The 55,275-nt window shown below is 65.6% G+C and carries 56 protein-coding genes (1 of these 56 only partly in view); 24 read left to right on the top strand and 32 right to left on the bottom strand.

The window, feature by feature from the left end; all coding sequences use genetic code 11:
• A partial coding sequence (locus ISO4_RS08795; protein ID WP_194855946.1) for an NlpC/P60 family protein occupies positions 1-471 on the top strand: 471 nt, incomplete at its 5' end.
• Here ISO4_RS08795 and ISO4_RS08800 read toward each other — a convergent pair.
• On the bottom strand, positions 432-890 hold the full coding sequence (locus ISO4_RS08800) for a winged helix-turn-helix transcriptional regulator (RefSeq protein WP_067611068.1): 459 nt from the start codon (positions 888-890) through the stop codon (positions 432-434). The two genes, ISO4_RS08795 and ISO4_RS08800, sit on opposite strands and share 40 nt — an antisense overlap.
• 103 nt (positions 891-993) lie before the next feature.
• Here ISO4_RS08800 and ISO4_RS08805 point away from each other — a divergent pair, with 103 nt between their 5' ends.
• Positions 994-2,106, top strand: coding sequence for an NADH:flavin oxidoreductase (locus tag ISO4_RS08805; protein WP_194855947.1), 1,113 nt, complete (start codon positions 994-996; stop codon positions 2,104-2,106).
• A gap of 38 nt (positions 2,107-2,144) precedes the next feature.
• Positions 2,145-3,050 (top strand): alpha/beta fold hydrolase, encoded by a 906-nt coding sequence (locus ISO4_RS08810; protein WP_194855948.1) that lies wholly within the window; start codon positions 2,145-2,147, stop codon positions 3,048-3,050.
• A 7-nt stretch (positions 3,051-3,057) separates the two neighbouring features.
• Here the strand turns inward: ISO4_RS08810 and ISO4_RS08815 are convergent, their stop codons facing one another.
• Complete coding sequence (locus tag ISO4_RS08815; RefSeq protein WP_194855949.1) at positions 3,058-4,392, bottom strand: MFS transporter; 1,335 nt, start codon at positions 4,390-4,392, stop codon at positions 3,058-3,060.
• A gap of 168 nt (positions 4,393-4,560) precedes the next feature.
• Between ISO4_RS08815 and cyoA the strand changes: the two genes are divergently transcribed.
• The 7 genes from cyoA to ISO4_RS08850 are packed head-to-tail and all read left to right on the top strand — an operon-like array spanning position 4,561 to position 11,187.
• Complete coding sequence (gene cyoA / locus ISO4_RS08820; protein ID WP_194855950.1) at positions 4,561-5,541, top strand: ubiquinol oxidase subunit II; 981 nt, start codon at positions 4,561-4,563, stop codon at positions 5,539-5,541.
• 2 nt (positions 5,542-5,543) lie between these two features.
• Complete coding sequence (cyoB, locus tag ISO4_RS08825) at positions 5,544-7,550, top strand: cytochrome o ubiquinol oxidase subunit I (protein WP_194855951.1); 2,007 nt, start codon at positions 5,544-5,546, stop codon at positions 7,548-7,550.
• Positions 7,543-8,175 (top strand): cytochrome o ubiquinol oxidase subunit III, encoded by a 633-nt coding sequence (cyoC, locus tag ISO4_RS08830; protein WP_067606448.1) that lies wholly within the window; start codon positions 7,543-7,545, stop codon positions 8,173-8,175. The genes cyoB and cyoC overlap by 8 nt, the downstream gene beginning before the upstream one ends.
• Entirely contained in the window at positions 8,172-8,543 is a 372-nt protein-coding gene (gene cyoD, locus ISO4_RS08835) for a cytochrome o ubiquinol oxidase subunit IV (protein WP_067610483.1), read from the top strand. Before cyoC ends, cyoD begins: the two co-directional genes overlap by 4 nt.
• A gap of 1 nt (position 8,544) precedes the next feature.
• On the top strand, positions 8,545-9,297 hold the full coding sequence (locus ISO4_RS08840; protein ID WP_194855952.1) for an SURF1 family protein: 753 nt from the start codon (positions 8,545-8,547) through the stop codon (positions 9,295-9,297).
• Entirely contained in the window at positions 9,294-10,646 is a 1,353-nt protein-coding gene (locus ISO4_RS08845) for an ATP-binding protein (RefSeq protein WP_194855953.1), read from the top strand. Before ISO4_RS08840 ends, ISO4_RS08845 begins: the two co-directional genes overlap by 4 nt.
• Entirely contained in the window at positions 10,636-11,187 is a 552-nt protein-coding gene (locus ISO4_RS08850) for a response regulator transcription factor (protein WP_194855954.1), read from the top strand. Before ISO4_RS08845 ends, ISO4_RS08850 begins: the two co-directional genes overlap by 11 nt.
• Positions 11,188-11,376: 189 nt before the next feature.
• Here ISO4_RS08850 and ISO4_RS08855 read toward each other — a convergent pair whose 3' ends face one another.
• Entirely contained in the window at positions 11,377-11,934 is a 558-nt protein-coding gene (locus ISO4_RS08855; protein WP_194855955.1) for a pyridoxamine 5'-phosphate oxidase family protein, read from the bottom strand.
• A gap of 263 nt (positions 11,935-12,197) precedes the next feature.
• Here ISO4_RS08855 and trpE point away from each other — a divergent pair, with 263 nt between their 5' ends.
• The 4 genes from trpE to trpC are packed head-to-tail and all read left to right on the top strand — an operon-like array spanning position 12,198 to position 16,142.
• Complete coding sequence (gene trpE / locus ISO4_RS08860) at positions 12,198-13,709, top strand: anthranilate synthase component I (RefSeq protein ID WP_194855956.1); 1,512 nt, start codon at positions 12,198-12,200, stop codon at positions 13,707-13,709.
• Positions 13,709-14,299: an anthranilate synthase component II gene (locus ISO4_RS08865; RefSeq protein ID WP_194855957.1), complete on the top strand. Its 591-nt coding sequence runs from the start codon at positions 13,709-13,711 to the stop codon at positions 14,297-14,299. Before trpE ends, ISO4_RS08865 begins: the two co-directional genes overlap by 1 nt.
• Positions 14,296-15,339, top strand: a complete 1,044-nt coding sequence (trpD, locus tag ISO4_RS08870) for an anthranilate phosphoribosyltransferase (protein ID WP_194855958.1) — start codon at positions 14,296-14,298, stop codon at positions 15,337-15,339. Before ISO4_RS08865 ends, trpD begins: the two co-directional genes overlap by 4 nt.
• The gene (gene trpC, locus ISO4_RS08875) at positions 15,336-16,142 is read left to right on the top strand and encodes an indole-3-glycerol phosphate synthase TrpC (RefSeq protein ID WP_194855959.1); all 807 of its coding nucleotides are present in this window, start codon (positions 15,336-15,338) and stop codon (positions 16,140-16,142) included. The genes trpD and trpC overlap by 4 nt, the downstream gene beginning before the upstream one ends.
• A 165-nt stretch (positions 16,143-16,307) precedes the next feature.
• On the opposite strand, the gene crp is transcribed toward trpC, so the two are convergent.
• Positions 16,308-16,937, bottom strand: a complete 630-nt coding sequence (crp, locus tag ISO4_RS08880) for a cAMP-activated global transcriptional regulator CRP (RefSeq protein WP_067611683.1) — start codon at positions 16,935-16,937, stop codon at positions 16,308-16,310.
• Between the two features lie 233 nt (positions 16,938-17,170).
• Here crp and ISO4_RS08885 point away from each other — a divergent pair, with 233 nt between their 5' ends.
• Positions 17,171-17,590 (top strand): OsmC family protein, encoded by a 420-nt coding sequence (locus tag ISO4_RS08885; RefSeq protein WP_194855960.1) that lies wholly within the window; start codon positions 17,171-17,173, stop codon positions 17,588-17,590.
• 25 nt (positions 17,591-17,615) lie between these two features.
• Positions 17,616-18,419: an adenosylmethionine decarboxylase gene (gene speD / locus ISO4_RS08890; protein WP_142947281.1), complete on the top strand. Its 804-nt coding sequence runs from the start codon at positions 17,616-17,618 to the stop codon at positions 18,417-18,419.
• A 168-nt stretch (positions 18,420-18,587) separates the two neighbouring features.
• On the opposite strand, the gene coq7 is transcribed toward speD, so the two are convergent.
• Positions 18,588-19,235, bottom strand: coding sequence for a 2-polyprenyl-3-methyl-6-methoxy-1,4-benzoquinone monooxygenase (gene coq7 / locus ISO4_RS08895; protein WP_142947280.1), 648 nt, complete (start codon positions 19,233-19,235; stop codon positions 18,588-18,590).
• A gap of 80 nt (positions 19,236-19,315) precedes the next feature.
• On the opposite strand from coq7, the gene ISO4_RS08900 reads away from it, so the two are divergent.
• Complete coding sequence (locus ISO4_RS08900) at positions 19,316-20,365, top strand: AraC family transcriptional regulator (RefSeq protein ID WP_142947279.1); 1,050 nt, start codon at positions 19,316-19,318, stop codon at positions 20,363-20,365.
• On the opposite strand, the gene ISO4_RS08905 is transcribed toward ISO4_RS08900, so the two are convergent.
• From ISO4_RS08905 to dsbD, 12 genes are all read right to left on the bottom strand, one after another.
• On the bottom strand, positions 20,322-23,144 hold the full coding sequence (locus tag ISO4_RS08905; protein ID WP_228548019.1) for a response regulator: 2,823 nt from the start codon (positions 23,142-23,144) through the stop codon (positions 20,322-20,324). The genes ISO4_RS08900 and ISO4_RS08905 overlap by 44 nt on opposite strands.
• On the bottom strand, positions 23,080-24,186 hold the full coding sequence (locus ISO4_RS08910) for a cyclic nucleotide-binding domain-containing protein (protein WP_194855961.1): 1,107 nt from the start codon (positions 24,184-24,186) through the stop codon (positions 23,080-23,082). Before ISO4_RS08910 ends, ISO4_RS08905 begins: the two co-directional genes overlap by 65 nt.
• A 43-nt stretch (positions 24,187-24,229) precedes the next feature.
• Complete coding sequence (gene purD / locus ISO4_RS08915; protein WP_194855962.1) at positions 24,230-25,516, bottom strand: phosphoribosylamine--glycine ligase; 1,287 nt, start codon at positions 25,514-25,516, stop codon at positions 24,230-24,232.
• Between the two features lie 23 nt (positions 25,517-25,539).
• Positions 25,540-27,108 carry a bifunctional phosphoribosylaminoimidazolecarboxamide formyltransferase/IMP cyclohydrolase gene (gene purH / locus ISO4_RS08920; protein WP_142947276.1) on the bottom strand — a complete coding sequence of 523 codons (1,569 nt, stop codon included), beginning with the start codon at positions 27,106-27,108 and terminating at the stop codon, positions 25,540-25,542.
• Positions 27,109-27,173: 65 nt separating this feature from the next.
• The gene (gene fis, locus ISO4_RS08925) at positions 27,174-27,455 is read right to left on the bottom strand and encodes a DNA-binding transcriptional regulator Fis (protein WP_067606742.1); all 282 of its coding nucleotides are present in this window, start codon (positions 27,453-27,455) and stop codon (positions 27,174-27,176) included.
• 44 nt (positions 27,456-27,499) lie between these two features.
• Positions 27,500-28,540 carry a tRNA dihydrouridine synthase DusB gene (dusB, locus tag ISO4_RS08930; protein ID WP_194855963.1) on the bottom strand — a complete coding sequence of 347 codons (1,041 nt, stop codon included), beginning with the start codon at positions 28,538-28,540 and terminating at the stop codon, positions 27,500-27,502.
• A 123-nt stretch (positions 28,541-28,663) separates the two neighbouring features.
• Positions 28,664-29,785 carry a DUF3426 domain-containing protein gene (locus ISO4_RS08935; RefSeq protein ID WP_194855964.1) on the bottom strand — a complete coding sequence of 374 codons (1,122 nt, stop codon included), beginning with the start codon at positions 29,783-29,785 and terminating at the stop codon, positions 28,664-28,666.
• 73 nt (positions 29,786-29,858) lie between these two features.
• A complete protein-coding gene (prmA, locus tag ISO4_RS08940; RefSeq protein ID WP_194855965.1) occupies positions 29,859-30,743 on the bottom strand; it encodes a 50S ribosomal protein L11 methyltransferase in 885 nt (294 codons plus the stop codon).
• Positions 30,740-32,083, bottom strand: a complete 1,344-nt coding sequence (gene accC / locus ISO4_RS08945; RefSeq protein ID WP_194855966.1) for an acetyl-CoA carboxylase biotin carboxylase subunit — start codon at positions 32,081-32,083, stop codon at positions 30,740-30,742. The genes prmA and accC overlap by 4 nt, the downstream gene beginning before the upstream one ends.
• 12 nt (positions 32,084-32,095) lie before the next feature.
• Positions 32,096-32,542: an acetyl-CoA carboxylase biotin carboxyl carrier protein gene (gene accB / locus ISO4_RS08950; protein WP_194855967.1), complete on the bottom strand. Its 447-nt coding sequence runs from the start codon at positions 32,540-32,542 to the stop codon at positions 32,096-32,098.
• A gap of 2 nt (positions 32,543-32,544) precedes the next feature.
• Entirely contained in the window at positions 32,545-32,994 is a 450-nt protein-coding gene (aroQ, locus tag ISO4_RS08955) for a type II 3-dehydroquinate dehydratase (protein WP_142947270.1), read from the bottom strand.
• A gap of 148 nt (positions 32,995-33,142) precedes the next feature.
• A complete protein-coding gene (gene dsbD, locus ISO4_RS08960; RefSeq protein WP_228548020.1) occupies positions 33,143-35,083 on the bottom strand; it encodes a protein-disulfide reductase DsbD in 1,941 nt (646 codons plus the stop codon).
• 256 nt (positions 35,084-35,339) lie between these two features.
• On the opposite strand from dsbD, the gene ISO4_RS08965 reads away from it, so the two are divergent.
• Entirely contained in the window at positions 35,340-36,338 is a 999-nt protein-coding gene (locus ISO4_RS08965) for a DUF2333 family protein (protein WP_142949609.1), read from the top strand.
• Between the two features lie 111 nt (positions 36,339-36,449).
• Here the strand turns inward: ISO4_RS08965 and cmoA are convergent, their stop codons facing one another.
• Entirely contained in the window at positions 36,450-37,214 is a 765-nt protein-coding gene (gene cmoA / locus ISO4_RS08970) for a carboxy-S-adenosyl-L-methionine synthase CmoA (RefSeq protein ID WP_194855968.1), read from the bottom strand.
• A gap of 77 nt (positions 37,215-37,291) precedes the next feature.
• Positions 37,292-38,155, bottom strand: coding sequence for a metal-dependent hydrolase (locus ISO4_RS08975; protein WP_142949607.1), 864 nt, complete (start codon positions 38,153-38,155; stop codon positions 37,292-37,294).
• 85 nt (positions 38,156-38,240) lie between these two features.
• Between ISO4_RS08975 and ISO4_RS08980 the strand changes: the two genes are divergently transcribed.
• Positions 38,241-39,269 (top strand): AraC family transcriptional regulator, encoded by a 1,029-nt coding sequence (locus tag ISO4_RS08980; RefSeq protein WP_194855969.1) that lies wholly within the window; start codon positions 38,241-38,243, stop codon positions 39,267-39,269.
• A gap of 21 nt (positions 39,270-39,290) precedes the next feature.
• Here the strand turns inward: ISO4_RS08980 and ISO4_RS08985 are convergent, their stop codons facing one another.
• The 6 genes from ISO4_RS08985 to ppa all read right to left on the bottom strand — a co-directional run bounded on the left by ISO4_RS08985 (position 39,291) and on the right by ppa (position 44,192).
• Positions 39,291-39,944: a tetratricopeptide repeat protein gene (locus ISO4_RS08985; protein WP_228548021.1), complete on the bottom strand. Its 654-nt coding sequence runs from the start codon at positions 39,942-39,944 to the stop codon at positions 39,291-39,293.
• A complete protein-coding gene (locus tag ISO4_RS08990; protein WP_194855970.1) occupies positions 39,941-40,738 on the bottom strand; it encodes an SDR family oxidoreductase in 798 nt (265 codons plus the stop codon). The genes ISO4_RS08985 and ISO4_RS08990 overlap by 4 nt, the downstream gene beginning before the upstream one ends.
• Positions 40,722-41,417 carry a TenA family transcriptional regulator gene (locus ISO4_RS08995; RefSeq protein ID WP_194855971.1) on the bottom strand — a complete coding sequence of 232 codons (696 nt, stop codon included), beginning with the start codon at positions 41,415-41,417 and terminating at the stop codon, positions 40,722-40,724. Before ISO4_RS08995 ends, ISO4_RS08990 begins: the two co-directional genes overlap by 17 nt.
• 16 nt (positions 41,418-41,433) lie before the next feature.
• Positions 41,434-42,849, bottom strand: coding sequence for an AMP-binding protein (locus ISO4_RS09000; RefSeq protein ID WP_194855972.1), 1,416 nt, complete (start codon positions 42,847-42,849; stop codon positions 41,434-41,436).
• Positions 42,833-43,504, bottom strand: a complete 672-nt coding sequence (locus ISO4_RS09005) for a thermostable hemolysin (protein WP_194855973.1) — start codon at positions 43,502-43,504, stop codon at positions 42,833-42,835. Before ISO4_RS09005 ends, ISO4_RS09000 begins: the two co-directional genes overlap by 17 nt.
• A gap of 157 nt (positions 43,505-43,661) precedes the next feature.
• Positions 43,662-44,192, bottom strand: coding sequence for an inorganic diphosphatase (gene ppa / locus ISO4_RS09010; RefSeq protein WP_194855974.1), 531 nt, complete (start codon positions 44,190-44,192; stop codon positions 43,662-43,664).
• 180 nt (positions 44,193-44,372) lie between these two features.
• Here ppa and upp point away from each other — a divergent pair, with 180 nt between their 5' ends.
• The gene (gene upp, locus ISO4_RS09015) at positions 44,373-44,999 is read left to right on the top strand and encodes a uracil phosphoribosyltransferase (RefSeq protein WP_142949605.1); all 627 of its coding nucleotides are present in this window, start codon (positions 44,373-44,375) and stop codon (positions 44,997-44,999) included.
• Positions 44,996-46,333 (top strand): uracil-xanthine permease family protein, encoded by a 1,338-nt coding sequence (locus ISO4_RS09020; protein WP_194855975.1) that lies wholly within the window; start codon positions 44,996-44,998, stop codon positions 46,331-46,333. Before upp ends, ISO4_RS09020 begins: the two co-directional genes overlap by 4 nt.
• 77 nt (positions 46,334-46,410) lie before the next feature.
• On the opposite strand, the gene ISO4_RS09025 is transcribed toward ISO4_RS09020, so the two are convergent.
• Both ISO4_RS09025 and ISO4_RS09030 read right to left on the bottom strand, forming a co-directional pair.
• Positions 46,411-46,992, bottom strand: a complete 582-nt coding sequence (locus ISO4_RS09025) for an LOG family protein (RefSeq protein ID WP_194855976.1) — start codon at positions 46,990-46,992, stop codon at positions 46,411-46,413.
• Between the two features lie 60 nt (positions 46,993-47,052).
• Positions 47,053-47,682, bottom strand: coding sequence for a DUF2459 domain-containing protein (locus tag ISO4_RS09030; protein WP_194855977.1), 630 nt, complete (start codon positions 47,680-47,682; stop codon positions 47,053-47,055).
• A gap of 70 nt (positions 47,683-47,752) precedes the next feature.
• Here ISO4_RS09030 and ISO4_RS09035 point away from each other — a divergent pair, with 70 nt between their 5' ends.
• Positions 47,753-48,646: an EamA family transporter gene (locus ISO4_RS09035; protein ID WP_194855978.1), complete on the top strand. Its 894-nt coding sequence runs from the start codon at positions 47,753-47,755 to the stop codon at positions 48,644-48,646.
• Positions 48,647-48,668: 22 nt separating this feature from the next.
• Here ISO4_RS09035 and ISO4_RS09040 read toward each other — a convergent pair whose 3' ends face one another.
• The 3 genes from ISO4_RS09040 to ISO4_RS09050 are packed head-to-tail and all read right to left on the bottom strand — an operon-like array spanning position 48,669 to position 52,243.
• A complete protein-coding gene (locus tag ISO4_RS09040; protein ID WP_194855979.1) occupies positions 48,669-48,863 on the bottom strand; it encodes a hypothetical protein in 195 nt (64 codons plus the stop codon).
• Entirely contained in the window at positions 48,863-50,020 is a 1,158-nt protein-coding gene (locus ISO4_RS09045; protein WP_194855980.1) for a PepSY-associated TM helix domain-containing protein, read from the bottom strand. Before ISO4_RS09045 ends, ISO4_RS09040 begins: the two co-directional genes overlap by 1 nt.
• A gap of 51 nt (positions 50,021-50,071) precedes the next feature.
• Positions 50,072-52,243 (bottom strand): TonB-dependent receptor, encoded by a 2,172-nt coding sequence (locus ISO4_RS09050; protein ID WP_194855981.1) that lies wholly within the window; start codon positions 52,241-52,243, stop codon positions 50,072-50,074.
• Between the two features lie 147 nt (positions 52,244-52,390).
• Between ISO4_RS09050 and ISO4_RS09055 the strand changes: the two genes are divergently transcribed.
• Positions 52,391-52,846 (top strand): RDD family protein, encoded by a 456-nt coding sequence (locus tag ISO4_RS09055; RefSeq protein ID WP_228548022.1) that lies wholly within the window; start codon positions 52,391-52,393, stop codon positions 52,844-52,846.
• Positions 52,847-52,891: 45 nt separating this feature from the next.
• Here ISO4_RS09055 and ISO4_RS09060 read toward each other — a convergent pair whose 3' ends face one another.
• Entirely contained in the window at positions 52,892-54,154 is a 1,263-nt protein-coding gene (locus ISO4_RS09060; protein WP_142949598.1) for a 6-phosphofructokinase, read from the bottom strand.
• Between the two features lie 116 nt (positions 54,155-54,270).
• On the opposite strand from ISO4_RS09060, the gene ISO4_RS09065 reads away from it, so the two are divergent.
• Positions 54,271-54,801: a hypothetical protein gene (locus tag ISO4_RS09065; protein WP_067607063.1), complete on the top strand. Its 531-nt coding sequence runs from the start codon at positions 54,271-54,273 to the stop codon at positions 54,799-54,801.
• Between the two features lie 4 nt (positions 54,802-54,805).
• On the opposite strand, the gene ISO4_RS09070 is transcribed toward ISO4_RS09065, so the two are convergent.
• A protein-coding gene (locus ISO4_RS09070; protein WP_194855982.1) for a response regulator transcription factor crosses the window boundary here: on the bottom strand, positions 54,806-55,275 show its 3' portion. Its footprint extends 439 nt past the window's final position; the window shows 470 of its 909 coding nt (coding positions 440-909); the start codon falls outside the window, past its right edge; the stop codon is at positions 54,806-54,808.

Consider the following 55,275-nt stretch of genomic DNA (forward strand, 5'->3'; position numbering starts at 1 on the left):
GAGCCGCCGCCGCTGCTGCGCGACGACGTGCCCGCCCAGGGCGCCGGGGGCGAGAGCTCGCCGGTGCTGCCGCTGCTGCGCGCCCAGGCGGAGCGCTGGCGCGGCGTGCCGTACCGGCTTGGCGGCAGCAGTGAGGCCGGCGTGGATTGTTCCGCCTTCGTGCAGATCACCTTCCGGTCCAAGCTCGGCGTGGACCTGCCGCGCACCACCGAGGAGCTGGCCCGGGAAGGGGAGCGCGTGGACCGTTCCGAACTGCAGGCCGGCGACCTGGTGTTTTTCAAGACCGGCTTCCGCCAGCGCCATGTGGGCATCTACATGGGCGGCAAGCGCTTTCTGCACGCCTCCACCAGCCGCGGCGTGATGACCTCGTCGCTGAACAACGTGTATTGGAAGGAGCGTTACTGGAAGGCGCGCCGTATCGAGCTGGAGAATCAGCCCGCGGCGCTGTCGGTGTCCGACGAATCCCGGTAGACCACCGCGCGCACGTCCAGCGTGCGGCCATCGCGGCTTTGCACCGCCACGGTCCGCACCGGTTCGCCGTTGGCCCGGTCGACCAGTTCCGGGCCGTCGCTTTCCCCGTTCCAGCGGTCGCTCCACTGACGCAGCGCGGTGATCACCGTGAACAGATCCCGCCCCTTGTCGGTGAGCCGGTACTCGTAGCGGGTGCCGTGCTCGCCCACGTCCTGCTTGATCAGCACGCCGTTCTCCAGCAGCCGCGCCAGCCGGTCGCAGAGAATATTGCGGGCGATGCCCAGGTTCTGCTGAAAGTCCACGAACCGGCGGGTGCCGAGCATGGCTTCTTTCACCACCAGAAGGGACCACCAGTCGCCCACGTCATTGAGCGCGCGGGCCACCGAGCAGTGGGTGTCGGGAAATCGTTTACGGACCATACGGGCAGTGTGCCAAATACGGTTGCAAGAAGAAACCGTTATGGGTACGGTTTCGAAACGCAACCGAATTGCCTGTTATCGTATCCCTGTCTGGAGTGCCCCAATGAGCGCTGATCTGGCCCCTTTGTTCCGTCCTTTTGAATGCAAATCCCTGAAGCTGCGTAACCGGGTGGCGATGGCGCCCATGACCCGCAATTTCTCGCCGGGCCAGGTGCCCACCGAGGAAGTGGCCGGCTACTACCGGCGCCGCGCCGAGGGCGAAGTGGGGCTGCTGATCACCGAGGGCACCACCGTGGGCCACCCCGGCGCGCCGGGCCACGACAGCGTGCCGGCGTTCCACGGCGAAGCGGCGCTCAACGGCTGGAAGGAAGTGGTGCGCCAGGTGCACGCCGCCAACGGTGCGATCATTCCCCAGCTGTGGCACGTGGGCGGCACCCGCCGGCCCGGCGTGGGCCCGGACAAGGACGCCCCCGGTTATTCCCCGTCCGGCCTGTTCAAGCCCGGCAAGCCCAACGGCGAAGCCATGACCCTGAAGGACATCCAGGACGTGATCCAGGCGTTCGCGGATTCCGCCCGCGCCGCCAAGGAGATCGGCTTCGACGGCGTGGAGATCCACGGCGCCCACGGCTACCTGCTGGACCAGTTCTTCTGGGAAGGCACCAACCAGCGTGACGACCAGTACGGCGGCTCCCTGGAAAACCGCGCCCGCTTCGGCGTGGAAATCGTCGAGGCGGTGCGCGCCGCGGTGGGCGAGGACTTCGCCATCGTGCTGCGCTTCTCGCAGTGGAAGCAGCAGGATTATGAAGCGCGTCTGGCGGAAACCCCGGAAGAGCTGGAGCGCTTCTTGACGCTGTTCACCGACGCCGGCGTGGACGTGTTCCACGCCTCCACCCGCCGCTTCTGGACCCCGGAATTCGAAGGCTCCGACCTGAATCTGGCCGGCTGGACCCGCAAGCTCACCGGCAAGCCGGTGATCTCGGTGGGCAGCGTGGGGCTGGACGACGACTTTATCGGCGCCAACAACCAGGGCATCGGCGGCAACGCCAACCCCAAGGGCATCGAGGACCTGGCCAAGCGCATGGCGGCGGACGAGTTCGACCTGATCGCGGTGGGCCGCGCCCTGCTGCAGGACCCCAACTGGCTGGTCAAAATGCGCAACGGCCAGCATGATGAGATCGAGCCGTTCTCCAAGGCGGCGTTGGGCTCACTGAGCTAGCGGCACTCACGGCGCGGGCGATAACAAGGAGAACACCGATGCCCTCTGACCCACACCCGCCCGCCCTCCAGGCGATCGAGACCTGGCGGGCCGGCGGTGCCACCTTCGACTGGAACGGCCAGGACATCTGGTACCGGGACGAGGGCGGCGCCGACCGCCCGGTGCTGGTGATGATCCACGGCTTCCCCACCGCCAGCTGGGACTGGCGGCACATCCTGCCGGCGTTCGCCGCCGACTACCGGGTGATCATGATGGACCTGCTGGGCTTTGGGCTCAGCGCCAAGCCGCGCCGCTTTCCCTACAGCATTCTCGCCCAGGCGGACATGGTGGAAGCCCTGCTCGCCGAGCTGGGCGTGGCGCGCTGCCGGATACTGGCCCACGACTACGGCGACACCGTCACCCAGGAGCTGCTGGCCCGCCACGGCGAGCGCGCCGACCGGCAACAGCCCGGCCTGCGGATCGACAAAGTGGTGCTGCTCAACGGCGGCCTGTTCCCGGAAACCCACCTGCCGGTGCGCCTGCAGAAACTGCTGATCAGCCCGCTCGGCCCCCTGGTGGTGAAGTTCTTCACCTTCGAGAAGATGGAAGCCACCTTCCGCCACATCTGCGCCCGGCCCCTGCCGGACGGCGAAGTGGCGGGCTACTGGGCGTTGCTGCAGCACCGTAACGGCCGCGCGGTGATGCCGCGCCTGATTCGCTACATGGAGGAGCGGCGCCGCCACCGTGAACGCTGGGTGGGCGCCCTGCGCGACGCGGCGCGGCGCGGTATCCCGGTGCGTTTGATCGACGGTACCGAGGACCCGGTGTCCGGCGGCCACATGGTGGCGCGCTACCGGGAGCTGATTCCCGACCCGGACGTGGTGGAACTGGCCGGCGTCGGCCACTACCCACAGACCGAAGCGCCGGACGCCGTGATCGACGCCGCCCGGCCTTTCCTGGTGTGAACAGGCTCTAGTCGCTGGCTTCCAGGGATTTGTTGATGCGCAACGCCAGCAGCGTGCAGACCACCCCGGAGAGCAGGTAGACACTGACGTAGGCGAGGCCGAAGTTGGCCGACAGCCCGAGCGCCACCAGCGGCGCGAAGGCGGCGCCGAACAACCAGGCGAAATCGGACGTGAGGGCCGCGCCGGTGTAGCGGAAGCGGCGCTCGAAGTTGGTGGTCACGGTGCCGGCGGCCTGGCCGTAGGACACGCCCAGCAGGGCGAAGCCGATCAGGATAAAGGCGTCCTGCTGGATCGGGGAGCCGTCCAGCAGCATCGGCGTGAACAGCGCGAAGACACCGATCAGACAGGCCAGCAACGCCACCGTGGTGCGTTTGCCGATGCGATCGGCGATCCAGCCGGAGGCGATGGTGCCGAACACGGCGAGCACCGCGCCGGCGAGCTGGACGCCGAGCACGTCGTGGATCGACTGGCTTTCGTTAAAGCTGATCCAGGACAGCGGGAAAATGGTCACCATATGGAACAGGGCGTAGCTGGCCAGCGCCGCGAAGGAACCGATGAAGATGTTGTAGCCCTGCCGGCGCAGCATCTCGCGGGTGCCGATGGGCTCCAGTTCGCCTTCTTCCAGGGCGCGGGTGTACTCATCGGTGACCACCAGGCGCAGGCGCGCGAACAGCGCCACCACGTTGATCGCGAAGGCGACGAAGAACGGATAGCGCCAACCCCATCCCAGGAAATCCTCACTGGAGAGGCTCAGCACCAGGTACAGGAACAGGGCCGCGGCCACCAGGAAGCCGATCGGCGCGCCCAGCTGGCCGAGCATGGCGTACCAGCTGCGCCGATGGCGCGGCGCGTTCAGTGCCAGCAGAGAGGGCAGGCCGTCCCAGGAACCGCCCAGCGCGAAGCCCTGCAGAATACGGAACAGCGCCAGCAGCAGGATGGTCCAGACGCCCAGGGTGTCATAGGTGGGCAGCAACGCCATGCCGACGGTGGCGGTGCCCAGCATGAACAGCGCCACGGTGAGTTTCACGCCGCGGCCCCAGTGCCGCTGAATGGTCATGAACAGGGCGGTGCCGAAGGGCCGGGCCAGGAACGCGAAGGAAAAAATAATGAACGCCGCCAGCATCCCTTCCAGGCGCCCCAGGAACGGGAAGAACACGTAGGGGAACACCAGCACCGAGGCGATGCCGAACACGAAGAAATCAAAATATTCCGAGGCGCGGCCGATCACCACGCCCACGGCGATTTCCCCGGGCGCCACCTTGGAGCGGTCGGCGGTGGTATTACGCAGATCCTGTTCCAGGGTAGTGACGGGCGTCGTGGTTTGATCTTGGCTGCTGGACATGATGCTGGCTCTTTATGCAAACAAAGGGTTAAGCACGTCAACGGACGACCAATGCATAGCATCGCCTGAACCCGGGGCCCGCCGCCATAGGACAAAATGTCCAATTCCCGCGACGTCCCCCAACGAGTAGAGTCGTTCGTATCGTGGGCCACAAATCCTGATCCGGCAATGGCATTTCCCAAGCTGTTTTCATTATCCAGGCCGCTTCGAGGCGCCCTTCTATCCGTTCCCCTGGCCCTGCTGGCGGGCTGTGACATGGTGGTGATGTCGCCCTCCGGGGATGTCGCCATGCAACAGCGTGATCTGATTCTCTGGGCCACCGGTCTGATGCTGATCGTGATCGTGCCGGTGATCATCATGACGCTGATGTTCGCCTGGCGGTATCGCGCTTCCAACCGGGACGCGGAGTATTCGCCGGACTGGGATCACTCGACCATGCTCGAGCTGGTGATCTGGGCGGTGCCGTTGCTGATCATCATCGCGCTGGGCGCGATCACCTGGGTGAGCACCCATAAGCTGGACCCGTATCGTCCGCTGGACCGCATCGACGCCAGCCGCCCGGTGCCCGAAGGCACCGAGCCGCTGGTGGTGCAGGTGGTGTCGCTGGAGTGGAAATGGCTGTTCTTCTATCCGGAGCAGGGCATCGCCACCGTCAACGAACTGGCGGCGCCGGTGGACCGGCCGATCCGCTTCGAGATCACCTCGCACTCGAACATGAACTCGTTCTACATCCCCGCGCTGGCCGGGCAGATCTATTCCATGGCGGGCATGGAGACCAAGCTGCACGGCGTGATCAACGAGCCCGGCGTGTACGACGGTTTCTCCGCCAACTACAGCGGCGCCGGTTTCTCCCACATGCGCTTCCATTTCCACGGCCTGGAAACGGAGGCGGACTTTGAAGACTGGGTGGAAAAGGTGCGTGACGATGGCGGCGAGCTCAGCCGGGCGTCCTACAAGCAACTCGCCGAACCCAGCCAGAAGGAACCGGTGCGCTATTACGCCGATGTCGATCCCGGGCTGTATGACGCCATCCTGAACCGCTGCGTGGACCCGGGCACGGTGTGCATGAAGGACATGATGGATCATCACGGTTCGGCGCACACCAATGACCATGATGAACATCATGACCACGGATCTCATGGGAACTGAACATGCTTGAGCAACTCGATCTCACCCAGCTGATTTTCGGACGTCTGTCCTGGGACGCCATTCCGCTCCATGACCCGGTGATCGTGGCAACGTTCGTGGTCGTGGCGATCGGCGGCGCCGCCCTGTTGGGGGCGCTGACCTATTACCGCGTCTGGGGCTACCTGTGGAAAGAGTGGTTCACCAGTATCGACCACAAAAAGATCGGCATCATGTACATGGTGCTGGGTCTGGTGATGCTGCTGCGCGGCTTTGCCGACGCCATCATGATGCGCATTCAGCAGGCCTGGGCGTTCGGCGACGCCACCGGTTACCTGCCGCCGGATCATTACGATCAGATCTTTACCGCCCACGGCGTGATCATGATCTTCTTCGTCGCCATGCCGCTGATCACCGGCATCATGAACTACATCATTCCGTTGCAGATCGGCGCCCGGGATGTGGCCTTCCCGTTTCTCAATAACTTCAGCTTCTGGATGACCGCCAGCGGCGCCGCCCTGGTGATGGCGTCCCTGTTCATCGGTGAGTTCGCCAAGACCGGCTGGCTGGCCTACCCGCCGCTATCGGGGATCATGGAAAGCCCCGGGGTGGGGGTGGATTACTATCTATGGGCGCTACAGATCGCCGGGGTGGGCACCTTGCTATCGGGCATCAACCTGTTGGTGACCATCGTCAAGATGCGCGCCCCCGGCATGAATCTGATGAAAATGCCGGTGTTCACCTGGACCTCCCTGTGCACCAACGTCCTGATCGTCGCCGCCTTCCCGGTACTCACCGCGGTGCTGGGCATGCTGCTGCTGGACCGTTATCTCGGCACCGCCTTCTTCACCAATGATCTGGGCGGCAACGTGATGATGTACATCAACCTGATCTGGATCTGGGGTCACCCGGAGGTGTACATCCTGATTCTGCCGGCCTTCGGTATCTTCTCCGAGGTGGTGTCCACCTACAGCGGCAAGCGCCTGTTCGGCTATGCCTCCATGGTCTACGCCACGGTGGTGATCACGGTGCTCTCCTACATGGTCTGGCTGCACCACTTCTTCACCATGGGGTCGGGGGCCAGCGTGAATTCGTTCTTCGGCATCACCACCATGATCATCTCGATCCCCACCGGGGCGAAGATTTTCAACTGGCTGTTCACCATGTACCGGGGCCGTATCCGCTTCGAGGTACCCATGCTGTGGACCATCGGTTTCATCATCACCTTCGTGATCGGTGGCATGACCGGTGTGTTGCTGGCGGTGCCGCCGGCGGACTTCGTGCTGCACAACAGCCTGTTCCTGGTGGCGCATTTCCATAACGTGATCATCGGCGGGGTGCTGTTCGGTCTGTTCGCCGGCATCACCTACTGGTACCCGAAGGCGTTCGGTTACAAGCTGGACCCGTTCTGGGGCAAGATGTCGTTCTGGTTCTGGACCATCGGCTTCTACTTCGCCTTCATGCCGCTGTACGTGCTCGGCCTGATGGGCGTGACCCGGCGCATGAGCCAGTTCGAGGAAGACGCCGCCATGCAGTTCTGGTTCCAGGTGGCCGCCTTCGGCGCCTTCCTGATCGCCCTGGGTATTCTGTTCTTCATCGTGCAGTTGGTGGTCAGCCATCGCCGCCGGGATCAGCTGCGCGACACCACCGGCGACCCCTGGGACGGCCGCACCCTGGAGTGGGCCACCTCGTCGCCGCCGCCGCAGTACAACTTCGCCTTCACGCCCCGGGTGCATGATCTGGATGCCTGGTGGCAGATGAAGCAGCACAAGTACCGCCGGCCGGAGCAGGGCTTCAAGGCCATCCATATGCCGAAGAATACCGCCGCGGGCATCATTCTCGCCGGTATCAGCACGGTGCTGGGCTTCGCCCTGGTGTGGCACATGTGGTTGCTGGCGGGGGTGAGCTTCGCCGCGCTGCTGGCGGTCGCCATCGGCCATACCTTTAACTATGACCGTGACTATCACATTCCCGCCGAAGAAGTGGAGCGGGTGGAAGCGGAACGTACGCGGATGTTAGCCAGCCATGTCTGAGACCACCTACACCCCGGAAAGCGGTGACGTGGAAGCCCTGGAGTTTCACGTCACCGAGGATCATCACCCGGAAACCGGCACGTTGCTGGGGTTCTGGCTCTATCTGATGAGCGACTGCCTGATCTTCGCCTGTCTGTTCGCCACCTATGGCGTGCTGGGGCGCAGTTACGCGGGCGGCCCCACCGGCGCCGAGCTGTTCGATCTGCCGCTGGTGGCGATCAACACCTCGTTCCTGCTGCTGTCGTCGATCACCTATGGCTTCGCCATGCTGGAGACGCAGCGCAAGCGGGTCGGCGCCACCATCGGCTGGCTGGCGGTGACTGGTCTGTTGGGCGTGGCCTTCCTGGGCCTGGAGCTGTACGAGTTCGCCCATCTGTTGAATGAAGGGGCGGGCCCGCAGCGCAGCGCCTTCCTGACCTCCTTCTTCGCCCTGGTGGGTACGCACGGCCTGCACGTGCTGTTCGGTATCATCTGGCTGGTGGTGCTGGTGGTGCAGCTGCGTAAGCACGGGCTGATCGTCGAGAACCAGCGCCGTCTGTTCTGTCTGTCCATGTTCTGGCATTTCCTGGATGTGGTCTGGATCGGCGTGTTCACCTTTGTCTACCTGATGGGAGTCCTGCCATGAGCGATCATCACGACGCGGCTCACGACGACGTCCTCCCCGATGCGCCGCACAGTACCTTCAAGGGGTACATGACCGGCTTCGTGCTCGCCGTGGTGCTCACGGTGATCCCGTTCTGGGTGGTGATGGCCGACGTGTTCGAGAGCACCGGCGTCACCGCCCTGGTGATCCTCAGCCTGGCGGCGGTGCAGATCGTGGTGCACATGATCTATTTCCTGCACATGAACTTCCGCTCCCAGGGCGGCTGGAACATGCTGGCGCTGATTTTCACGGCGGTGATCGTGTTCATTACCCTGGCCGGTTCGCTGTGGGTCATGTACCACCTGAACGTGAACATGATGCCGGGGATGATGCAGGACCCCTGGGGCTGAGATGGCCCCGCGGACTGCCCGCCGCTGGCCGGGGCGGCTGCTGTGGGGCGCCCTGGCGCTGCTGGCGTTCATCGGCTTCCTGGCGCTCGGCCAGTGGCAGCTGGAGCGGCGGGCCTGGAAGCTGGACCTGATCGAGCGGGTCGAGCAGCGCGTGGACGCGCCCCCGGTGGCCGCCCCGGCGGGCGCCGACATCGACCCGCAAGAGTACGAATATCTGCGGGTGCGCCTGCACGGCGAGTTCCTGCACCAGCGGGAGACGCTGGTGCAGGCCAGCACCGTTCTCGGCAGCGGTTACTGGGTATTGACCCCGCTGCGCCGCCAGGACGGTACCACGGTACTGGTCAACCGGGGCTTCGTGGCACCGGAGAACCGGCAACGGGCGCAGCGCCGGGAGGGCGAGCCGCGCGGGCCCGTGACGATCACCGGCCTGCTGCGCTCCAGCGAACCGGGCGGTGCCTTTCTGCGCGATAACGCGCCGGAAAAGGACCGCTGGTATTCCCGCGACGTGGCCGCCATTGCCAAGGCCCGTGGCCTGGACCGGGTGGCGCCGTACTTCGTCGACGCCGAGGCGCCGCCGCTGGCTGAAGGCGGCGGTGCCGGTCAGCCGGTGTCCGGCCTCACCGTGATCCAATTCCGCAATAATCACCTGGTCTATGCGCTCACCTGGTTTATGCTCGCGCTGATGGTGGCCGGCGGCGCCGGCTACGCGGCCCGGGAAGAATTCCGGCCGCGCCGATCAGGAGACCCGCGATGATTCCGCCCAGCGCGACCACGCCGGTGGACGACGACGCCACCGGGCGCAAGAACATGCAGCAGCTGATCCAGCTGCGCTGGATCGCCGTGCTCGGTCAGGTGGGCACCATCCTGGTGGTCTTCTTCGTGTTCAGGATCGAGCTGCCGCTGCTGTATATGTTCGCGGTGCTGGCCGGGCTGGTGGCGTTCAACGGCGCCAGCCTGCTGCGCCTGCGGCTGCGGCGTCCGGTTAGTAACGGCGAGCTGTTCGTCGCCCTGCTGGTGGACGTGATCACGCTCACCATGCAGCTCTATCTCAGCGGCGGCGCCACCAACCCCTTTATTTTCCTCTACCTGCTGCAGGTGGTGCTGGCGGCGGTGCTGCTGGAGGCCTGGTCCACCTGGATCATTCTGCTGGTCACCGCCGGCTGTTTCGTGGCCCTGGAGTTCGCCGCCCGGCCGCTGCCGTTGCCGCTCGACTACGAACTGGGCCCGCTGAGCCTCTATATCCAGGGCATGCTGCTGTGCTTCGTGCTCAACGCGGTGCTGCTGGTGATCTTTATCAACCGCATTACCCGCAACCGGCGCGACCGGGACGCGCGCCTGGCGGCCCTGCGCCAGCGCGCCGCCGAGGAAGAGCACATCGTGCGCATGGGCCTGCTGGCCTCCGGCGCCGCCCACGAACTGGGCACGCCGTTGGCCACCCTGGCGGTGATTCTGGGCGACTGGCGGCGCATGCCGGTGTTCCAGTCCGACCCGGATCTGGCCCAGGAGATCGGCGAAATGCAGACCCAGGTGCTGCGCTGCAAATCCATCGTCAGCGGTATTCTGCTGTCCGCCGGCGAGGCCCGCGGCGAAGCCTCGGAGGAGACCACCGTGCACGCCTTCGTCGACGAGCTGGTGGCGGAGTGGCGCACCACCCGCCCGGTGAACGACTTCGAATACCGCAACCTGTTCGGCGAGGACCGGGCGATCATCTCCGATTCCGCGCTCAAACAGACCGTGCATAACGTGCTCGACAACGCCCTGGAGGCGTCGCCGCACTGGGTGGGGCTGGAAGTCAGCCGCCGCGACGATACGCTGATCGTCTCGGTGATGGACCAGGGCGCCGGTTTTTCCGAGGCCATGCTCAGCCATCTTGGGCGCCCCTACCAGTCCACTAAGGGCCGTCCCGGCGGCGGCCTGGGCCTGTTCCTGGTGTTCAATGTGGTGCGCACCCTGGGCGGCAACGTCCGCGCCGGCAACCGCCCCCAGGGCGGCGCCGTGGTGACGCTGACGCTGCCGTTGTCGGCGCTTACCATCGATGAACAGGAGATTGATGAACAGCGGATGGATGAACCGGACCGGAAGGAGGGCGGTTATGAGCACTGAGCAGCCGGAACACCAGCGAACCCTGCTGATCGTCGAGGACGACGCCGCGTTCGCCCGTACCCTGGGCCGTTCGTTCGAACGGCGCGGCTATCAAGTGCGCCACGCGGACAGCCTGGACGTGTTGCGCGAGGTGCTGAGCGAGCAAACCCCGGACTACGCGGTGGTGGATCTCAAGCTCAAAGGCGGCGCCTCCGGTCTGGCCTGCGTGCAGGCCCTGCGCGAGCACGACCCGGAAACCCTGATCGTGGTGCTCACCGGCTACGCCAGCATCGCCACCGCGGTGGAAGCGATCAAGCTCGGCGCCTGCCACTACCTGGCCAAACCCTCCAACACCGACGACATCGAAGCCGCCTTCGAACGCGCCGAAGGCAACGTGGAAGTGGAAGTCACCGGCCGCCCCACCTCGATCAAAACCCTGGAGTGGGAACGCATCCACGAAACCCTCGCCGAGACCGACTTCAACATCTCCGAAACCGCCCGCCGCCTCGGCATGCACCGCCGCACCCTCGCCCGCAAACTCGGCAAACGACAAGTGAAATGAAAGCAGTTAATAGTGAATAGTTAGCAGTTAACAGTGAATAGTTAACAGTTAATAGTTGCGCGGGGTTGGGCGGTGCCGACTGGAACGTAAGAGGCCGCGCCCAATTCGGAAGCGCGGCCTCACACCTTTCAAATTGGCGGCAGCCTCTACCGCGAACTGTTCACTGTTAACTATTAACTGCCCACGCGGCTAGGGCACTAGCCGCGTGGGGGCCCCGCGTCCTTCGCCGTGGTATTGCCAGTGGCGGTGGGGGGATTCGGCGAGTTCGAGGACGTCGACCTGGTCGGCGGTGAGCACCAGGATGGAGAAGTCTTCCGCCGGGTGGTCTTCCGGGGTGGGCGGCAGGTAGCGGTAGTGGTCGGATTTGGGCGGTTGCCAGAGGCTGCCGGGCGGCGGGCCGCAGAAGCGCGCCCTCGCTTCGCGGTCGATCAGGCGCCACAGCCGCAGGGTGTCCTCGGGGTGCTGTTGCGGGGTGAGGAAATGCACCCGGCCGCGGAAACGCCACTGGGTGCGGCTGGTGAGGTCGTACCAGCAGGCTTCGGCGCCGGCCTGGCGCTCCAGCTGCATGGCTTTTTCGCTGCGCTGGTCGGTGGTGAACCACAGGGCCCGTCCGTGGCGCTCGCGCAGGCTCAGGGTGCGACAGCGGGCACCGCCGTCGTCGCCCACGGTGGCGAGCTGCATAAAGCAGTGGGGGGCGGCCTTGCGGGTGGCCTCGAACCAGTCTGTCCATCGCTGGGGTAAGCTCATGGGCACGCAGTATGGCGTCTTGACGGGCGCTTGGCCATTCCCCAAACGGGTGTTGGCATCGGCCCCGAAGCGGCGCTAGAATCCGCCCATGGACCGCTCAAACCCGCTTAATTCGTTCCTGCCTTTCTCCCCCGCCGGCTGGCGATGGTGACGCTCGCCCTCGGGAGTCTCCCGGTGCCGCTGGTTGCCTGAGAGTCTCCGCAGTTTTTCCGCTACAATTCACGACTTGCGATTGCCGCACCTGACAAAGACCGGGGACCACCATGTCACCACGCAATCTGGACGATTACGCCCGCCAGGGTTATAGCCGCGTACCGATCGTGCGCGAAGTGCTGGCGGATCTGGACACGCCGCTGTCCGCCTACCGCAAGCTGGCCGCCGGGCCCTACAGCTACCTGTTCGAATCGGTGCAGGGCGGCGAGCGCTGGGGCCGCTATTCGATCATCGGCCTGCCGGCCCGCGAGGTGGTGCGCATCACCGGCCCGCGCATCACCGTGAGCGATGCCGACGGCGCCGTCGTCGAGGAGCTCGACAGCGACGACCCGATCGGCTGGATCGAAGACTACCGTCTCCAGTACCGGGCCCCGGACGTGCCCGGGCTGCCCCGCTTCAACGGCGGCCTGGTGGGCTATTTCGGCTACGACAGCGTGCGCTATTTCGAGCCCCGGCTGGGCCCGGCGCGTGGCGAGGACGTGCTGCGGGTGCCGGACATCCTGCTGATGCGCTCCGAGGAAGTGGTGGTGTTCGATAACCTGCGCGGCAGCCTGTTCCTGATCGTGCACGTGAGCCCCGACGCCGCGGACGCGGTGGCCGGCGCCGAAGCCCGTCTGGACGAGCTGGAGCGCCGCCTGCGCGCGCCGCTGCCGGAACCGGAGCACCAGGTGTACGGCGCGCCGGTGGACGAAAACGACTTCGTCTCCGAGTTTCCCCGCGAGCAGCACGCCGCCGCCGTGGAGAAGATCCGCGAGTACATTCTCGCCGGCGACGTCATGCAGGTGGTGCCGGCCCAGCGCATGAGCTGCGATTTTCCGGCCCCGGCCATCGACCTGTACCGGGCGCTGCGCTATCTGAACCCGTCCCCTTATATGTTTTATCTGGACCTGGAGGATTTTCACATCGCCGGCTCCTCGCCGGAGATCCTCACCCGGGTGGAGGACGACCAGGTCACGGTGCGGCCCATCGCCGGCACCCGCAAACGCGGCGCCACGCCGCAGCGCGACAAGGAGCTGGAAGAGGAGCTGCTCGCCGACCCGAAAGAGATCGCCGAGCATCTGATGCTGATCGACCTGGGCCGCAACGACGTGGGCCGGGTGGCGGAGCCCGGCCAGGTGCGTGTCACCGGCAACATGGAGATCGAGCGCTACTCGCACGTGATGCACATCGTCTCCAACGTGGAAGGCACCCTGCGCAAGGGCCTGGGGCCGCTGGAAGTGCTGGCCGCCACCTTCCCGGCGGGCACCCTGAGCGGCGCCCCCAAGATCCGCGCCATGGAGATTATCGACGAGGTGGAGCCCACCAAGCGCGGTGTCTACGGCGGTGCCGTGGGCTACATCGGCTTCAACGACGACATGGACATGGCCATCGCCATCCGCACCGCCGTGGTCAAGGACGGCCGTCTGTACGTGCAGGCCGGCGGCGGCATCGTCGCCGACTCGGTGCCCGACCTGGAATGGAAGGAAACCATGAACAAGGCGCGCGCCGTGTTCCGCGCCGTGAATATGGCGCTGGGCGGCCTCGACCTGGGCGGCGCCAACGGGGACGGGGGGAACCAGTAATGCGCGTACTGATGATCGACAACTACGACAGCTTTACCTACAACCTGGTGCAGTATCTGCAGGAGCTGGGCGCCGAGGTGCTGGTGCACCGCAACGACAAGATCGACCTGGCCGGCATGGAAGCGCTCAACGCCGACCGGCTGATGATTTCGCCGGGGCCGTGCACGCCCAACGAGGCGGGCATTTCCGTGGACGCCATCAAGCACTTCGCCGGCAAGATACCGGTTCTTGGCGTCTGCCTGGGCCACCAGGCCCTGGGCCAGGCGTTCGGCGGCCAAGTGGTGCGCGCCCGCACGGTGATGCACGGCAAGACCTCGCCGGTGCATCATACCGGCAAGGGTGTGTTCCGCGGCCTGCCCAGTCCCTACACGGCCACCCGCTATCACTCCCTGGTGGTGGACAAGGCCAGCCTGCCGGACTGCTTCGAGGTGACCGCCTGGACCCTGGACGATAACGGCGACATGGACGAGATCATGGGCATGCGCCACCGGGAGCTGCCGCTGGAAGGCGTGCAGTATCATCCAGAGTCGATCCTTACCGAACACGGCCATGATCTGCTCAACAACTTTCTGAAGGGGGAAAGCGCATGAACATCCAGGAGGCCCTGGCCACGGTGGTCGATCACATCGACCTGTCCACCGAGCAGATGAACGACGTGATGCGCCAGATCATGACCGGCGGCGCCACCGATGCGCAGATCGGCGGCTTTCTGGTGGCCCTGCGCATGAAAAGCGAATCCCTGGACGAAATCACCGGCGCCGCCATGGTGATGCGCGAACTGGTCACCCCGGTGGTGATCGACAACCGCCGCCACCTGGTGGACATCGTCGGCACCGGCGGCGACGGCGCCAATCTGTTCAATGTGTCCACCGCCAGCGCCTTCGTGGCGGCGGCGGCGGGCTGCCGGGTGGCCAAGCACGGCAACCGCTCGGTGAGTTCGAAAAGCGGCTCCTCGGATCTGCTCGAGGAAGCCGGCATCCGCCTGGACCTGAGCCCCAACGAGGTGGCCCAGTGCGTGGACGCGGTGGGCGTCGGCTTTATGTTCGCGCCCTCCCACCACAGCGCCATGAAGTACGCCATCGGCCCGCGCAAGGAACTGGGCATGCGTACCCTTTTCAATATTCTCGGCCCGATGACCAACCCGGCCGGCGTGCAGCGGCTGGTGGTGGGCGTGTTCTCCGACAAGCTGTGCCGGCCCATGGCGGAAGTGATGGGGCGCCTGGGCGCCGAGCACGTGATGGTGGTGCACGGCCTCGACGGCCTGGATGAAATCAGCCTGGCCGGGCGCACCCATGTGGCCGAGTTCAAGGACGGCGAAGTGCGTGAATACAGCCTCACCCCGGAAGACGTGGGCATTGAGTCCGCCTCCCTGGTGGGGCTGGACGTGACCGACCCGAAGGCGTCGCTGGCGCTGATCCGCGAGGCGTTCAGCAAGCGCAAGGACGGCAACGCCGCCAAGGCCGCCGACATGATCACCCTCAACGCCGGCGCCGCCATCTATGTGTCCGGTGTCACCCGCACCCTGGAAGAGGGGGTTCGGATGGCCGAGGATCTGGTCCACAATGGGGAAGCCGCCGAGCGCATGCGCGAACTGGCGCAGTTCACTTTCGCATTGAAGGAAGAGGTATGAGCGACGCAGCCATCAGCGGAACCATTCTGGAGCGCATCGTCGAGCGCAAGCGCGAGGAGATCCAGGCCGGCCAGCAGCGCTACAGCCTGGGCGAACTGGAAGCCATGGCGGGCAACCAGGGCAAGGCCCGGGGCTTCGCCAAATCGCTGTACGCCAGCGTGGCCGCCGGCCGGCCGGCGGTGATCGCCGAGGTCAAGAAAGCCTCCCCCAGCAAGGGGCTGATCCGCGAGGACTTCGACCCGGTGGACATCGCCCGCCGTTACGAAGGCGCCGGCGCCAGCGCCCTGTCCGTGCTCACCGACCAGGACTTCTTCCAGGGCCACGAGGACTACCTGCGCGCCGCCCGCAACGCGGTCTCCCTGCCGGTGCTGCGCAAGGACTTCATCATCGACCCGTGGCAGGTGTTCGAAACCCGCGCCATGGGCGCCGACGCGGTGCTGCTGATCGTGGCGGCGCTGTCCGACGCCCAGCTCGACCAGCTCTACCACGCCGCCCAGCGGGCCGGCTGTGACGTGCTGGTGGAAGTGCACACCGCCGACGAGCTGGCCCGGGCGCTGAAGCTCAACATCGAGCTGATCGGCATCAACAACCGCGACCTGCACACCTTCGACACCCGCCTGGACACCACCCTGGAGCTCGCCGAGCAGGTCCCCGGCGACCACCTGGTGATCACCGAAAGCGGCATCCACACCCGCGACGACGTCCGCCTGATGCGCAAAAACGGCATTAATGGCTTTCTCGTCGGTGAGGCCTTTATGCGGGCTGAGGATCCGGGTGCCGCCCTTAAAGCATTGTTTTTCTAGTGAATAGTTAACAGTGAACAGTGAATAGCGGCGCGGGCTGCGCCGGTACCACCCTGAACGCAAAGAGGCCGCGCCCCAAGCCAGGAGCGCGGCCTCTTTCGTTGCAGGCGGCACGGTCCGGCACCGCGCCGCTGTTAACTATTCACTGTTAACTGTTAACTGCTCTCAGCGGGTGCCATAAACCACCATCGTCTTCCCCTTCACCGACACCAGCCCCTGCTCCTCCAGGTTCTTCAACACCCGGCCGACCATTTCGCGGGAGCAGCCGACGATGCGGCCGATTTCCTGGCGGGTGACCTTGATCTGCATGCCGTCCGGGTGGGTCATGGCGTCGGGCTGCTTGCACAGGTCCAGCAGGGTGCCGGCGACGCGACCGGTGACGTCCAGGAACGCCAGGTCGCCGACCTTGCGGGTGGTGGCGCGCAGGCGTCCGGCGATCTGCGCGGATACCGCGAACAGGATCTCGGCGTCCTCGCGGGCCAGCTGGCGGAATTTGGGGTAGCTGACCTCCGCCACCTCGCACTCGGTTTTCGCTTTCACCCAGGCGGAACGGGACGGATCGGCCTCGAACAGGCCCATCTCACCGAAGAAGTCGCCTTCATTCAGGTAGGCCATGATCATCTCACGGCCATCGTCGTCCTCGATCATCACCGTCACGGAGCCCTTGAGGATGTAGTACAGGGCGTCCGACTCGTCACCGGCGTAGATGATGGTGCTCTTGGCCGGGTACTTTCGGCGATGACAGTTGGCGAGAAATTGGTCCAGATTTGGAATTATCTTGTTACCGTCGCTCATGGGCTCTCTGCTTCTGGGCACGCTGCTTAAAAGCCGGAAAAAAGTCTTAGCTATTTAAGCTTATGGAGTTTGCCTGTTTTTCACGTGACTGCCAAGGGAACCGGTCCACAGTCTGCCGCTTCGCCGCGCCGCGCGCCAGCCCGGCGCTGTTCTACGTTCGCCGGGGTATGGCGTGGGGGTGGTCTGTGGTAGTCTTCGCGGCCATTCCGCGAGGGCGTGAGCAGGAGACTCGAATGAAAGCGGTGGTTGATTGGCAGGGCGATGTCTGTTTCCAGGCCGAGTCGGAAACCGGCCATACTCTGGTGATGGACGGACCGCCGGATCACGGCGGCAAAAACCGTGGCGCGCGGCCCATGGAAACCGTTCTGATGGGCGTCGGCGGCTGCTCCAGCTTCGATGTGGTGCACATCCTGCGCAAGGCCCGCCAGGACGTGACCGGTTGCCGCTGCGAAATGGAAGCGGAACGGGCCGAAAACGAGATTCCGGCCGTTTTTACCAAAATTCACCTGCATTTCCGGGTCAGTGGCAATAACCTCAAGGAAAATCAGGTGAAACGGGCCGTGGAACTGTCCGCGGAGAAGTATTGCTCCGCCGCCATTATGCTCACACGCGGTGGCGTGGAAGTGACGCACAGCTACAGCATCGAATCCTGATAACGGCCAGCGGGGAAATAACGCCGTGGTGAAAGATCCCAATCCCAAGATTTCGGTCCATGGTTTTAACAACCTGACCAAGTCCCTCAGCTTTAATATCTTCGATATCGCCTATGCGAAAACCGAGCAGCATCGCAAGGAATACATCGAGTATATCGACGAGCTGTACAACGCCGAGCGTCTCACCGAGATCCTCACCAACGTGACCCGGATCATCGGCGCCAATATTCTCAATATTGCCCGCCAGGATTACGATCCCCAGGGCGCCAGCGTGACCATGCTGATCGCCGAGCACGAATCCCCGCCCACCGACGGCGACTGGGACGAAGAGGCGCCGGGGCCGCTGCCGGATTCAGTGGTCGCCCACCTGAACAAGAGCCATGTGACGGTGCACACCTATCCGGAGTCGCACCCGGACAACGGCATCTCCACCTTCCGGGTGGACGTGGATGTCTCCACCTGCGGGGTGATTTCACCGCTGCGGGCACTGAACTACCTGATCCACAGCTTCGATTCCGACATCGTCACCATCGACTACCGGGTACGCGGCATGACCCGCGACGTGGACGGCACCAAGCACTACATCGACCACGACATCAACTCGATTCAGAACTTCCTCACCGAGGACACCCAGAACGGGTATCAGATGATCGATGTGAACGTGTACCAGGAGAACATCTTCCACACCAAGATGCTGCTCAAGGAATTCGACATCAACAACTACCTGTTCGGCGCCGGCAGCGACGAGTTCGACGACAAGGAACTCGCCGACATCCGCGAACGCCTGCAGACCGAAATGCTCGAAATCTTCTACAGCCGCAACATGTGAAAACGGCAGTTAATAGTTAACAGTTAATAGTTAACAGCTCGCGGGCGACCGTCCGCGTTGTTCTGAAACGAAAGAGGCCGCGCCCCAAGCCAGGAGCGCGGCCTCTTTCGTTTCAGCCGGCACGATTCTCCACCGCGCAACTATTAACTGTTCACTGTTAACTATTAACTAGATTCTGTAGGTGGTGAAGGTCATGACTTTGCTCATCAGCGCCATGGCGCCTTTGATGGGCGGCGGCAGGGGCGCGCCGCCGGCGCCTTCGGCGGTGACCGCGTGGCGCAGCTCGTCCTCGCGCATCTGCTCCAGGATGGCGCGGCTGCGCCGGTCGCCGGCGGGCAGGCGGGTGAGGTGGTTCTCCAGGTGGCGCACCACCTGGTGCTCGGTCTCCGAGACGAAGCCCAGGCTCCAGCGGTCGCCGGCCAGGCCGGCGCCGGCGCCGAGGGCGTAGCTGACCGCGTAGAACAGCGGGTTCAGCCGGCTGGGCACGCCGCCCAGCTCGCGGATGCGGTCGTCGCACCAGGCCAGATGATCCTCCTCCTCCCGGGCCGCCGCCTCCATGGCGTGGCGCACGTGGGGCAGGGTGGCGGTGCTGGCCTGGCCCTGATAGAGCGCCTGGGCGCACACTTCGCCGGTGTGGTTGATGCGCATCAGCCCGGTGACGTGGCGGCGCTCGCTGGGGTTGAGCGGCGCCTCCGGCTGCGGGTCCGCGTTGGGCGGCTGGCGCTCGGCGCGGGCGGAGCCCGGCGTCAGGGTGCGCAGGGCGCTGTCCACGCGGCTCAGCAGGCGGTCCATGGGGCTAAAGTGTCGTTCGGTCATCGTTCCGGTCTCCGGGCACCAGTCACGGGCATGCTAGCATAACCGCTTCATCGACCAGTGAAACAGAGGGCCAGGGCATCATGCACATCAGTCCCGCGGTGGCCGGCACCGACCGCAGCGTGTCCGCCGCCTTTGTCGACTCGGTGCTGCCGGATCTGCTCGCGCACTATCGCTTGCAGCGGGCCACGGTGCTGGAACAGGCGGGCATCGACGGCGCCGTGTTCAACGACCCGGGGCGGCTGCTGCCGCTGCTCGATGTGATGCGCCTGTTTCTGGTGATTCTGGAAGCCTGCGGCGACCCCGGCCTGGGCTTTGAAACCGGGCGCCGGGTGCGGCCCCGTTCCTACCAGGTGCTGGGCTACGTGATTCTCGCCAGCCGCGATCTGGACGAAGCCATCGAGCGTCTGATGCGCTTCGAGAAGCTGTCCGGCAATCTGGGACGCACCGAACGCCATGACGAGGGCGACCAGGTGCGTCTGTGCTGGCGGTGCCCGGTGGCGGGGGAGCCGGGCCGCATGCTCACCGAGGCGGCGATCACCGGCTGGGTGACCTTCATGCGCCCGCTGATGCCGCCCGGCGCGGCCCCGGCGGAGGTGTGCTTCCGCCATCCGCCGCCGGCGGACGCCGCCCGTTACCGGGACTGGTTCCAGGCGCCGGTGCGATTTAACGCCGACTTCGACGGCGTGCGTTTGCCGGCCGCGCTGCTGCGCCACTCCCTGGAAAGCGCCGACCCGGGGCTGGGGCGGATGATGGAGAAGGAGGCCGGCGCCTTGCTGGCGGATTTCGACGCCCACGGCAATCTGCTCAGCCGGGTGCGCTCGGCGATCTACCGGCGTCTGGGCAGTGGCGACCCGTCCGTGGACGCGGTGGCCGCGGAACTGGGGCTCACCGTGCGCACCCTGCAGAGCCGGCTGCAGCGCCAGGGGCTGGCCTATCAGGAAGTGCTCGACGGCCTGCGCCGCAGCCTGGCCGAGCTCTACCTGCGAGACCCGGCGCTCAACCTGACTGAGATCGCCCTGTTGCTGGGGTTCGCCGAGTCCAGCTCGTTCAGCCGCGCGTTCCGCCGCTGGCGCGGCGAGTCGCCGGTCAGTTGGCGTCGCCGTCTGCCGCGCCCGGATCCTTCCGGGTAAAGCGCACCAGCGCCTCGCGCAGCACGCTCATCTCCACCGGTTTGGGGATGTGCGCGTTCATCCCCGAGGCCAGGCTGCGCTCGCGGTGCTCGCGCAGAATGTGGGCGGTAAGGGCGACGATCGGCACCGCCACCAGGCCCTGGCGGCGCTCGTACTCACGGATCCGCTGGGTGGCCTCGAAGCCGTCCATCTCCGGCATCTCGCAATCCATCAGGATCAGGTCGTAGCGCTTTTCGGTGGCCATCGCCAGGGCTTCCTTGCCGTTGGCGGCCAGGTCCGCGCTCAGCCCCAGCTTGCTGAGCATGCCGCGAATCACCTTCTGGCTGAGCTTGTGATCCTCCACCACCAGCAGTTTGAGCGCCGGGTCCGGGGTTTCCGGCTGCCCCTGTTCGCGCACCGGCCGGCGCAGGCCCATTTCCTCCGCCAGCGCCTGCTTCAGGCGCGGCGCCGACACCGGCTTGGTGAGCACCCGGTGGATGCTCACGTTGCGCGCTTCGGTGGCGGTGGGGGCGTTGTTCACGCCGGTGAGCATGATCAGCGTGGTGGGGTGGGTGATCACCGGGTCCTCGTGGATGCGCGCCGCCAGCTGCAGGCCGTTCATGCCCGGCATGTGGTGGTCCAGCAGCACGATGTCGTAGGGTTCGTTGATGTTGGCCTGGGTGCGCAGCGACGCCAGCGCCTCGCGCGGGTCGTGGCAGGCGGTGACGCGCATGCCCCAGCCCAGGGCCAGATGGCGGATCACCCGGGTGACGGTGCTGGAGTCGTCGACCACCAGCATGCTGCGGCCCTGCAGCGCGCTGATGTCGGTGTCCGGGCCGCTGGGCGGCGCCTCCATGGCCGGCAGCGGCAGCACGAACCAGTAGGCCACGTCGCCGCCGTGCTCGTCGCGCTCGCCGGCGCGGCCCTGCATGGCCTCCACCAGTTGCTCGGCGATCGACAGGTTGAGGTTGCTGCTGTCCTGGCGGGCGGCGGGGTCGCGCAGCGCCCGGAAGGTACCGGGCCGCAACGCCGTGCCGCTGAATTCGAAGCGCACCTGGCCGGCCCGGCCGGTGGGCTCCAGGGAAATGTCGATGATCAGCTCGCCGGGCTGCGCATGGCGTATGAAGGCGCCCATCAGATTGGTGAGCACCTGGCGCAGCCGGCCGGGGTCGCCCTCCATGCGCGCCGGCAGGTTGGTGTGCACGTGGGTGATCAGCTCCACCTGCTTCTCTTCCGCCCGCTCGCGGAACAGATCCACCGCGCCCATCAGCAGCTCGTTGGCGTCCAGGGCCTCGCGGTTGATGTCGGCGCCCTGGTCGGACAGCTGTGAGTATTCCAGCACATCGTTGATGATCTTGAGCAGGCTCTCGCCGGCATTGCGGATGCCGCCCACGCAGTCCTTCTGGTTGGGCGTCAGCGGCGTGTCCTCAAGAATTTCGGCCATGCCGAGAATGCCGCTCAGCGGCGTGCGCACGTCGTGCCCCATGCGCGCCAGGGTCTCCCGGCGGGTGGTGTCGACGGTGTCCGCCACGCTCTGGCTGCGCCGGTGCTCCATCTTCACATGCAGGTGCTGGTGGTGCTGGATGCGCAGGCCGGCGGCCTGGATAAAGCCGGCCAGGTTGACGGTGATCATCACGCACAGGCCCAGGTCCACGTTGCTCTGCACCAGGCCGAGCATGGTCAGGCAGCCCAGCACCACCGGGCTGCCCACCAGCAGGCTGGTAAAGAAATACAGGGCGCCCAGCGGCACCTCGCGGTGCCAGGCCTGGTAGCCCAGGGCCACCAGCAGAGCGGCGGCGGCCAGGCCCAGCCCGAAGGCGGCGGCCAGGGCGCCGGCGATCGGCAGCCAGGGCACCGCCACCAGAAACAGCAGCGCCAGCAGGGTCAGGCCGCGCAGCAGGCGGTCCAGCAGCGGCGCGTTGTGGCGGCTGTCCACGAAGGTTCGGCCGACGCCGCTGGCGCCGATGATCGCCAGCATCAGGCTGCCCATCTTCAGTTGCGGCAGCCAGGCGCCGATCAGCGAGTGGCCGGCCAGGATGCCGGACGAAAACAGCACCAGGCCGGCCAGGGCGAGCAGGAAGCCGGCGTGGTAACCGTGGCTGATGCCGCCGCGCATCAGCGCCACCAGGCCGTTATAGACGGCCAGCGCCAGCATCACGCCGAACAGCAGCCAATAGAGTGCGAACAGCGGGTCGTTGCCGAGCGCCGCCGGCAGGGTGCTCAGGTTGATGGAGTAGATCAGGCTGCCGCGCGGATTGACCCGCCAGTAGAACACCTGGGGTTCCCCGGGGGGCAGGTCGACCAGATAGACCGGGGTGCGGTGCACGAAGCGCTCGCCGGGCCCGGCGGGGCGGTAGCCGCCGTCGCCGGGCAGGAAGAATTCACTGTCGAAGTAGTGGCGGGGCCCCTGCATCAGGGCAAAGCGGCGCTGGTCGCCCAGTTCGTTCTGCACCGCGATGCGGATCCACCAGGGGTGGTCGCTCAGGCCCAGCCGTTCCACGAACCGCGAGGCCGGTTTGAAGCGGCCCTCGAAATCGCCGGCGGTGACCGCCTCCAGGCTCAGGGTGCCGTCCGGGTCGGGCAGGTATTCCGAATAGATGGTGAGGCGTGCGTTGTCGGGCAGGCTGCTGACCACGTAGGGGGGCGGCGGCGCCGCCTGGACGGCGGTCGCCAGCAGCATCAGCAGGGCCGGCAGCCAGCGCAGCCAGGCCGGGGGCCGTGACGGCCGGTGGCGTTCAGCTTTCGGCGTTGGCCGCCATGTTCCGTTCGCTGTGTTGTTGTTCTTCCCTAGTGTCATCATGTCCCCGATCCAGCACATAGGCGTCCAAGCCCGCCTCGGAGAGGATATAGGCTCCCAGTTCACTGCGTCGACCTTCGGCGCAGAGGATGTAGGTGAATTCCTGCTCCAGGCGGGGCGCCTGCTCGCGCAATTGGTTGAGCGGCAGGTTGCGGGCACCGGGGATCAGGTCGTGGCGTGCCTCCATGGGCAGGCGCACGTCGATCAGCACATGGGCGCGTTCGCCTTCCAGCACGCGGTCTTCCAGCTGGTCCTCGCTGAGGCGGCGGATCACCGTGGCCTGCAGAATGGCCTGGAAGTCGGCTTTGTCCAGGCACATCAGTTCGCCGTCGCTGGTCATGGTCACGGTGGCGTTGCGCGGCTGGTCGCTGATCAGGGCGTCCTCGCCGAAGAAGCGGCCGGCGGCCAGGCCGGCCACCGGCTGATCGCCGCCGGCGCCGGCGCGGCTGACCATCGCCTTGCCGCGCTTGATCACGTAGAAGGTATCGCCGCTTTCGCCTTCGCGCACCACGGTTTCGCCCAGTTCCACCTCGCGGGGCTGGAACTTCACGAACAGGGCGTGCAGCTTGGCCGGCGGCATTTGCGCGAACAGCCCCGAGGCCAGCAGCGCGTCCATCCAGTTATGGTCCTCGCCGTCGCTGTCGTGCTCGCCGGGCATCAGCTCGGTGGCCTGGGTCCAGGCCATCAGCAGGTCCAGCTTGTCCCGGTCGATGCTGTAGAGGGTGGCGCTGTCGCGGGTGATGGCGTTGACCGTATGACGGGGGTAGTTGTCCACGGCCAGGTAGTTCTCATCGTCGTCGGCGGCGAACGGGCGCACCGTGAAGCCGGCATCGATCAGGTCCAGCTCGCCGTCGATCAGAAAGTAGGCCTTGTCGCCGCTCTGGCCGCGCTTGAACAGCAACCGGCCGGCGGGGAGCCGGTGCACGGTGATCTGCTGTTCGATTTCGCGCAGGTGCGACGGGCTCAGGCCGTCGAAGGGAATAAAGGCGCTCAGGCGGGACACGTCGGGCGTGCCGGCGGTGTCCACCGATGTGGATGCGGTCATGGCTCCCCCGGGGTTTTCTCATTCGTTATTCTGAGGGGGTATGCTAAGCCTTTTCCCGGGCCACTGCACGGTAGCCGATGTCGCTTCTGTGATAGGCGTCGTCCCAGCCGATGCCCTGCACCGCCTGGTAGGCGCGCTGCTGGGCCTGGGCCACGGTGTCGCCCAGGGCGGTGACGCACAGCACGCGGCCGCCGCTGGTCACCACCTGGCCGTCGTCCTCGCGGGTGCCGGCGTGGAATACTTTGACGGTGTCCGAATCGGCGCCGTCCAGGCCGTGGATCACATCGCCCTTGCGGTAGGCGTCCGGGTAGCCGCCGGCGGCCAGCACCACGCCCAGGGCCGGGCGCGGGTCCCACTCAGCGGTGACGGTATCCAGGGCGCCGTCCAGCGCCGCCAGGCAGAGGTCCGCCAGGCTGCTGTTCAGGCGCATCATGATCGGCTGGGTTTCCGGGTCGCCGAAGCGGCAGTTGTACTCGATCACCTTGGGGTGGCCGTCCGGGCTGATCATCAGGCCGGCGTACAAAAAGCCGGTGTAGGGCATGCCTTCGGCGGCCATGCCGGCCACGGTGGGGCGGATCACTTCTTCCATGATGCGCTGGTGCACCTGATCGGTGACCACAGGCGCCGGTGAGTAGGCGCCCATGCCGCCGGTGTTGGGGCCGGTGTCGCCGTCGCCGACGCGCTTGTGGTCCTGGCTGGTGGCCATCGGCAGGATGTGCTCGCCGTCCACCATGACAATGAAGCTGGCTTCCTCGCCGTCGAGGAATTCCTCCACCACCACCCGGTGGCCGGCGTCGCCGAATTTGTTGCCGTCGAGCATATCGCGCACGGCGGCTTCCGCCTCTTCCAGGGTCATCGCCACGATCACGCCCTTGCCGGCGGCCAGGCCGTCGGCCTTGATCACGATCGGCGCGCCCTGCTCGCGCACATAGGCGAGGGCTTCGTTCACATCGGTGAAGTTGCCGTAGGCGGCGGTGGGGATGTTCTGGCGGGCCAGAAAGTCCTTGGTGAAGGCCTTGGAGCCTTCCAGCTGGGCGGCGGCCTTGCCGGGGCCGAAGCACTTCAGGCCGCGGCTCTGGAAGTAGTCCACCAGGCCGTCCACCAGCGGCGCCTCGGGGCCGACGATGGTCAGCGCCACGCCTTCGCGCTCGGCCAGGTCGGCCAGGCCGGTCTGATCGTTGACGTCCAGGGCCACGTTTTCCAGCTTGGCGTCGCGGGCGGTGCCGGCGTTGCCCGGCGCCACCAGCACTTTCTCCACCTGTTCCGCTTGCGCCACTTTCCAGGCCAGGGCGTGCTCGCGGCCACCGCCGCCGATGATCAGGACTTTCATGGGCTCGATTCTCTTATCCTTGCTTAGTGCCGGAAATGCCGCATGCCGGTGAACACCATGGCGATGTCCGCTTCGTCGGCGGCGGCGATCACTTCCTCGTCGCGGATCGAGCCGCCCGGCTGGATCACGCAGCGGATGCCCGCCTTGCCGGCGTTGTCCAGGCCGTCGCGGAACGGGAAGAAGGCGTCGGAGGCCATCACCGAACCGGCCACTTCCAGACCCGCGTGCTCGGCTTTGATGGCGGCGATGCGCGCGGAATTAACGCGGCTCATCTGGCCGGCGCCGACGCCCACGGTCTGCCGGTTCTTGGCGTAGACGATGGCGTTGGACTTGACGAACTTGGCCACCTTCCAGGCGAAAATGGCGTCGTGCAGTTCCGCCTCGGTGGGGGCGCGCTTGGTCACCACCTTGAGGTCTTTCTCGGTGATCATGCCCACGTCCCGGTCCTGCACCAGCAGGCCGCCGTTGACGCGCTTGTAGTCCAGGCCGCCGGCGGTGGCGCCGTCCCATTCGCCGCACACCAGCACGCGCACGTTCTTCTTGGCGGCGGTGATGGCCAGGGCCTCTTCGGACACCTTGGGCGCGATGATCACTTCCACGAACTGGCGGTCGACGATCGCCTTGGCGGTGGCCGCGTCCAGTTCCCGGTTAAAGGCGATGATGCCGCCGAAGGCGCTTTCCGGGTCGGTGGCGAAGGCCAGCTCGTAGGCCTGATCGATGCCCTCCAGGCTGACCGCCACGCCGCACGGGTTGGCGTGCTTGACGATCACGCAGGCCGGCTTGCTGAAGGACTTCACGCACTCCAGGGCGGCGTCGGTGTCGGCGATGTTGTTGTAGCTGAGCGCCTTGCCCTGCAGCTGGCGGGCGGTGGCCACGGACGCCTGGCCGGGCTGACGCTCCACATAGAAAGCCGCTTTCTGGTGGGGGTTCTCGCCGTAGCGCATGCCCTGGGCTTTCTTGAAGTTCAGGTTGATGGTGCGCGGGAAATCCTGATTGTCCTCGCCCACCAGCTTGCCGAAGTGGTTGGCGATGGCGCTGTCGTAGGCGGCGGTGTGCTCGAACGCCTTGATCGCCAGGTCGAAACGCAGGCCGTCGGACAGGGCGCCGCCGTTGCCGTTCAGATCGTCGAGCACGCGGGCGTAGTCGCCGGCGTCGGTGACGATGCCCACATGGGCGTGGTTCTTGGCCGCCGAGCGCACCATGGTGGGGCCGCCGATGTCGATGTTCTCGATGGCGTCCTCGAGGCTGCAGTCGGGCCGCGCCACGGTCTGTTCAAAGGGGTAGAGGTTGACCACCACCAGGTCGATGGGGCGAATGTCGTTATCCGCCATCACCGCATCGTCCTGGCCGCGCCGGCCGAGGATGCCGCCGTGCACCTTGGGGTGCAGGGTTTTCACCCGGCCGTCCATCATTTCCGGGAAGCCGGTGTAGTCGGACACTTCGCGTACCGCGATGCCCGCTTCCTGGATGGCGCGGAAAGTACCGCCGGTGGACAACAGCTCCACGCCCCGGTCGGCGAGGGCGCGGGCGAAATCGACGATGCCGGTTTTATCCGAGACGCTGATCAGCGCGCGTTCAACGGCCTTGCTCATGGGATGATCACCTTAAAAATAAGAAAGGGGCAGTCGGAAACTGCCCCTGTCGTCACGGGTTGCGTTCAGAGCAAGCCGTATTGCTTGAGTTTCTTGCGCAGCGTGCCGCGGTTCAGGCCCAGCAGCTCGGCGGCCTTGGTCTGGTTGCCGCGGGTGTACTCGAGAACTTTCTCAAGCAGAGGGATTTCCATTTCCGCCAGCACCATCTGATACAGCTCGCTGACCGGCTCGCCTTCCAGCTGGTTGAAGTAATCGGCGAGCGACCGTCGCACGCAGTTGCGCAGCGTGTCGTGGGTTTCGCTGCGGGCCAGCGTGAGATGGGGTTTGCGCGATTCAGCGGTATTCATTTCTGTCAGTGTCCGTGCAGCAGCGGTCTTCATTGAAGAAAGGGTCATGCGGCCAATGCTCCGTCTTTGTTCCGGGCAGACACCTCGCCGTAGCCACCGATTCGAATCCGGTCGCCGAGGGCGCTGATCTGTTGGAAAAACTGCTCAATGGCCCGCCGTTGTTGGCCGGCCTTTTCCAGTTTGTTGAACCCGCGCCGAAAATCTTCCCCGCCGGGCAGGTGTTGCGTATACCAGCCCAGATGCTTGCGGGCGATGCGCACGCCGGAGTAGTCCCCGTAAAAGCGATGCAGGTCGATCAGGTGCGCGAGGACGCGGGCAGCCACGTCTTCGACCTTCGGCGCCGGGGGCAGCCGACCGTGATCCAGGTAATGCACGGTGTCCTGGAAGATCCAGGGATTACCCTGGGCAGCGCGGCCGATCATGATACCACTGGCACCCGTGGTTTCCAGTATCCGTTGGGCTTTTTGTGGCGAATTGATATCACCGTTGGCGATAACAGGGATGCCCACCGCGGCCACAACGTCGCGGACGGTGTGGAACTCCGCCTCGCCGTTGAACTTGTCGGCGCGGGTGCGTCCATGGATCGCCAGCGCCTGGATACCGGCCTGCTCGGCGATGCGGGCGATGGCCACGGCATTGCGATCGTCGCGGGTCGGGCCGGTGCGGATTTTCAGGGTCACCGGCACGTCCACCGCCGCCACCACCGCGTCCAGAATCCGGGCCACCAGGTCCGGGTCGGAAAGCAGTGCGGAGCCGGCGGCGCGCTTGCACACCTTTTTCGCCGGGCAGCCCATGTTGATATCGATGATCTGCGCGCCCCGGTCCACATTGGCCCGGGCCGCGTGCGCCAGCATGTCCGGTTCGCCGCCGGCGATCTGCACCGACACCGGCCCCGGCTCGCCGCTATGGTCGAGCCGGTGGGCGGACTTGCGGGTGTCCCACAGCCGGGTGTCGGAAGTCACCATTTCGGACACCACCAGCCCGGCGCCCAGCTCCCGGCATAAATGCCGGAAAGGACGATCCGTCACGCCGGCCATGGGCGCGAGAATCAAGGGGTTGGGGAGCAGGTAGGAGCCGATTTGCATGCTGGATTCGGGTTCGGTTGGCAGTCAGGTGTCGCCTGGAACACTGTTGAAAGTGCCCCGCGCGGGCCGCGCGGGGCGACAATGATAGTGACCCGGAGCGCCGGGGGAAAGGCCCGTGATCAATCAGGGCCGCTGGGACACCCGGGACGACGGCGGCGCGGGGGCGCGCAGGCGCAGGTTGTAGTTCACCGCGCGCTCGCCGGGATCGACGATTTCCAGGGCAATGTGCACCGGGGTATCCACCGGCATGGCGTCCAGCCCGGCCAGCTCGCCGCGCAGATATTCCGACGGCGCGAAGCGGCGCATGGCCACGGTGTCGCCGCGCAGATCCTTGAAGGTCAGCTCCAGCGCCGGGAACGGCTGCGGCCAGTCGCCCTCATTGAACAGCAGCGCATCCACCATCAGGGCGTTCTGGTAGTGCGGATGGCTGCGCACCACCAGGTTGGCGCCGCGCAGCCGGCTCAGGTCGGTCTGCAGCGGCAACTGGCAACCGAGCAGCTGGCAGGCCTCCGCGTAGAGCGGCCGCCACTGCGGCGAGCGCGCCAGGGTGTCGAAATGGAAGAAGGCGTATTGAGCCGCCAGCAGCACCAGGGCGAGCACCGACAGCAGTGCCCATTTGGCGGTCACCGCCGGCCCGGAGGGTGGCGCCGCCATGTAGTCCAGGCGCTCGTTGGCGACTTTATGGCGCCGGGTCGGGGTGCTGTTCAGAAACTCGAACTGGTCGTCGTGTTCGCTGATCGGGTCCGGGCGGGACGCGGCCGCCGGGCGGGGTTTCGGCGGCGGCGCGCTGGCCGGGGCCGGCTCGTCCTCGTCGTCCAGGTCTTCCAGCAGCGCTTCCGCCCAGGCTTCATCGGTGTCGTCGCTGCCGCCGGCCCGGCCGGCGCCTTCCATGTCCGAGAAGTCCTCACCCAGCCCTTCGTCGCCGTCGCGGTCCAGGGACAGGAACGAATCGCTCAGCTCGCTATCGCCGAAGCCGCCGCTTTTTTTGCCGTCGTCCCGGCCGTCGGTGTCCTCGTCGTCGTCGAGGGCGTACTGCCATTGCCCGGCGTTATCGCCGGTGGGGGTGGTGTCGTTGTCATCGGCGTGGGGCCGCGCCGGCGTTTCGCCGACGAAGTGATCGGTGGCCTGGAAGATCTGCAGACAGGAACCACAGCGCACCGCACCCCGGGCCTGCCCCAGGTGCTCGTCGCTGATCTTGAATTGGGCACCGCAATGCGGGCAGCGGGTTTTGTACTGGCCGGCCATGGTTTTTATGTTTTGAGGGATAGAAAGTTTGTTGTACAGAAAAACAGGGGGTGGCGGCAAGCGCCGCGGCCGCTTATCTGTCCGCCTTGCGAACCCCGTCCACCCGCACCCAGTCGCCGCGCTGCCGGGTGGGGCTGAGATCGAACCAGGGCGCGTAGGCGTCGCGCACGCTTTGCGCCTGACCGGCGAGGATACCGGACAGCGCCATCGGCGCGCCCGGGCGGCAGCGGCCCGCCAGCACCGGCGCCAGCTCGATCAGCGGCGCGGCGAGAATATTGGCCACCAGCAGGTCGCACTGATAGTCGGTGGCCAGGGCCTCCGGCAGGCACAGATCGAGCCGCTCGCCGACGCCGTTGGCGGCGGCGTTGTCGGCGCTGGCGGTGAGCGCCTGGTGGTCGATGTCGGTGCCCAGCGCCCGCTCCGCGCCCAGCAGCAGCGCGGCGATCGCCAGCACCCCGGAGCCGCAGCCGAAGTCCAGCACCTGCTTGCCGTCCAGGTCGGTCTGCTCCAGCCACTCCAGGCACAGCGCGGTGGTGTCATGGGTGCCGGTGCCGAACGCCAGGCCCGGGTCCAGCTTGAGATTGACCGCGTCCGGCTGCGGCGGGTCGCTCCAGCTGGGTACGATCCACAGCCGCTCGCCGAAGCGCATGGGCTGGAAGTCGTCCATCCAGGCCCGTTCCCAGGCCTGGTCGGCCAGTGCTTCGACACGGTGATCGGCGAACACCAGACCCTGCTCGCCCAGGCGGGCGAGGATGGCGTCGGTGTCGGTGTCGTCGCTGAACAGGGCGGTGACCACGGTGGTGCGCCACAGGGGGCGGGCCCCCGGGGGCGGCTCGAAGACCGGCTGGTCGGCGCCGTCGGTGAGCGTCACCGCGCCGGCGCCGAGCGCTTCCAGGGCGTCCTGGAAAGCGTCGGCGTGGTCCGGGTCGGTGGCGATGTGGAGCTGAAGCCAGCTCATGAACCGAGCTTCTTCTCCAGGTGGTGGATGTCCACGCCGCCTTTCTGGAACGCGGGGTCGCGGAAAATCTTGTCCCGGTGCAGGGCCACGTTGGTCTTGATGCCCTCCACCACGATTTCATCCAGGGCGTTGCGCATGCGCGCGAACGCAACGTCCCGGTTTTCGCCCCAGGTGATCAGCTTGCCGATCAGCGAGTCGTAGTAGGGCGGTACCGTGTAGCCGCCGTAGACGTGGGAGTCCACCCGCACGCCGTTGCCGCCGGGGGCGTGGAAGTAGCTGATGCGGCCGGGGCTGGGCACGAAGGTGACCGGATCCTCGGCGTTGACGCGCACTTCGATGGCATGGCCGAGGAAGGTGACGTCCTCCTGCTTCAGCCTGAGGGCGTTGTCGCCGGCGATGCGCAGCTGTTCCTTGACGATGTCCACGCCGGTGATCATTTCACTGACCGGGTGTTCCACCTGCACACGGGTGTTCATCTCGATGAAGTAGAAGCGCTCGTCCTCGTAGAGGAATTCGAAGGTGCCGGCGCCGCGGTAGTTGATCTCCTTGCAGGCGTCCACGCAGCGTTTCGCCACTTCGTTCTTCAGATGCAGGGGGATGTCCGGGGCCGGCGCCTCCTCCACCACTTTCTGGTGGCGGCGCTGCAGGGAGCAGTCCCGGTCGCCCAGGTGAATGGCATGGCCGGCGCCGTCGGACAGCACCTGGATTTCCACATGGCGCGGTCTCTGCAGAAACTTTTCCATGTAGACGGTGGCGTCGCCGAAGGCGTTCTTGGCTTCCGAGCGGGTCAGGGTGATGGCGTTGAGCAGCTGGTCGCGGCTTTCCACCACGCGCATGCCGCGCCCGCCGCCGCCGGAGGCCGCCTTGATGATCACCGGGTAGCCGATCTCCTCGGCCATTATCAGCGCCGCGTCGGCGTCGTCGCCCACCGAACCGCTGGAGCCGGGCACCGTCGGCACACCGGCTTTCTTCATCGCTTCAATGGCGGACACCTTGTTGCCCATCAGGCGAATGGTTTCCGCGCGCGGCCCGATGAAGATAAAGCCGGAGCGTTCGACGCTCTCGGCGAAGTCCGCGTTTTCCGCCAGGAAGCCGTAGCCGGGATGGATGGCGTCGGCGTCGGTGACCTCCGCGGCGCTGATGATCGCCGGGATGTTCAGGTAGGAATTGGCCGACGGGGCCGGGCCGATGCAGACCGCCTCATCCGCCAGGCGCACGTGCATCAGATCCCGGTCGGCCTTGGAATACACCGCCACGGTGCGGATGCCCATCTCTTTACAGGCGCGCAGAATCCGCAGGGCGATTTCGCCTCGGTTGGCAATCAGTACTTTTTCCAGCATGGGCAACCCCCGTTAAACGATGGAGAACAGGGGCTGGTCGAATTCCACCGGCTCGCCGTCCTCCACGAGAATGGCGTCGATGGTGCCGGATTTGTCCGCCTCGATCTGGTTCATCATCTTCATCGCCTCGACGATGCACAGCACGTCGCCGGCTTTCACTTTCTGGCCCACCTCCACGAACGAGGCCGCGCCCGGGGACGGGGAGCGGTAGAAGGTGCCGACCATCGGCGAGCGCACCATATGGCCGCTGGGGGTGTCGTCCTGGGCGGGGGGCGCCGCTTCCGGAGCCGGGGCCGCCGGTGCGGGCGCGGGGGCCGAGGGCTGCGGGGCGTACACCGGCGCCGCGTGGCGGCTGCCACGGCTGATGCGCACGGATTCCTCGCCTTCCTGAATTTCCAGTTCTTCAATGCCGGACTCTTCCAGCAGTTCGATCAGCTTCTTGATTTTTCGAATGTCCATGCTCATTCCTGTGCCTGATCCAGTTTTTCCAGAGCGGCGGCCAGCGCCAGCCGGTAGCCGGTGGCGCCCAGGCCGCAAATGACGCCCTCGGCGATGTCGGAGAAGTAAGAGTGGTGCCGGAAGGTTTCACGGCGGTGCACGTTGGACAGGTGCACCTCGATGAACGGAATCCGCACCGCCAGCAGAGCGTCGCGCAGTGCCACGCTGGTGTGGGTGAACGCGGCCGGGTTGAACAGAATGAAATCGATGCCTTCCGCGGGGGCGCCGTGGATGCGTTCGATCAGTTCGTACTCGGCGTTGCTTTGCAGATGCTGCAGGTGGTGTCCGGCCTCGGCGGCCTGGTCCATCAGTGCCTGATCGATCTCCGCCAGGGTGGCGGCGCCGTACTGGTCCGGCTCGCGGCGGCCCAGCAGGTTCAGGTTGGGCCCATGCAGGACGAGGATGCTAGCCAAGGCGTATACCCCTGAATTTGTCGTTATCTGCGTTGAACGTGTGGCAAAAAGCCAGTTTGTCCGACTTTTCCCTATATTTGGGAGTCTAAGGGTATCTCATGAAGGAAAAAAGGACTTTACACCATTGGTTACATGTATGTGCGCGGGGTCAAAGATGCGGCGTCACGCGCCGCTCCAGATGCTTGAGGAAACGCTCGCTGTCCATCTCGCCCAGCACGCGGGATTCGGGCACCTCTTCGCCGTCGGGGGCGAAGAACACGAAGCTGGGCAGGCCGAAGATGTCGTAGTCGGCCATGATGTTCTGGTTTTCCTGGTTGATCTCGGTGATGTCGACCCGGTAGAGGTCATAGCCGGCCATGGCGTCGAGCACGCGCGGGTCGCTGAGGGTGGTGTCTTCCATGACCTTGCAGGCCACGCACCATTCGGCGAAGAAATCCACCAGCACCGGTTTGTCCGCGTCGGCGGAGCGGGCCAGGGCGTCGCGCAGGCCCTGGCGGCCGTCCACGTCGATCCAGGGGCCGTGCTGGCCGTCGTCCGCCGTGGCGGCGGTGTTGTCGCCGCCGGCCTGGCCGCTGCTTTCGGTTTGCGGCTGGGTGAGGGGTTTGAGCGGCTGCCAGGGGTCGCTGCCGCCGCCGGCGGCGCCCACCACCATGATCGCGCCGTACAGGGCCAGCACCAGGGCGAGGCCCCGTTTCAGACGCGAGCCGCCTTCGCGCACCGGTTCCAGGGCGCCCAGCTGCACGCCGTACACCGCCAGCAACAGGCCGTAGAAGGCCAGCGTCAGGGTGTCGCTGACAATGCGGTCGAGCAGCCAGATGGCGACGCCCAGCATGACGACGCCGAAGAAGCGTTTGATGTCTTCCATCCACTGGCCGGCGCGGGGCAGGAAATGGCCGCCGCCGGTGCCGAAGATGATCAACGGCACGCCCATGCCCAGGGCCAGGGCGAACAGCGAGGCGGCGCCGGTGACCGCGTCGCCGGTGCCGGCCACGTAGAGCAGGGCGCCGGCCAGGATCGGGGTGACGCAGGGGGACACCACCAGGGCGGAAATCACGCCCATTAGCACGGCGCCGCCCAGCCCGCCGCGGCCGTTGGGCCCGGCGTTGTTGAGCCGGTTGCGCAGCCGCTCCGGTAACTGAAGCTCATAGAGCCCGAACATGGACAGTGCCAGCAGCACGAAGATCACCACGCTGGTGAGGATGGCCGCCGGCTGCTGGAGCAGAAACTGCAGGTTGAGGCCGGCGCCGAACACCGCCACCAGCAGGCCGGCCAGGGTGTACGGCACCGCCACGCCGAGCACATAGGCGCAGCTGAGTATAAAGCCGCGGCGGGCGCTGGAATCGCTTTGCCCGGCGATGATGCCGGACAGGATCGGCACCATGGGGAACACGCAGGGGGTGAAGGCCAGCAGCAGGCCGCCGGCGAAGAACAGCGCCACGATCAGCCCCAGGTTGCGGTCGTGCATCCAGCTGTTGAAGGCGTTGGCGTCCTCGGAGAGCAGAATGCTGAAGAAGCCGTCCTCGCCGTCGCGGGGCTCGCCGGCCGCGGCGCCGTCGTTTGCCGAGACCTCGCCGGCCGCCGGCGCGTCGGCGGCCGGGGCGCGCTCCGGGCCGGGCGCGCTGAACGAGAAGGTGCGGACCTCCGGCGGGTAGCACAGCTTGTCCTCGATACAGCCCTGGTACCGCACTTCCAGCTCGGTGTCGGCCAGGGGCACGCTGTCCAGCGGCAGGCGCACGTCGAGCTGGCCGAAGAACACGTTGACGTCGCCGTAGATTTCGTCGGTCTTGGCCTCGCCGGGGGGCAGTTCCAGGTCGTCGAAATCGTCCAGCAGGTTGCCGTTGGCGTCGCGCAGGGTGAAGTCGAGGCGGTGGCGGTAGAGGTAGACCCGGTCGAGCATGCTGAAGCTGACCAGCAGCTGCTGGCGGTCCCAGTCCGCGTCGGGTACCACCTGGATCGCTTCGTCCACGTTGGGCAGGCGGTCATCGCCGCCGCCGAACGGGCTGTCGCCGCCCCCCAGGGACAGCGCCGGGGCGGCCACGCTCAAAGCGAGCCCCACCACCGCGATCAGCATGCGCAGAGTCAACGTCATCTATTCCTCCCACTGGATACAGCCTTTCGATGCCGGACCGGAGGCCGGGTTCCCGGATAGGCCGGGAAAAACACCGCACAAGTATGCCGGGGCCTGGATTAGCGCCGGGTTAAGGTCAGCCGCATGGACCACTGGCGCGTCATTCTCGCCGCCCCGGCCCGGCGACGCAAAACTAAACGTCGTGGAGGTCGCCCTTCTCCGCTGCTTGACGTTACTCTGGTAGCCTCGTGGGATAAGACGACACTCGGGAACGATAATGACGGACGACAAATTCGGACAAAAGGTCGGGGATACCCTGCTGGACCCCCGGAACAACCGCATCTGGAAAGGCCTGCTGTGGCTGCTGGCCATTCTGCTGCTGGTGGATGTGGCGCTGGGCTGGTACTGGAGCTGGGAGCCGGACCTGTCGGAAGTGAACCGCCGTGACGGCGCGGTGGCCGGCGAGACCATGACCCGGGAAGTGATCCATGTGGCCAGCACCCTGCTCGACAAGCCCGGCGGCTACCTCAGCAACGACATGCTGCCGCACCGGCTGTGGCTGGATAACATGCCGTCCTGGGAGTTCGGCGTGCTGGTGCAGCTGCGCGACGTGACCCGGGTGATGCGCCGCGATATGAGCCGCTCCCAGTCGCAAAGCCAGGAAGACACCTTCCTGGCCATCGCCGAGCCGCAGTTCAACTTCGACGCCGAAAGCTGGGCGATGCCGGCCACCGAGAGCGAGTACCGGCGCGGCATTCGCGCGCTGGAGAATTACCTGGAAGCGCTCAAGCGCCAGGACGGCAGCGCCCAGTTCTACGCCCGCGCCGACAACCTCAACTACTGGCTCAACGAAGTGCAGAACCGGCTCGGTTCCCTGAGCCTGAGCCTCAGCCAGAGCGTCGGCCGCACCCAGCTGAACACCGACAACGACACCCCGGTGGGCGAGCTGGACAAGGAAGAGCGCTTCGTGAAGACCGGCTGGATGGAGATCGACAACGTTTTCTATGAAGCGCGCGGTGCCTCCTGGGCGCTGGTGCAGCTGATGCGTGCGGTGGAAGTGGACTTCGCCGACGTGTTGCGCCGCAAGAACGCCACCGTCAGCTTCCGGCAGATGGTGCGCGAACTGGAAGCCACCCAGCAGACGCTGTGGAGCCCGGTGATTCTGAACGGCTCCGGTTTCGGGGTGTTCGCCAACCACTCGCTGGTGATGGCCAACTACATCACCCGCGCCAACGCCTCCCTGGTGGACCTGCGGAAGCTTCTGCAGGAGGGGTAAATCGCGACCGAAGCACTGCTTCGCAGCGCGATTTACGCCCGGCCAGGGATGGCCGGGCCGGGCCCTCTAGTGGCAAAAGCCCATCGCCAGGGAAGGCGGGCACCGCGCCCGCTACGCCTTCACCCCCAAAAAACCTGCAAAGTTGTACCACTTAAAGAACATATCCACGTTATCCAGGCCGCTGCGGGCGAGAATCTTGATGTTCTCGTCCGGGCGGTAGGGAATCAGCACGTTCTCCAGCGCTTCCCGCTTTTTGGCGATCTCGGTTTCCGAGTAGCCGTTGCGCTTTTTCATGTCGTAGTAGAGCTTGATCCACAGCCGGTTGAGCAGGGCGTCGCTGCCCAGCACCTTTTCCACCAGGATCAGCACGCCGCCGGGGTTGAGGCCGTCCACCACCGAGCGCAGCAGGCTCTCCCGATTGACCGGACGCACGAACTGCAGGGTCAGGTTGAGCACCACCACGGAGGCGTTCTCGATCAGGATGCCGTCGTTCAGGTCGGCGTGCTCCAGCCGCAGGCGGCCGGACTGGTGCTGGCCGCTGAGGTTGTCGCGGGCCTTTTCCAGCATTGCCGGAGAATAGTCTACGCCCACCAGGGTGGCGGCGGCGTCCACCGTGCGGTCCAGGCTTTTCAGTGTGAGGCCGGTGGAGCAGCCCAGGTCGTAGACCCGCGAGCCGGGGGTGGCGAATTCGCCGGCCAGCTCGCCGATCATGCGTTGCAGCTCGCCGTACTGGGGGATGCTGCGATCCAGCATGTCGTCGAACACCCGGGCGGTGCTCTCGCCGAAATCAAAGTCGCTGATCGCCCGGTCCTGTTCGGCGAACAGCCGGTCCTTGCCGGAGGCAGGTTTGGAAGTGGGATCGTTGTCCGAAGTCATGGGTCCGCCTGACGCTGAAAACCGCCCCAAAGGATGAAGGGGCGGTTTTCCGCTGTCCATTTTTTTCGCGGACCGGATCAGGCGGCGGCGGACACCGCCGGCTCGGGCAGGGTGGCGCGCCAGGCGTCCAGCAGGTGGGTGTTGTCGTCCTGCCAGGGGTGGAAGTCCGGGCGCAGATACTGGAACCAGGCCGGGATCGCCGCGCTCACCACGCCGCGGTAGCCGAACATCTTCCACAGGCCCTTGGCCAGGGTCAGCGGCTGGCGGTTAACGCCGTCCTGCTTGAGGAACTGCCAGGTGAAGTAGGCGCTGAAACCGATCAGATAGGCGGTGCCGGTAAAGAAGGTGCGCTGGCGGCGCCAGTAGCCGCCGTCCACGTCCTGATAGAGGTCGAAGGCCACCGCTTTGTGCTCGGTCTCCTCGATGGAGTGCCACACCCACAGGTCACGCACCGACGGGTCCATTTTCTCCACCATGTCGCCGCGCCGCAGAATGGTGTCGGCGAGAATCGCGGTGATGTGCTCCAGGCCGGCGGTGGCGGCCAATTGCTCTTCGGCGCTCAGGTGCTTGCGGCCACCGGCCAGCAGATGCCGGGTTACGCCCAGCGCTTTTTCCACCAGCGCTTCATAGCCCTTGCCGGACACCAGATCGTTGAACGCCTGATGCTCCAGGGAGTGCATCGCCTCCTGGCCGATAAAGCCGGAAATGTCCTTCTGGCGCTGCGGGTCGTCGACCCGGTCGCGGAAGGCGCGCACCGCGTCCACGAAGAAGCGTTCGCCGTCCGGGAAGGTCACCGACAGCACGTTCATGAAATGGGTCAGCACCGGATCGTCGTCGAACCAGTAGCGGGTGTTCTCCAGGCCTTTGAAACGGAAGTTCATGCGGCGCGGCCGAATCGGCAAACGCTGAACGGCGCGGCGGGAACGGGAAAGCAGTTTCATGGCGACTCCGGGGTTTCTGCCATTGATTGATGTCAACAACTATGGTCCAGTCGTGCCTTCCCGTCTTGTTGTGGAGGGCCAACCTGTGGTCGTTTCAGGCCGGACCTGGTTCACCCCCGGTATTCCCGGCATCTATGTGGTGCTGCTGTGCGATGTCCTCCGCGATCTGGGGCATGACCCGGCGGCGCTGCTGAAGACGCTGGGCCTTAAGCGCGAGCAACTGCTGGATCCCGAGTACCGGCTGCCCCTGGAGCAGGCGGACGCCGCCGCCGAGGCGGCCCTGGCGCTGGTCGGCGACGCCGGCCTCGGCTTCCGCTACGCCCGCGCCATGCGCATCACGCTGCACGGCCCGGTGGGGCTGCTGGCGCTGTCCAGCCCCACCATGGACGACGGCCTGGAGGCGGCGCGCCGCTATCTGGGGCTGCGCGCGCCGTTCCTGAGCGTGGAGCGGGTGCCCCTGGCCGAGCGGCGCCAGGCGCTCAGCTTCCGCACCGACTTCAGCCCCGGCCCGATCCAAAACTTCGTCATCGAGGCGATGGTGATCGGCTTCGTCTACATGCTGGAGCAGCTTCTGGAGGCGAGCCCGGAGGGCGCGGAAGTGCACTTCCAGGGCGCGCCGCCGCCGCACGCCGAGGCCCTGCGCAGGGCGGTGCCGGTGCCGGTGCACTACGGCCAGGCGCGGGACGCGCTGATCGTCTCCGAAGCGTTGCTGGCGGCGCGGCCGCGGCTGGCCGACCCGCAGGCGGAAGCCCTGGCCCGGGAGCAGTGCGAACTGGAATTCCGGCGCTGGCGCGCCAATCAGGAAGGGCCTTTGCCCGAACGGGTGCGCGCGGTGCTGCGCGACCACCCGGCACCGCTGCCGGATCTCGCCGATATGGCCGAGCGCCTGGCCACGTCGCCACGCACGCTCAAACGTCACCTTCAACAGGCCGGTCTCACCTACCGGCAGCTTCAGGATGAAGCCCGGTACCGGCAGGCCTGCAAGCTGCTCGGAGAACGGGGCAAGCGGATCAGCGAGGTCGCCTTCGCCGTTGGCTATAACGATGTGGCTAACTTTTCGCGGGCGTTCAAACGCTGGAGTGGTCAGACGCCGAGAGACTATCGCGGCGGCTGACCCCCTTGTGCAACGAAGGTGCTACGAGTCCAGCTGTTTAAGCTTGTCTCGGATTTCCTGCTGGCGTCCCTGGTCGGCGAGCGGCCGTTGCGGACGGGGCGGTGCCTGTAGGGCTTTATTGAAGTAGCGGCGCGCCTCGCTATCGTTTCCCTGGTTGAGCAGGTAATCGGCATAGAAGTAATTGCTGTCGATGCCATCCGGGTTGAGTTCCAGGGCTCTGGTTAACAGCTCCCGGGCTTTGTCGTCGTCGCCAAAGCCGATCGGCCAGCCGGGCACTTGATAATAGAGACTGCCCAAGGACGTCAGCGCGGAGCCGTCCAGACTGGACGGATCCTGCTTGATAGCTTGCTCAAAATCCGCGCGTGCGCTTTTCACCAAAGACAGTGCGCCCAGCCCGCCTTTGACGCCGGCCCAGGTGCTTAATACGATACCGTCCCATATCTTTGCTTCCGGACGCTGCGGGTGTCGTTGGGCGAAGCTTTGCGTGCGCTGCTGGAGAGTCTCGAACTGTTTGGCGCGCTGATCCTCCGGCGATTGATACTGAATTTCCGCCCAGCGTGTTTGTATAGCCAGTAACTCATCGTCGAACGCATCCGCATGGGCTTGCCAAGGGAGCATTACCAGGGCAAGCAGAAAGGCGGTTAAAAAAGGAGTGTTTAATCGGCTCATGGTCATGGGGTCCTGTCTTTCAAATAGTGCTGAATAATCGGGAGTTGTTTGCTTAACGCCTTGTCCACCAGCAGAGGCAGAAGAGCGTTGATACGGACGAACAACTTTTCTGGCCAACCTATAAAAATGCAGGCACGGCGGGACTCCTTTCCCAGCGTTGCCATGATCTCGGCGGCGACGGTATCCGGCGCATCCATGTGATTGCCCAGCGCTTCGTTGAGGGCTTCCACCTCGCTGCCGTTCATCGTCGTGCGTGTCGCCCTGGGCGCCACATAGCGCACACGGATATCGGTGTCGGCCAATTCCCTGCGCAGCGCTTCCACAAAACCTCGCAGTCCGAACTTGCTGGCGCAGTAAGCGCTGTATCCGGGGTAGCCGATGCTGCCGAATGTGGAGCCGACGAACAGATAGGTGCCGTGGCCCCGCCGCCGAAACGCCGGGGTCAGCTCTCGCGCCAGAACCATGGGGCTACGCAGGTTGACGTTGAGCATCTCGTTCAGGCTCCTGTCGTCATTTCCCTCCACATCCACGAAGCGATTCACGCCGGCGCAATGGATCACCCCGTCAGGAACGCCGTATTCGCTGAGCAATGCTTTCAGTTGCTCACCAAGATTGTCGGCGCTCAAATCCAAAGTGGCTTGAATCACCCGCTCCCGGCCTGCCCAGTACCCGCTGGTGGTCGACTTCCGGGCGGTGACGATCACCGTGGCCCCGGCATCCAGAAGCCGGTCCAGCAAGGCGCCACCAATACCACCGCTGGCACCCAGCAGCAGCCAGGTCTGATCAGACAGAGCGGACATCAACGTGCTCCCGGGCAGCGGCCTGTTTCCGTGTGGCGACGGGGATCGCGTGCAGCATGTCGCCATACAGTCGATAGATGACTTGGCTGGCGTGAATAACCGCCTGCTGGTCGTCGCTGCGTTCGATTCGGTTGATCAAGCTGGTAAAGAACTGGAAATGATCCTGATCAAGGGCACCGTGGGAGTACAGATAGCTGAAGGCGTTTTCCGGCAGACCCAGGGTTTTCTGTACCTGTTCGCCCAGCGGCGTGGCGAGCTTGATGCTGGTGCCTTCCAGGACGTGGACCATGCCAAAAAACGACATCGGATTCCCTCTTTGTATCGCGTCGTAGAGCCAGGCGATCATCATCTCGATGGGCCGATCCGGGCGCCCGTTGCGAACGGCTTCCGCGTCCTCGCCCAAGGCCTCCAGATCGTTGAGAATCCATTCCTGATGGCCATATTCGTCGCGGATATAGTCGACCAGCGCTTCCCGTACCCATTCCAGACGTGGCGGTAATCGCGACCCACAGGCCATCATTAACGGCACCGTATGTTTCACATGGTGGTAGGCCTGACTTAAAAAGTAGCTGTAACTGTTCAGGTCAAAGCGACCCTCGGGTATTGCCGTGAGAACCGGAGCCTCCATCAGGTAGGCCCGGGCGTCTTGCGTTTCATGTTCCAACGTTTTGAAAAACATAAAGTGCCTCATGGAATTATGCATAGGAGTGCGAAATTGAAATCGCCGACTTCGGTGGGTAACGCTCGGCGATGGCGTCACGGCGGGGGCGGCCATTCGCTGTGGCCAGGCCGTTGTCGGCAGTAAAGGGTTGATCAGCGAGGGTCAACGCGGCGACGCGGGCGTAGTCCGGTAAGCGACGATTGACCGTCTCAATCTGCTCGTTGATTTGCTCGAGAGTGGTGTTCTCCATGGGGACCACCACGGCGCTCAGGCGCGGTTCGCCATCGCCTTGCACGATGATGCTCCGGATGCCGCTACAACTCTGGAAGGCGCTCTCCACCCACTCCGGGTTGACGTTGCGTCCGAAGGTGGTGATCAGCAGATTCTTGCGACGGCCATGTACATGCAGAAAGCCATCGCTATCCAGGTGGCCCAGATCGCCGGTCGGCCATTCGTCGCCGGCCGGTTGATCGAGATAGCCGCGCATGACGGTGCCGCGGATATGGATCTCCCCCTGATCGTCGATGCGAGCCCGGGCCTGCGGCAGAATCCGGCCCACGCTGCCCGGGCGGTCCGCGCCGGGCAGATTCAGCGCCACCACGGAACCACATTCCGACAGTCCGTACCCTTCGTACACCGGCAAACCATGGTCGCGTGCACGGCCCAGCAATACGGGGTCAATCTTGCCGCCACCCACCGCGATGAATTGCAACGACTCGGGTATCGGCACACCGGCGTCGGCCATCGCGACCAACACGCGCAGCAGTTCCGGAACCAGAATCAAGCTATGGGGGCGCCATTGTTGTAGCCCGCCGAGAAGCTGTCGGGGGTTTAATTGCGAGCTGCCGGTGAAGCCCAGCGAGGGCAGATCAGGCAGCAGCACCCGGGCACCCAACCACAGAGGAACGTAGACGCCGGCGACATTCTCCAGCAGCGTGGCAAGAGGAAGCAGGGCCAGATGGCGGTGCCCGGCGTGGGGCGCCAGGGCTGTCGCCAGCGCGGTGACCGTGCGTTGCACCATGTCATCAGTGAGGCGGACGCCTTTGGGGGTGCCGGTGCTGCCGGACGTGAAGGTGATTTTTGCGAGACCGGACTCGGCGGTGGCCGGTGTGATTCCGGTGAGCGTCAACGCCTGGTTGTCGCTATCGTAAACAGCGTCCAGGCCGGCACTGCGTAGCAAATGCTGCCTTTGCTGGTCGCTGAAAAATGGCGGCACCGGTACCACCGGTATGCCCAGCGCTTGTGCCGCCAGATCGGCGATCACCCAGGCCGGATTATTGCCGCCGCTCAGGGCCACCCGGCGAACCCGGGCGGTGCGCAACTTCTCGGCGAGCGAGCGGACTCTGCGGCAAAGATCAGAAAAGTTGATTTGCTCGTCCGCACTCTCCAGTGCCACGGCCTGGGGCCGTTGGCGGGCGTGTTCCGCCAGACGGTTAAGCAACCACGTCATTGCGGACCTCCGGGCCGGTGAGCCAGCCCTGGCGTACCAGAGAGCGTTGCCCGGGGGGTACATGGCCGAGCATCACCTGGGGATCGTGCTGATAGTAACGGCCCCAGTTGCGGACCTCGTCACCCAGACGGTCCGGCTCGGCCTTGGCCACGCTGACCGGCGACAGCCCCAGGCGGACGAACATGTTCCGCACCTGTACGGTGGCGGTGAACGCAATCCATTCCCCGCCCAGGTTGGCCAGGGCGGCGGTCAGCGCCACGAACAGCATCCGACCGGCGCCGGAGCCGTCGGCGGCGAGATTGGCGACCTCCCAGATGTTCTGACGCGGTACCGGGCTACCCGCCTCCCGGGAGGTCAGCTGTTCCACCGGGTGGTCCAGATAGCGTTCCAGGAAAAGGCGCTGGCCGGCGGCCGGGGTCAGTCCGGCAACGGCCCGGCACGCCCCTGTCTGATCGCGGAGCAGCATCAAAAACGAGGCGGTGATACGCGGGCGCGCCCCATAGTGGCGCCAATAGCGCTGGAGCACGAAGTCCGAACCGTCGCGGAAGCCGGCCTCCGGCGGTCGACACAGCTCCGCGCTAAGCGGCTCGCCGTGCAGTGTCAGGCGGGGGGGCGGTGTCTGTGGCCAGGGTTCGGCGGAGGGCAAAGTCGGCATAACGGTACTCCCGGTTTGAGAGTCCCATTGGCGCTTGCCAACCTTAATGACGTCTTAACGAATTACAAAGAAAACAGCGGGGGCGGGGAACAACATGGGCGCCAGGTGCTGGCCTGCACCCTGCCTGGGGTGAGCCCAGCACCTGGCTTGCGCGCGGTTACTTCTTCTCGAAGGCCGCGACGGACTTGAGGATTTCCTCTTTGGCGGCGGCGGCGTCGGCCCAGCCGTCCACTTTCACCCATTTGCCGGCTTCCAGCTCTTTGTAGTGCTCGAAGAAGTGCTTGATCTGCGCCAGCAGCAGCTCGGGCAGGTCGGTCACTTCCTTGACGTCGTCATAGAGCTTGCTGAGCTTGGTGTGGGGCACCGCCACCAGTTTGGCGTCCTTGCCCGCTTCGTCGGTCATGTTGAGCACGCCCACCGGGCGGCAGCGGATCACGGAGCCGGGCACCACCGGGTAGGGGGTGACCACCAGCACGTCCAGCGGATCGCCGTCTTCGGACAGAGTGTTGGGGATGTACCCGTAGTTGGCCGGATAGAACATGGGCGTGGCCATGAAACGGTCGACGAAGATAGCGTTGCTGTCCTTGTCGATCTCGTATTTGATCGGGTCGGCGTTGGCCGGGATCTCAATGGCGACGTAGATATCTTCGGGAACGTCTTTCCCGGCGGGTACCTGTGTAAAATCCATGGTCTGTCCTTTAAGCGATTGGTCATCGGGCAGGGACCGTGGCGGTGCCCTGTATGAACGGGCGCGGATTATAGCAACCGCGCGCCCCGCCTGGCTAATCGCCGAAAGTCGTAGCGGACGGTGCCTCCCGGCGGCGTGGCGGGTACAATCGCCCCGCGTCTGTATGAGGAGCCCGACACCATGCATGTACATGAAATTGCCCATCCCCTGGTCAAGCACAAGCTGGGGCTGCTGCGGCAGCGTTCGCTGAGCACCCGCAGCTTCCGCCAGCTCACCGCGGAAGTGGCCAGCCTGTTGACCTACGAAGCCACCAGCGACCTGCTGCTGGAGGACTATCAGGTGGACACCTGGATGGGGCCGGTGCCGGCGCAGCGCATCAAGGGCAAAAAAGTGACCGTGGTGCCGATTCTGCGCGCCGGCATCGGCATGCTGGACGGCGTGCTGGAGCTGATTCCCAGCGCCAAGGTCAGCGTGGTGGGGCTCTACCGCAACGAAGAAACCCTGGAGCCGGTGGCCTATTTCGAGAAGTTGGCCCACGGCCTGGAGGAGCGCCTGGCGCTGGTGATCGACCCGATGCTGGCCACCGGCGGCTCCATGGTCGCCACCATCGACATGCTCAAGAAGGCCGGCTGCAGCCAGATCCGCGCCCTGGTGCTGGTGGCGGCGCCGGAGGGCATCCGCCGCGTCCACGAGGCGCACCCGGACGTGACGCTCTACACCGCGTCCGTGGACAAGGGCCTTAACGAAGACGGCTACATCGTCCCCGGCCTGGGCGACGCCGGCGACAAGATCTTCGGCACCAAATGAATATTCTGATCGGCGCCCAGATGCTGTTCGTGGCGTTCGGCGCCATGGTGCTGATGCCGCTGCTCACCGGCCTGGACCCGAGCGTGGCGCTGTTCACCGCCGGGCTCGGCACCCTGCTGTTCCAGTGGATCACGCGGCGCTCGGTGCCGGTGTTCCTGGCGTCGTCGTTCGTGTTCGTGGCGCCCATCGCCCACGGCGTCGAGCAGTGGGGCATTCCCGCCACCATGGGCGCGCTGTTCTGTACTGCGGTGGTCTATGTGGTGCTGGGCGCCCTGGTGAAGTGGCGCGGCCCGGGCTTTTTGCACCGGCTGATGCCGCCGGTGGTCACCGGGCCGATCATCATGGTGATCGGCCTGAGCCTGGCGCCCACCGCGGTGAACTTCGCCATGGGGCTGACCGGCAACGGCGCCGAGCGGGTGTTTCCCTACGGCGAGGCCCTGCTGGTGTCCATGGTGGCGCTGCTCACCACCATGCTGGTGGCGACCCTGGCCCACGGGCTGTTCCGGCTGCTGCCGATCCTGTGCGGCGTGGTGGTCGGTTATCTGGCCGCGCTGGCCCTGGGCATGGTGGATTTCGGTGCCGTGCAACAGGCGAGCTGGCTGGCGGTGCCGGAGTTCGTGGCGCCCACCTTCCACTGGCCGGCGATTCTGTTCATGGTGCCGGTGGCACTGGCCCCGGCCATCGAACACGTGGGCGACGTGCTGGCGATCAGCAACGTCACCGGCAAGGACTACATCAAGAAGCCGGGCCTGCACCGCACCCTCACCGGCGACGGCGTTGCCAGCATGGCCGCCGCCCTGTTCGGCGGCCCGCCCAACACCACCTATTCGGAAGTGACCGGCGCGGTGATGCTCACCAAGGTGTTCAACCCGGTGGTGATGACCTGGACCGCGGTGTTCGCCATCAGCCTGGCGTTCATCGGCAAGGTGGGCCTGCTGTTGCAGAGCATCCCCACGCCGGTGATGGGCGGCATTCTGATCCTGATGTTCGGCTCCATCGCCAGCGTCGGCATGAACACCCTGATCAAGGCGCGGGTGGATCTGCACGCCCAGCGCAACCTGGTGATCGTGGCGGTGACGCTGATCTTCGGCATCGGCGGCATGGTGATGGGCAACGGCGAATTCACCCTGCAGGGCATCAGCCTGTGCGGTCTGGTGGCGGTGATTCTGAATCAGATTCTGCCCGCCGCCCCGGCCACCGCCGACGACCTCCACGAAGAACAGGAATATGTCGAAGATATGCTTAACCACGCCAGGGGCGAGGGTGATCTGTGGGAGCGGGCCCCGCCCGCGAAAGGTGGCGACAGCCACCGGCAGGATTCCAGAGACTCTTAAGGGCGACCTTTGCCGGCCGGCAGGCCGGCCTTTCGCGGGCTAGGCCCGCTCCCACAAAAGCCCGCTCCCACAGCCTGTTACAGGTCGTCTTTCTTCACCCATTGTTTGGCCTGGGGCGGCTGGTAGCCGGCCATGCGGTCGAGCAGGGCGGCGGGCTGTGATTCCACGATCAGCATGCCCCGGTGGTGCGGGCGCAGGAATTGTTCTTCGGTGGCGTGGTCCAGGAAGGTGCCCAGGCCGTCGTAGTAGCCGGCCACGTTGAGCAGCGCGCAGGGTTTGTGGTGCCAGCCCAGCTGCGCCCAGGTCCAGATCTCGAACAGCTCCTCCAGGGTGCCGACGCCGCCGGGCATGGCGACGAAGCCGTCCGCCAGCTCGGCCATGCGCGTCTTGCGCTCGTGCATGGAGCCTGTCACGTGCAGCTCGGTGAGGCCCGGGTGGGCCAGCTCTTTCTCCTGCAGCGCTTGCGGGATCACGCCGGTAACGCGGCCGCCCTCGGCCAGCACCGCGTCCGCCACCGCGCCCATGACGCCCACACTGGCGCCGCCGTAGACCAGCCCCAGATCCCGCGCCACCAGCTCCCGGGCGAACGCCCGCGCCGCCGCCACATAGTCGTCCCGCCGACCGGGGCTGGACCCGCAATACACGCACAGATTCCGCATCGGTTGTTTCTCCTCGCTGGATTAAGGTCTCTACGAAGCCCGCTTTATACCAGAGACCTATTATTCCACGCAGGCACCGGCCTGCCCGTGATCACGGATCTGCGCCATCACGCTCTTGGCGCGCAGGGTCATGAAGGTGCGGATGTCCACGCCGCCGTCGCGCAGCCGCTGGGCGGTCCAGGTGTTGCAGGTGCGCCCGAACCAGAAATGGCCCCGGGCGGGAAAGAAACGGCTGTCGCCGTACAGGCCCGGGTCCGCCGCCAGGGGCCGGCCGTCGGCGTTTAGTTTGAAATCCCCGGCCAGGGCGGCCTGCAACCGTTCCAGGCCCTCGGCGGACAGGCACAGTGCCTGCACATCGCTGTTCGGCAGGTCCGCCGGGTGTTTGTCCAGCCCGACCACGTGCAGCACCGTGTCGGTGGGCCAGAACAGCGCCTTGCCCAGCAGCCAGAGGTTGTCCGTGCGGCGATAGAAGTCGTTGTCACCCCAGCCGATTTCGTACCACACCGGGTCACTGAACCGCTCGTCCAGGAACGCCAGCGGCGGCGCCAGCCGATCCGCCGGCAGCACAATGCCGGTGTGCCAGCGGTGGCGCACCACCAGCACGGTAGCGGTCTCGTCGCCGGCGCGCGCGTCCTCCGGCGCCAGTGTGATCAGCAACGCTGTTACCAGGGCGGCCATCAATGTTTTCATGAGGCGATGTTAGCGATACGCCGGGTGGTTGTAACCCGGCGCGCACCGGCTACCAAGGATGGGAGTGGTTATGCGGAGCGGACAAACGGTGCCCGGCGTCGGCCTGGTGCTGGTGGCATTGGCGGCGCTGTGTTGGGGCGTCTCCGGCGGCATCGCCGGGATACTGATCGAGCAGGGCTGGGACGCCTCGGTGGTGTCGTTTTACAGAGCGGCGGTCGGGCTGGTGCTGGTGGGTGTTTACCTCGCCATTCGCCCCGGCGGCAGCGGTATCCGGCATCCCCGCCTGTGGTTGTGGGCGGTCCTGGCCGGCCTGGGGGTGGCGGGCAACTTCAGCTTCTACTTTCTCAGTATCGCCGAAGGTGGCGTCGCGGTGGCGGCCACGCTGATGTACTCGGCGCCGGTGTTCGTCTACCTGGTAGCGTTCGGCTTCAAGCTGGAGCGGCCCACGCCGGTCAAAGGGCTGGCCATCGCCCTGGTGATGCTCGGCATCGTGCTGCTCACCCGGCTGTACAACGTGGATGTCGGCAAGGTGACGGCGGCGGGTATCGGCTTCGGGCTGCTGGCGGGGGTCTCCTACAGCGTTTTTATCTACGGCTTCAAATACGCCGCCGGCCACGGCAGCCCGCAGGCGGTGCTTACCATCGCGTTGGGCTGTGCCGGCGTGATTCTGCTCGGCGCCAGTGATACCACGCAGGCGGTGGCGGTGTTGAACGCCCCGCAGTGGTGGCTGTTTGCCCTGCTCGGGGTGCTCGGCGCCGGGCTGTCGTTCGCGTTTTATGTGGTGGGCCTGAAGCGCACCGCGCCCACCCTGGCGGTGATCGTCGCCATGGTCGAGCCGGTCACGGCCTCGTTATTCGGCGTTCTGGTGCTGGGGGAGACCCTGGCGCCACTGCAGATTCTGGGTCTGGTTCTGATCCTGGTGACGGTCACCGGACTGAGCCTGTACTCGAACCGGCGCCGTTGAGGCGCGGGCCGTCGGACCTGGCTTAGCGGCGGCGCGCCTTCATGGCCCAGCCGACGATCACCACCGGGGCCGCCAGGCCCACCCAGGACACCCAGTCGAACACACCGTTGCCGAGCAGGGCGGCCAGCAGGCCGACCAGGCTCAACAGCGCGATCAGTGTCGGTGTGGCGAAAATCTGCCAGGGCGTTTTGCGGGTGTTGACCCGTTGCGTGTCCATCAGGGCTTGCCTCCGGCGGGCTGCGCCGGCACGGCGCCGCCGTTTTGCGCGCGGGCGCCGGCCGGGCTGGCGCGCCGGCGCGCCACCCACAGGTAGAGGCCGGTGATCAGCACCACGATGGTGATCACATCCAGCACCGCCCAGAGAATTTTCAGCGGCAGGCCGCCGTAGTCGCCGAAGTGCAGCGGGCCGGACAGCGACAGGGTTTTGTTGTACCAGGGCATTTCGCGCATGTCGGCGAATTCACCGCTGCGGGCGTCCACCAGAGCCGGGGTGATGATGTGTTCTGTCAGCGAGGTGTTGCCGTGCAGGAAGATCGCGAAGTGGTGGTCGGTGGACCAGCCGCCGCCGGGGAAGGCGACGAACTGCAGCGTCATGTCCGGCGCCGCCTCTTCGGCCTGGGCCACGGCGCGGTCCAGCGACGCCATTTCATCCGGCGTGGGCACGGCGGCGTCGTTGTAGCCCTCGGTGAGGTCGGCCAGGGCCTGGGTGCGCCAGGTATCCACGATCGGGGTGGAGAGCGTGTTGATCACGCCGGTGAGCCCCACCACGGTGAGCCAGGCCACGGTGACCACGCCCAGCAGGTTGTGATAGTCGAGCCATTTGATGCGCTTGGAGCGTTCGGTACGCAGGGTGCCGAAATCCAGCTTGCGCATGAACGGCGCGTACAGCACCACGCCGGATACGATGGCGATAAACAACAAAAAGCCCATCGCCCCCAGGAACAGCATGCCGGGCAGGCCCAGGAACATGTCCGTGTGCAGCTTCAGGATGAAGTCCATCACGCCGCCTTCGTGGTGGCCGGGGACCAGCTCGCCGCTGGTGCGGTCGAAGGAGGCGAAATGCATCTCGCCGTCGGAGGCGTCCGGCGTCGGCCCGCTGGTGACGTTGACCACCGGCCGGTCGGTGTCGAAGCTCATGAACAGCGGCACGTGATCGGGCCGGTTTTCCAGCGCCGCGTCCAGCATGTGGTCCAGCGACAGCAGCGGGCCGTCCGGATTCGCCGGTTGCCAGGTGCTGTCGTCCAATGCCGCGTCGATCTCGTCGTGGAAGATCAGCGGCAGGCCGGTCAGGCACAACATCAGCATGAAGGCCGTGCAGATCAGGCTGGTCCATTTGTGTACCGCCGACCAGGCGCGGATGGTGCTCTTTTGCATGTTTGACTGCCTGAGCGCCCCGGTCCGACACCGGGGCGCCTGAGTTGTCGTTTAAAAGTCCAGGGTGGCGGACACCAGCACCGTGCGCGGCGCGCCGATGGTCAGATAGCCTTCGCCTGGATAGCCGCCGGCGGAAGCCCAATAATCCTCGCCGGTGACGTTCTCCACGCGACCGCGCAGGGTCAGGAATTTGGAATCGCTCAATGCGATGAGATAACGCGCGCCCAGGTCCAAACGGGTCCAGCTGTCCACCTTCTGTTCGTTGGCTTCGTCCGCGTACTGCGAACTGGTGTAGATCACCCGGCCGTCCACCGCCAGGTCCGGCATTTGCGGCACCCGGTACTCCAGATTCAGGTTGGCCTGGGTGTCCGGCGAGCCGATGGCGTCGTCGCCGTCCGCGTCCGCGTCGAGGAAGCTGACACCGCCCAGAACCGTCAGGTTCCGGGTGGCGTTGCCGTAGGCCATCAGCTCCACGCCGGTGTTTTCCTGGTCGTCGATTACTTCATAAACGTTGGCGGCGTTGAGGCCGGCGATCGGTTTTTCGCTGCGATACACCGACACACTGCCGCCCAAGCCGCCGCCATCATACTTCATGCCGACCTCGGCTTGTTCGGTGGTGTAGGGATCCAGCCTCTCGTTGGGGTTCACGGCACCATTGCCAAGGCCGGCGCTGTCGCCTTTTTGCAGGCCTTCAATGTAGTTCGCGTAGGCGGACAGTGAGGGCGTGAGCTTGTACAGAACCCCTACGGTCGGCGTGATCTCGTCTTCGTCGTAGCTGGTGTCTGCGTTGCGCACGCCAGTGTCGTAGTCGTAATCGTCGGTTTTCAGCTTCTGGTAACGCGCGCCGAGAGTGACCAGCAGACGCTCATCAAACATGGAAAGTTGGTCGGCCACCGCCAGGCTTTGGAAGCGGGTTCGCGCCGTCAGTTCGGGGTTATCAAGATCGCCGCCGAAGAATGTATTTGCCGGGCGGGGCACTGTTACCGGGTCATAGATATTGCCAGCCACCCCGCCGAACGAAAGCCCATAGGCATTGTCGGATTCGAGCTCATAGGTGGAGCCGGAAACGCTGACCTTATGGCCAATGTTGCCGGTGTCGAAGGCGAAGCGAACACCGGTCTCGCCGGTGATCACAGTGTCTTCCCGTGCGGTATCAAAGCGGCCCGCGGTGTAGTCGCCTTCAGCATTGGCAACATCGGGATTTGCGAAACTTGAATTTTCCTCACCCCGGCGCGCGCCCACGGCGGCCCAGCCGGTTATGTTGTCCGCGAAGTCATACTCGGCGCGGAGTGTGCCGAAGACGTCGTTGGAGTCCGAATAGGTCCAGGGCTGGCCGATGGATTCATCCGCGTCGGGTGCATCGGTGATCGGCACGCCGGGAAGAAAGGTAATGTTAGGCTGGCCGCCGTCGATGCGGTGCTTCTGGAAGCCCAGATCGGCGGACACCCGGAAGTTCTCTTCACGGAAATCCATGCCAAGGTGGGCCATCGAGAGCTCCGCTTCCTCGCCGTCCACGGCGGTGTCGCCGTCGCGGCGCGCCACGTTCAGACGAATGCCGAAGCGGCCGTCGTCGGAGCGGTTGGCCATATCGGCGGCGGCGTAGCCCTGGCCGCCGCTCTGGGTGCCCAGGGTCACCTGGTTGAGTGCCCGGTTCGGCGCGCGCTTGGGTACGATGTTGACGGCGCCGCCCAGGCCACTGCCGCCCGGCGCCGCGCCCTTCAGGAAGGTGTTGGCGCCACGGAACACCTGCACCCGCTCGATGAACTCCGACGCCAGGTACTGGCGCGGCAGCAGGCCGTACAGGCCGTTATAGGTGATGTCGTCCGAATACACCGGCAGGCCGCGCACCAGGTACACCTGCTGGTAGTTGCCGAAGCCGCGCGCCACCCGCACCGCCGGGTCGTTGAGCAGAATCTCGCCGACGCTGGCGGCCTGCTGGTCTTCGATCAGCTGCTCGGTGTAGTTGGTGACGTTGTAGGGGGTCTCCATAACGTCCTGGGCGCCGAGGATGCCGATGCTGCCGCCTTCCGCCACCTGGCCGCCGGCGTAGGCCGGGCTCAGGCCGCCCTCGGAGGCATCGGCGCTGGACTGCACCTCCACCGGGGCCAGGGTGTTGCCGCCGCTGCCTTCGTCGTCGCTGGTTTGCGCGTAGGCGCTGGGAAAGGCGCCGCTGGCGAGAATGGCGAGGGAAAGCGCGGAAAGCCGGAAAGCAGGATGTCGCATGGTGAGCCCCGAATTCGTGTTATGGGTAGTTCCGGGGCGGAATTCTACCCAAAATGAGAATTGCTTGCATTCTCTATCGCGAAGCATGGGCGCCTTTACGCAGGGGTGCTATTTTGTGCATCAGGCGCGTTTACTAAGGAGAGAATAATGACGAACTCTATGTCGCCATACGAGGCCACTCAGACTGTTCTGGGCGAGCAAAATTATAAAGTGGAGCCCGCGAGCAAGTGGCTTCGCTTGCTCAACTTGCTTATCGACTATATTGCCTTTTGGGTTTTAGGCCTTGTGGTGGGGATGGTTATTATCTATGTCTTTGGCATGGAGAACGCGCACTGGCTCGAAGGCGGTTCCGGCTTCGCCATAGGTATTCTCGTACCTCTCGCCTATTACATCCTCGTTGAGGGCGCCACCGGGCGGACACTGGGCAAATTGGTTACCGGAACCCGGGTGGTGAATGCGGCAGGAGGGACGCCGTCTTTCAAGCAAATACTGGGTCGATCACTGGCCAGGTTTATTCCGTTCGAGGCCTTTTCCTTTTTGGGCGACGATGGACGCGGCTGGCATGACAGCATCCCGGATACCTATGTCATCCGATGCCGATAGCCCAGTCCTCATTGGGCCGCCCGGTCCAGGGCGGCCCATTGCAACCTACACCTCGAAGGCGTCGTTGAGCTTCTTCGGCACGGCCACCAGCTTGAGCTGCGCGAACTGGGGCAGGCCGTTCTTGTAGGGCGGGTAGGATTCGCCGCCGATCAGCGGTTCCAGATAGGCGCGGCCGGAGGGGGTGATGCCGAAGCCGTCCTTGCTGATGAACTTGCGCGGCATCTTCTTTTCCACGTTGGCCACTTTGCTGAGCGGCGCCTCGCCGATGGTCCAGGCGTACTTTTTTGTGTCCTTGCGGACAATCGTGGGCATCACCGCGTTTTTGCCGGCGACGGCGAATTCCACCGCGGCGCGGCCCACGGCGTAGGCCTGGTCCACGTCGGTCTTGGAAGCGATATGGCGGGCCGCGCGCTGCAGGTAGTCGCTCACCGCCCAGTGGTATTTGTAGCCCAGCTCGCTCTTCACCATCTGCGCCAGCACCGGGGCCACGCCGCCGAGCTGCTTGTGGCCGAAGGCGTCGGTGGTGCCGGCGTCGGCCAGGAAGGTGCCGTCGGCGGTGCGCGCGCCTTCGGAGACCACGATCACGCAGTAGCCCACCTTCTTGACGGTGTCGTCGACTTTCTTCAGGAACGCCTTCCGGTCAAAGGCGATTTCCGGGAACAGGATGATGTGCGGGGCGTCGTCCGGGTTGTCCTTGGCGAGGCCGGCGCTGGCGGCGATCCAGCCGGCGTGGCGGCCCATCACTTCCATCACGAACACCTTGGTGGAGGTGGCGCACATGCTGGCCACGTCCAGAGACGCTTCGCGGCAGCTCACGGCGGTGTATTTGGCCACCGAGCCGAAGCCCGGGCTGACGTCGGTGATCGGCAGGTCGTTGTCCACGGTTTTGGGCACGTGGATGGCCTGAATCGGGTAGCCCATTTTTTCCGACAGCTGGGAAATCTTCAGGCAGGTGTCGGCGGAGTCGCCGCCGCCGTTGTAGAAGAAGTAGCCGATGTTGTGGGCCTTGAACACTTCGATCAGCCGCTCGTACTCGCGGCGTGAACTTTCCAGGTCCTTGAGCTTGTAGCGGCAGGAGCCGAAGGCGCCGCCGGGGGTGTGCTTGAGCGCTTCGATGGCGCTTTTGCTTTCTTTGCCGGTGTCGATCAGGTCTTCGGTGAGGGCGCCGATGATGCCGTTGCGGCCGGCGTAGACCTTGCCGATGGTCTGCTTGTTCTCCCGGGCGGCTTCGATCACCCCGGCGGCGGATGCGTTGATCACGGCGGTGACACCACCGGACTGAGCGTAGAAAGCGTTTTTGCGCGCCATTGCGGACCTCCTGCTTGAATTGGCGCGCATTTTAGCCTGCCTGGGGCGTCACTAACAGGCTGCCAGGGCATGGTGTCGAGCGCGGCGCTCTGGAACAATACGCGCCGGGAGGAACCATGAACGCTTTATTGAACGTATTCGCCCGCCTGTGCGTATTCCGCCGCGGGCCGGAAGACATGCCCTACGCGCCGCCCCTGGTGGGGATTCTGCTGGCGCTGTGGATGGTGATCCAGTTGCTCAGCGCCGCGCTCCAGGACGGGCTGTCGGTGGCGCAGATGGTGGGCGTGCAGCTGTTGGCCATGGGGCTGCTGCTGGGATCCAGCGCCCTGGTCCTGGCGTTCAAAAACCTGCTGGGCCGCTGGACGCAGACCGCCATCGCCCTGATCGGCGTGGACATCGCGCTGTCGCTGCTGGCCCTGCCGATGCTGCTGATCGGCCACGCCGCCGGCGGCACGCCGTCGATACTGGAGGGCGTCTATCTGCTGCTGGTGAGCTGGCAGCTGGCGGTGCAGGCGTTTATTTTCCACCGCGCCTTCGCCATCGGCCCGTTGCTGGGTCTGGCGATGGCGTTCGGGCTGTTGATTCTCACCTTTATGCTGGTGGGCGCCCTGATGCCGGAAGTGCTGCAGGCCAGCCAGGCGGCGTAACGGCTCAGGTGCGGGTCAGGCAGCGCAGCGCCATGGCCGCCGCGGCGGTGCGGTTTTCCACCCCCAGTTTGCGGAACACCTGCTCCAGGTGCTTGTTCACGGTGCGCGGGCTCAGCGACAGGATCTGGCCGATCTCCCGGTTGGTCTTGCCCTGGGCGATCCACAGCAGCACCTGGGATTCCCGCCGGGTGAGCCGTAGCTGCTGGCGCAGCAGTTCGCTTTCCTCCTCGCCGTCGCGCTGCAGCAGCCGGAACAGCGGCTCCCCGGAGCCGGTGTCGCCCAGGTAGCGCAGGCGCAGCTCGCCGTGGTCGCTGTCCAGGGCGGACTGGTCGCCGGGTTCCGGGCGGCGCGCCAGCCAGCGGCGGATGTGTGCCGCCAGTTGGGCGAGACGCTCGTCACGCTGGCCGCCGGCCTCCGCGAGCAGGTGTTCCGCCCGGGGCGTGGCCCAGCGCCAGTGGCCCTGGCGGTCGGTGG

Source organism: Alloalcanivorax venustensis ISO4, from assembly GCF_015356855.1.
Taxonomy (GTDB): Bacteria; Pseudomonadota; Gammaproteobacteria; order Pseudomonadales; family Alcanivoracaceae; genus Alloalcanivorax; species Alloalcanivorax venustensis.

Excerpts from the sequence above, each read along its gene's own strand:
- ISO4_RS08800 (WP_067611068.1), bottom strand. The coding sequence starts at position 890 with ATGGTCCGTAAACGATTTCCCGACACCCACTGCTCGGTGGCCCGCGCG.
- ISO4_RS08805 (WP_194855947.1), top strand. The coding sequence starts at position 994 with ATGAGCGCTGATCTGGCCCCTTTGTTCCGTCCTTTTGAATGCAAATCC.
- ISO4_RS08810 (WP_194855948.1), top strand. The coding sequence starts at position 2,145 with ATGCCCTCTGACCCACACCCGCCCGCCCTCCAGGCGATCGAGACCTGG.
- ISO4_RS08815 (WP_194855949.1), bottom strand. The coding sequence starts at position 4,392 with ATGTCCAGCAGCCAAGATCAAACCACGACGCCCGTCACTACCCTGGAA.
- cyoA (WP_194855950.1), top strand. The coding sequence starts at position 4,561 with ATGGCATTTCCCAAGCTGTTTTCATTATCCAGGCCGCTTCGAGGCGCC.
- cyoB (WP_194855951.1), top strand. The coding sequence starts at position 5,544 with ATGCTTGAGCAACTCGATCTCACCCAGCTGATTTTCGGACGTCTGTCC.
- cyoC (WP_067606448.1), top strand. The coding sequence starts at position 7,543 with ATGTCTGAGACCACCTACACCCCGGAAAGCGGTGACGTGGAAGCCCTG.
- cyoD (WP_067610483.1), top strand. The coding sequence starts at position 8,172 with ATGAGCGATCATCACGACGCGGCTCACGACGACGTCCTCCCCGATGCG.
- ISO4_RS08840 (WP_194855952.1), top strand. The coding sequence starts at position 8,545 with ATGGCCCCGCGGACTGCCCGCCGCTGGCCGGGGCGGCTGCTGTGGGGC.
- ISO4_RS08845 (WP_194855953.1), top strand. The coding sequence starts at position 9,294 with ATGATTCCGCCCAGCGCGACCACGCCGGTGGACGACGACGCCACCGGG.
- ISO4_RS08850 (WP_194855954.1), top strand. The coding sequence starts at position 10,636 with ATGAGCACTGAGCAGCCGGAACACCAGCGAACCCTGCTGATCGTCGAG.
- ISO4_RS08855 (WP_194855955.1), bottom strand. The coding sequence starts at position 11,934 with ATGAGCTTACCCCAGCGATGGACAGACTGGTTCGAGGCCACCCGCAAG.
- trpE (WP_194855956.1), top strand. The coding sequence starts at position 12,198 with ATGTCACCACGCAATCTGGACGATTACGCCCGCCAGGGTTATAGCCGC.
- ISO4_RS08865 (WP_194855957.1), top strand. The coding sequence starts at position 13,709 with ATGCGCGTACTGATGATCGACAACTACGACAGCTTTACCTACAACCTG.
- trpD (WP_194855958.1), top strand. The coding sequence starts at position 14,296 with ATGAACATCCAGGAGGCCCTGGCCACGGTGGTCGATCACATCGACCTG.
- trpC (WP_194855959.1), top strand. The coding sequence starts at position 15,336 with ATGAGCGACGCAGCCATCAGCGGAACCATTCTGGAGCGCATCGTCGAG.
- crp (WP_067611683.1), bottom strand. The coding sequence starts at position 16,937 with ATGAGCGACGGTAACAAGATAATTCCAAATCTGGACCAATTTCTCGCC.
- ISO4_RS08885 (WP_194855960.1), top strand. The coding sequence starts at position 17,171 with ATGAAAGCGGTGGTTGATTGGCAGGGCGATGTCTGTTTCCAGGCCGAG.
- coq7 (WP_142947280.1), bottom strand. The coding sequence starts at position 19,235 with ATGACCGAACGACACTTTAGCCCCATGGACCGCCTGCTGAGCCGCGTG.
- ISO4_RS08900 (WP_142947279.1), top strand. The coding sequence starts at position 19,316 with ATGCACATCAGTCCCGCGGTGGCCGGCACCGACCGCAGCGTGTCCGCC.
- ISO4_RS08905 (WP_228548019.1), bottom strand. The coding sequence starts at position 23,144 with ATGATGACACTAGGGAAGAACAACAACACAGCGAACGGAACATGGCGG.
- ISO4_RS08910 (WP_194855961.1), bottom strand. The coding sequence starts at position 24,186 with ATGACCGCATCCACATCGGTGGACACCGCCGGCACGCCCGACGTGTCC.
- purD (WP_194855962.1), bottom strand. The coding sequence starts at position 25,516 with ATGAAAGTCCTGATCATCGGCGGCGGTGGCCGCGAGCACGCCCTGGCC.
- purH (WP_142947276.1), bottom strand. The coding sequence starts at position 27,108 with ATGAGCAAGGCCGTTGAACGCGCGCTGATCAGCGTCTCGGATAAAACC.
- fis (WP_067606742.1), bottom strand. The coding sequence starts at position 27,455 with ATGAATACCGCTGAATCGCGCAAACCCCATCTCACGCTGGCCCGCAGC.
- dusB (WP_194855963.1), bottom strand. The coding sequence starts at position 28,540 with ATGCAAATCGGCTCCTACCTGCTCCCCAACCCCTTGATTCTCGCGCCC.
- ISO4_RS08935 (WP_194855964.1), bottom strand. The coding sequence starts at position 29,785 with ATGGCCGGCCAGTACAAAACCCGCTGCCCGCATTGCGGTGCCCAATTC.
- prmA (WP_194855965.1), bottom strand. The coding sequence starts at position 30,743 with ATGAGCTGGCTTCAGCTCCACATCGCCACCGACCCGGACCACGCCGAC.
- accC (WP_194855966.1), bottom strand. The coding sequence starts at position 32,083 with ATGCTGGAAAAAGTACTGATTGCCAACCGAGGCGAAATCGCCCTGCGG.
- accB (WP_194855967.1), bottom strand. The coding sequence starts at position 32,542 with ATGGACATTCGAAAAATCAAGAAGCTGATCGAACTGCTGGAAGAGTCC.
- dsbD (WP_228548020.1), bottom strand. The coding sequence starts at position 35,083 with ATGACGTTGACTCTGCGCATGCTGATCGCGGTGGTGGGGCTCGCTTTG.
- ISO4_RS08965 (WP_142949609.1), top strand. The coding sequence starts at position 35,340 with ATGACGGACGACAAATTCGGACAAAAGGTCGGGGATACCCTGCTGGAC.
- cmoA (WP_194855968.1), bottom strand. The coding sequence starts at position 37,214 with ATGACTTCGGACAACGATCCCACTTCCAAACCTGCCTCCGGCAAGGAC.
- ISO4_RS08975 (WP_142949607.1), bottom strand. The coding sequence starts at position 38,155 with ATGAAACTGCTTTCCCGTTCCCGCCGCGCCGTTCAGCGTTTGCCGATT.
- ISO4_RS08985 (WP_228548021.1), bottom strand. The coding sequence starts at position 39,944 with ATGACCATGAGCCGATTAAACACTCCTTTTTTAACCGCCTTTCTGCTT.
- ISO4_RS08990 (WP_194855970.1), bottom strand. The coding sequence starts at position 40,738 with ATGTCCGCTCTGTCTGATCAGACCTGGCTGCTGCTGGGTGCCAGCGGT.
- ISO4_RS08995 (WP_194855971.1), bottom strand. The coding sequence starts at position 41,417 with ATGTTTTTCAAAACGTTGGAACATGAAACGCAAGACGCCCGGGCCTAC.
- ISO4_RS09000 (WP_194855972.1), bottom strand. The coding sequence starts at position 42,849 with ATGACGTGGTTGCTTAACCGTCTGGCGGAACACGCCCGCCAACGGCCC.
- ISO4_RS09005 (WP_194855973.1), bottom strand. The coding sequence starts at position 43,504 with ATGCCGACTTTGCCCTCCGCCGAACCCTGGCCACAGACACCGCCCCCC.
- ppa (WP_194855974.1), bottom strand. The coding sequence starts at position 44,192 with ATGGATTTTACACAGGTACCCGCCGGGAAAGACGTTCCCGAAGATATC.
- upp (WP_142949605.1), top strand. The coding sequence starts at position 44,373 with ATGCATGTACATGAAATTGCCCATCCCCTGGTCAAGCACAAGCTGGGG.
- ISO4_RS09020 (WP_194855975.1), top strand. The coding sequence starts at position 44,996 with ATGAATATTCTGATCGGCGCCCAGATGCTGTTCGTGGCGTTCGGCGCC.
- ISO4_RS09025 (WP_194855976.1), bottom strand. The coding sequence starts at position 46,992 with ATGCGGAATCTGTGCGTGTATTGCGGGTCCAGCCCCGGTCGGCGGGAC.
- ISO4_RS09030 (WP_194855977.1), bottom strand. The coding sequence starts at position 47,682 with ATGAAAACATTGATGGCCGCCCTGGTAACAGCGTTGCTGATCACACTG.
- ISO4_RS09035 (WP_194855978.1), top strand. The coding sequence starts at position 47,753 with ATGCGGAGCGGACAAACGGTGCCCGGCGTCGGCCTGGTGCTGGTGGCA.
- ISO4_RS09040 (WP_194855979.1), bottom strand. The coding sequence starts at position 48,863 with ATGGACACGCAACGGGTCAACACCCGCAAAACGCCCTGGCAGATTTTC.
- ISO4_RS09045 (WP_194855980.1), bottom strand. The coding sequence starts at position 50,020 with ATGCAAAAGAGCACCATCCGCGCCTGGTCGGCGGTACACAAATGGACC.
- ISO4_RS09050 (WP_194855981.1), bottom strand. The coding sequence starts at position 52,243 with ATGCGACATCCTGCTTTCCGGCTTTCCGCGCTTTCCCTCGCCATTCTC.
- ISO4_RS09055 (WP_228548022.1), top strand. The coding sequence starts at position 52,391 with ATGACGAACTCTATGTCGCCATACGAGGCCACTCAGACTGTTCTGGGC.
- ISO4_RS09060 (WP_142949598.1), bottom strand. The coding sequence starts at position 54,154 with ATGGCGCGCAAAAACGCTTTCTACGCTCAGTCCGGTGGTGTCACCGCC.
- ISO4_RS09065 (WP_067607063.1), top strand. The coding sequence starts at position 54,271 with ATGAACGCTTTATTGAACGTATTCGCCCGCCTGTGCGTATTCCGCCGC.